We start from the raw sequence: 57,671 nt of genomic DNA on the forward strand, positions 1-57,671 counted from the left end.
ATGTAATTGGGGGTAATTTCCAATCGATCAATAAAGATTTTAAATTCTCTTTAGATCCGCAGAAACTTTTGCTCGATTATCAGAAATGGGTAGTTTCGCAGGATAACTATATCCAATTTGGCGCTTCGGGCATATTGGTTAACCAGTTTCAGATCAGCAATAATGGTCAGTCATTATCTATTAACAGCAATCCCACCCAACCCAATGCACCTTTAAATGTAACATTTAAAGATTTCCAATTGGAAACCTTAACTAAATTTGCTGAAACCGATACAACTTTGGTTGGTGGCCGTTTAAATGGTACTGCAAATGTTAAAGATTTGGCCGGTACACCAAAATTTGAAGCAAACCTCACCATCGATCAGTTGCGCTATCAAAAAGATCAGTTGGGAACCTTACGCTTAGCGGTAAACAACAATACCGAAAATGCCTTCGAGGTAAACGTTGCCTTAACCGGGGTACATGAACTAAGGGTAAACGGATTTTATTATACTGCGCCTAAAAGTGCTTTGGATCTTACCGTGAATATTGATAAGATCGAAATGAAAAATATTGAGAGCCTATCTGCAGGCCAGCTTAAAAATGGAACGGGCACGCTATCAGGGGAACTAAGTGTTAAAGGTGAATTAACTGCTCCAAAAATATTGGGCGATTTAACTTTCAATAATGCAGGGATCAGGGTGGCATACGTAAACTCCTATTTCCGCATGCCCAACGAGAAAATTTCCTTCACAAATGAAGGGATTAGTTTTAACAACTTTACGCTGATCGATTCCTTAAATCAGAAGGCGACCATCAATGGAAAAGTTTATACCAGCAATTTCAAAAATTACCGTTTTGGTTTAGACATCAAGATGAACAATTTCAGAGCAATCAACTCGACCGCAGCTGATAATGACATGATTTATGGAACGGTATTTTTAACCAGCGACATTAAAGTACGCGGCGATTTGAACCAGCCTGACGTAAACATGAACGTTAGGGTGAACAAAGGCACAAAATTCTTTTTTGCCCTGCCATCAAGCGATCCTTCGGTTATTGATCAGGAGGGAATTGTGCAGTTTATTGATGCTGACGCGCCACCATTTAATGGCCAGAAAGCTTTGAAAGTTGATACCGTTAGTAAAGCTGCCATGAAAGGGATTAACCTGGTTGCTGCCATCACCATTGATCCCGAGGCAGAACTGAATGTGGTGGTAGATCCGTCAAATGGCGATGCCCTGAATATCAAAGGCGAGGCAGACCTCAATGCAACAATGGACCCAAGTGGAAAAATCAGTTTAACAGGCCGTTACGAAGTTATAGATGGTTCGTACAATTTATCAGTTGGTCCGCTAGGCAAAAAAGCGTTCAAACTGGTAAAAGGAAGTACCATCGTATGGACAGGTGAACCTACTTCGGCCAATGTGAACTTGACGGCATTATACGAAGTGAATGCGGCCCCTATCGATCTGATCAATGAGCCGGATAACATCCAGGCCAAAACCAAATTGCCTTTCCAGGTTTATTTGATGATGAAAGGAGAGCTATTGAAACCAATCATTTCTTTCAAACTTGATTTGCCGGAAAACGAGCGTGGTGCGTTAAATGGAACAGTATATACCAAACTGATCAACGTAAACCGCGATGAAAGCGAACTGAACAAACAGGTTTTTGCACTGCTGGCATTGAACAGGTTTATCGCCAACAATCCTTTCGAGAGTTTAGCCGGTGGCGGCGGTGGTGTTTCTACCCTGGCCAGATCAAGCGTGAGTAAATTATTAACAGAACAGTTAAATAACCTTGCTTCTGATTTAATTCAGGGTGTAGAACTGAACTTTGGCGTAAATTCATCAGAAGATTATTCTACCGGATCACTTCAACAGAAAACAGACCTGGAAGTTGGCTTATCAAAAAAACTATTAAACGATAGGCTTACGGTTACCGTAGGAAGTTCTTTTGCCCTGGAAGGACCGCAGGCACCGGGCGAAAAATCGACCGATATCGGCGGAAACGTAAACGTTGAATACGCTTTATCAGCCGATGGACGATACAGATTAAGGGCTTACCGACGCAACCAAAACGATGTAATTGTACAGGGGCAGATTATCGAAACCGGTTTGGGTTTCACCCTCGTAGTAGATTACAATAAATTCAGAGAGATTTTCCAGAAAAAACGCAACAGAAGAAACATTGAACAAAAACCTAAAAATGAGACAACTAATTAGACCAATTTTATTAGTACTGGCCTGCTTAGTTTGGGCTGCATGCAGCTCTACCAAATCGTTAAAGCCGGGACAACATTTATACACTGGTGCTGAAGTAAAGATTAATCCAGATTCTTCAGGTAAAATTGATGATGAGAAACAGGTAAAGCGCGATTTAGAAAGTAAGACAAGACCCCGCCCCAATAGTTCTATTTTAGGCATAAAGTTTAAACTTGGGATTTATAACCTCGCCGGAGAACCAAAAAAGCCTAAAGGTTTTAGAAACTGGTTACGGAGACAGGGAGAAGCCCCGGTCCTTCTTAACGAAGTTAAACTAAAATACAATAACGATGTGCTTACCAGCTATTTAATCAGCGAGGGTTATTTACAGGCATCGGTTACCGGAGATACGGTAGTAAAAGGTAAAAAAGGCAAAGCCGTTTATACTGCAGAAACGGGTAACCGATATAAAATAAACAAAGTTACTTTCCCTCCTGACACAGGGGTTTTAACCAAAATCATTAATCAAAACAAAAATAAAACCTTAATAAAGGCAGGCGACTATTACGATTTAGACAATTATAAAAACGAGCGTATCAGGATTGACAATGACCTTAAAGAGCAGGGTTATTTCTATTTTGGGCCCGATTATCTGATTATGCAGGTTGATAGCACGATAGGTAAAAACCTGGTAAACGTGAACATTAAGGTAAAAGATATTGCCCCTGATGCCGCATTGAAACCGTATACCATCAGGGATATTAATATTTATCCGAGTTATAGCCTACGTAGGGATACCATCTTAAGAAAGTTAAAGCCACTGGAATATCACGATTTCAGTATTTATGATGACCGGAATACTTTTAAGCCAAGGCTGTTCGACCGTCTGGTGTTTTTCCAAAAGGGTGAACCTTATAACCGTAAAGATCATAACCAATCGTTAAACAGAATGGTTAACATCGGGGCTTTCAGGGATGTCAGGGCAGAATTTTTACCGGTTGACAGCTTCAGAAATAATCAGTTGGACCTGAATATTTACCTTACCCCATTAAAGAAAAACTCATTGAGTTTTTCGGTTACAGGTACCAGTAAATCGAACAATTTTGTCGGGTCTGAAGTAAAGGTTACCCAAACTACCCGAAACCTGTTCAGAGGCGCAGAGCAATTGGATGTAAGTGTTAGTGGCGGTTTCGAAACGCAGGTTAGGGGTACCTCGCTGGGCCGGAACTCCTTATCATTTACAGCAGAGGGAAAACTAACCTTCCCAAGGTTTATTGTACCATTTTATAAGCCAAATAGCACAAACGCTTTTATACCGAAAACCATTGCTTCGCTTTCTTACCAGATGCTTAACCGTGGGTCTGAATATACCTTACATGCCATAAAAGGTGAGTATGGCTATAATTTTAAAGAGAACCAGTATAAAGAACATAACTTAAACCCCATCTCGATTAGTTATATTTCTACAGGTTTTCCAGATTCTAATAGAAGAGATAGCCTATTTAGATCAAATCCCCTATTAAGGAGTACATTAGAAAACCAATTCATTATTGGAAGTAATTATAACTTTACCTACACCAACCAGATGGAAACCAACCGCCGCAATAACGTTTATTTCTTCGGGGGTTTAGAAACAGGCGGTAATGTTTGGGGCCTATTTACGCCAACTAATGAGAAAGGACAAAAAACGTTATTTAATACACCACTAACACAATTCATCAGGGCTGAGGCCGATTTTAGGGATTATTATAAAATTAACCGCAACCTGATCTGGGCAAACCGTTTAAACCTGGGTTATGGTTACGCCTATGGTAATAGCAGTTCATTACCATTTGTGAGGCAATTTTTCGCCGGGGGTAGCAACGATATCAGGGCCTTTCCGGCCCGCACTTTAGGGCCGGGTACTTACAAAGTTCCGGATAATGCGATTTTTGCTGATCAGGGTGGCGATATTAAATTGATGCTTAATTCTGAACTCCGGTTTAAACTGGTAAGTGTGCTTTATGGCGCATTGTTTGTGGATGCGGGAAATATCTGGCTCAGGAAAGAAGATCTGGGAGAACCCGGAAAACCGGAAACAGCAAGATTAGGATCAGGTTTTAAGCTAAAAAATACCTTTAACGAGTTAGCTGTGGGTACTGGCGCCGGTTTACGTGTAGATGCAACCATTTTTGTTGTTCGTTTAGATGTAGCCTTTCCTGTGCGAAAACCTTATCTGCCTGAAGGACAAAGGTGGGTATTTGATGACATTGCCTTTGGCAATAAAGATTGGCGCAGACAGAATTTAATTTTTAATATAGGCATAGGATACCCGTTTTAATTTTCAGATGAAAGTAATCACCAAGATCAAAAATTTCTTTATTGCACTTTATCATCTTTTTGTTGCGGCCGGAAAAGGTTTTGTAGAAGATCGGGTAACTAAATTGAGTGCTTCGCTCGCTTACTACACTATTTTTTCACTTACGCCTCTGATTATTATCCTCCTCTCGGCAGCCACGTTGTTTTTTGGCGACGAAAGAAACCAAAAGACAAGGGTTCAGTTTTATGGCCAGGTGACCGAAATGGTGGGCAAAGATGCAGCTACGCAAATTCAGGGTTTTGTAGAACATGCCAATAAATCTGGTCAGTCTACCATTGGTTTAATTATTGGTATAGGAACGTTGATTATCGGATCAACGGCTATTTTCATTGAAATACAAGATAGCATCAACATGATCTGGAAAGTAAAGGCTGTACCTAAAAAAGGCTGGCTTAAAATGCTTTCCAACCGGTTATTGTCTTTCTCTTTAATTGTATCCATGGGCTTTTTATTGCTGGTTTCGCTGGTGGTCAATAGTATTGTGGTAGGTTTAGGCTCCAAACTGGCCAGTCTGCTTTCTCAAAGCGAAATAAATGAAGTTATTCCGGTTGCAAATGACACCATGGCCCTGCTGATTTATATTTTAAACAACGTTATTACCCTTGCCGCAGTTACAGCAGTTTTTGCGGTTATTTTTAAAGTATTGCCAGATGTAATTATCCGTTGGAAATCGGCAATCATCGGCGCTCTATTTACGGCTATCCTGTTTAGTTTGGGTAAATACCTGATCGGTATCTATATTGAAAAAGGGAATCCGGGTTCTGCTTTTGGAGCAGCCAGCTCCATCATTGTGATCTTATTGTGGATTTATTATACTTCGATCATACTCTATTTTGGCGCCGAATTTACCCAGGCTTATGCAGAAAAATATGACAGGGGTATTTCTCCAAGTAAATATGCCGTATTTACGAAAATCACCATCGTAGAAAAAAAGGTAGATGTATTGCCCCCTCAGCATCCGGAAAATACAGTAAATGCACCGGAAGAGTAACGCATTCGTCATCCTGAGGGAATAATTTATTGCATAAAAATCAATAGCAATGACAGATAATTTAGCAAATTGAAAGGCCAAGAGTCATCGTCATTGCTGAGAAGGCTTTTTCAGCCGACGAAGCAATCTTATGACGATCGCTACTAGCGTGCGCATTAAGATTGCTTCGTTCCTCGCAATGACGATTTTTCTATTTAATTCTGTCAATGGTAACGGAATCGAAGGATCTTTTCAACGCAGCGAATTAAACAAAAAAGTCAAGTTTTAAAAACCTGACTTTCTTTTTCTACGCTACCTCTTCTGTAATCACTTTAGGTTCTTCAGTTACTTCGTCCTTCTCAATCCTGAGGTTGCGGATAATATGCTGCTGCCTGTCGGGTGTATTTTTCCCCATATAATATTCCAGCAGGCTTTTAATCGTCTGGTCTTTTAAAATAACAGGATCCAACCTGATGTCTTTGCCAATAAATAAACCGAATTCATCCGGAGAAATTTCACCTAATCCTTTAAATCGGGTTATTTCAGGTTTATTGCCCAGTTTTTCGATAGCATTTTTACGTTCTTCGTCGCTATAGCAATAAATGGTTTCCTTTTTATTCCGAACCCTGAAAAGCGGCGTTTGCAAAATGTAAACATGGCCTGCCTTTACCAGGTCAGGAAAAAACTGCAGAAAGAAGGTCATCATCAGTAAACGGATGTGCATACCGTCAACATCAGCATCTGTTGCAATCACGATATTGTTATAATGAAGCCCATCTAAACCATCTTCAATGTTTAAAGCATGTTGCAGCAGGTTAAATTCTTCATTTTCGTACACTACCTTTTTGGTCAGTTCGTAACAGTTAAGTGGTTTTCCTTTCAAACTAAATACCGCCTGGGTATCTACATCACGCGATTTGGTAATGGAACCAGAGGCTGAATCCCCTTCCGTAATAAAAAGGGTAGTTTCATAACGCTTTTCGTGGGTGGTATTGAAATGAACTTTACAATCGCGTAATTTTTTATTGTGTAGGGATGCCTTTTTAGCCCTATCGTTAGCCAGTTTTTTAATCCCCGCAATATCCTTACGCTCCCGCTCCGATTGCATAATCCTTTTTAGCAAAGCATCGGCAACATCCGGATTCTTGTGCAGGTAATCATCCAGTTCTTTTTTAACAAAATCGTTAATGAAAGTAGCTACAGATGGTCCTTCAGGTCCCATGTTCTGCGAACCTAATTTAGTTTTGGTCTGCGATTCAAATACAGGTTCCTGCACGCGGATAGAAATGGCCGCAATAATGGATGAACGCACATCAGCTGCATCAAACTCTTTTTTGAAAAACTCCCGAACCGTTTTCACTACTGCTGCCCTGAAAGCTGCCTGATGCGTTCCACCCTGTGTGGTATGCTGCCCGTTAACAAACGAATGGTAATCTTCGCCATATTGCTGACCGTGTGTCATTGCAATTTCGATATCGGGACCAACCATGTGGATAATCGGGTACCTGATTTCTTCGGGCTTATTAAATTTGGAAAGCAGATCGTAAAGGCCCCTCTCCGAAAAATATTTCTGGTTATTGAAATTGATTGTTAAACCCGTATTTAAGAAAACATAGTTCCAAACCATGCTCTCCACAAAATCAGAGATGTAATGATAATTTCTGAAAATACTTTCGTCAGGATAAAAAGTAATGGCGGTACCATTACGTTGTGTGGTGTCGATTACCGGATTTTCATTTACGATTTCACCTTTAGAAAACTCCACCTTTTTGGTTTTTCCATCGCGGTACGATTGAACGGTAAAACTGGTCGATAATGCATTTACTGCTTTTGTACCCACGCCATTTAAACCCACCGATTTTTGGAAAGCATTACTGTCGTACTTACCACCCGTATTGATTTTGCTTACACAATCAATTACTTTCCCTAATGGAATGCCCCTGCCATAATCGCGAACGTTAACTTTTTGCTCAGATAGTGTAATTTCGATGGTTTTTCCGGTTCCCATCACAAACTCATCAATAGAGTTGTCTACAATTTCCTTTAACAAAACATAAATACCATCATCTTGTGCAGAGCCATCACCAAGTTTTCCGATATACATACCCGGACGTAACCTGATGTGCTCTTTCCAATCCAATGAGCGGATACTGTCGTCGTTATAAATTACTTCTGCCATAATATGTTTATCTGTTCTTCAATGAAAAACCCTGCATTTTTTGATCTGCAAAGTGATGAAGAATTTGTAGAAACAATCCTGATGATTGAAATAAAAAACATTTTCAAATAAGTTCCTCAGAATTATTATACAATAATAGTTTTATTCTGTGAGGCAAACAAAAGAAAATTTCAACATAAAGATGGATGATGGAATATGTAAAATGGATAATGGCCTGGTTGTTAATTTATCCATTGGCTATCAACCATGCACTAATGACCAATGAACTATTGACTAATGAACTAGTGACTAATGAACCAAAAGACCATGCCCCATAAATTTCACCTCTATCCTCCCTTTTCCATCTCACATCTTATCTTACATCTCACATCACCCATCACCCATCTCACATCTTTACATAATTTCCCTATCTTCATCCAATTATTCAAAAATCCTTTTTAATGCAACAAAAGAAACAGCTTTCGCTCTTTGATTTATCCATGATTGTGGTGAGTTTGGTGATTGGAATGGGTGTTTTCCGTACACCGGTAAATGTGGCAGCTAAGGCCCAGGTTCCCGAATTGTTTTACCTGGCCTGGTTTATCGGCGGTTTTGTGGCTTTTTGCGGGGCATTAACTTATGCCGAAATCGGATCGCGTTTCCCTGTAACTGGTGGCTATTACAAAATTTTCTCTGTAGCCTACCACCCTTCCATCGCCTTTGCTATTAATTGTATTGTGATTATCTCAAGCGCGGCATCGGTAGCGGCCATATCTATTATCGGAGCAGAGTACCTGAGCAAGATTATTTTACCACCTGCCATACAAACCGAAACATCAAGGGTAGCCATAGCCATTACCACCATTTTAGTATTTTATTTTATTAATTTGTTAGGCTTAAAAGCAAGTTCCAAAACGCAAAACATATTAACGGTAATTAAAATCGGGATGATTTTAACGCTCATATGTGCGGTATTTTTTGGTAGCCAAACACAAACCGTTATACCGGTTTTTAAAACCGCAACAGGGGCTTTACCAACCTGGTCTGATTATGGAAAGGCATTAGGCCTTTGTTTAATTGCCGTTTCTTTCTCTTATGCAGGTTATGCGCAAACCATCAACTTTGGTGGTGAAGTTAAAGAGGCCAAAAAAGTAATCCCGCGTTCCATTATTATAGGTTTAAGCATTATTGTGACCCTTTACCTGGCCATTAACTATGCATATGTGAAAGTAATCGGTTTCGAAGAATTAAAATCGGCCGAAAGTATAGCGGCAATATTGGCTTCAAAAATATTTGGTCCTGCCGGATTTAACGCACTTTCGGTAATTATTTTTTTCTCGGTAATGGGTTATGTGAATGTGAATCTGCTGAGCAACCCAAGGGCCATGTTTGCGATGGGCGAAGAAGGGGCTCTGCCAAAAATTTTTAGCAGGATGAACAAAAAAACAGAAGTAATTACCATTAGTTTAACCGTTTTCACCTTGATTTCGGTGGTGATTATTTTCTATGCTAAAACCTTTGATAAAATTTTAAACTATACCATTTTCTTAGAAAGTATTAGTATGGCGAGTTCTGCAGCAACCATTTTCATTCTCCGCAAAAGAACCGCACATCTTGATAAAAAAAGCATTTATACTGTGCCATTATATCCTATATTGCCTATTATATTTATTGCAGCTTATACTTTCGTTGCTTTCAGCATTTACGCTGATGACAAAGACGCAGCACTTAATGGTTTATATATTTTTGCCGGCTTTCTGGTCATCTATTTTGCAAGCAGGTGGTTCAACAAGAAATAATTCATCCCAGGTTTAAATCTCACAGGTTTCAAAAACCTGCGAGTTTTAGAAAACACTTTTTAAAAAATTAATGAACAAAACACTCTCCTTAAAACAAGAAATTGCTTATGCCGCCGGTATGATTGGCTGGAGTACGATGACCAACATTATCATCGTTATGCTTCCCTATGTCTACCTGCCGCCAAGTAAAGCTGGCTTAACACCTTTGGTACCACAGCTTGTTTTGTTGGGTGCATTTAATATCCTTTCTATCATTGCGGCCTCAGGCAGACTGGTAGATGCCATTTACGACCCTTTCATCGCTTCAAGAAGCGATGCGAGCACCAATAAAAACGGTCGCCGGATGCCTTTTATGAAGTGGGCCATTGTGCCGGCTATGCTTTTCTGCGGATTGGTTTTTTACCCCATTCAAAAAACAGAAAGTTTGCATAATGCCTGGTGGCTCACCATCACACTTTGTTTATTTTTTATATCGGTTACCACCTATATTATCCCCTACAATGCTTTGCTGGCTGAAGTAACCCATACACCGAAGCAAAAAGTTAAGTTATCCAGCTACCAGCAGGTGGGCTTTGTTATCGGCATTATTTTATCAGCCTGTACCAATAACTTTGCCGATCTGGTTGAAGCTAACTTTCATGTAAGCAGCCGCAGCGAAGCCATTCAGGCCGCAATATGGGGTTTGTGCATCTTATCCGGATTGGTAATGTTATTACCCATTCTTTTCATTAATGAAAAAGAATTTTCGGTGGCCAAACCTACGCACGTTCCGTTATGGCCAGCTATAAAAAGTACTTTTAAAAACAGTAATTTTAAATACTACCTCATATCTGATTTTGCCTTCTACACGGCACTAAGCATTATATCAAGTGGTTTATTGTTCTTCTGTACGGTTTTATTGGGGCTGCCGGAATCAGAAGGAGGCAAATTTATGGGCGCCATGGTTATGGCATCTTTGCTATTTTATCCACTGGTAAACTTTGGTTCCGCTAAAATTGGCAAAAAGCCTTTCGTATTGCTTGCCTTTGGCGTGTTGTGTTTAATATTCGTCACTATTTTCTTTTTAGGTAAATTACCTTTCGGGCCATATACGCAGATTTATATCCTGGTATTATCAGCCTCTTTCCCACTGGCCGCGCTTGGCATTTTACCTACTGCGATTCTGGCCGATATTGCACAAAGAGACACATTGAAAACTGGTGAAAACCACGAAGGCATGTTTTTCGCGGTGAAATATCTTTTTGTAAAACTTGGTCAAACCCTGGGGATTGCCATTTTTGCTATGCTCACCATTTATGGTAAAGATCCGGGCAATGATTATGGGTTAAGGTTAAATGGCGTGGTAGGTTTTGGGCTTTGTTTAATAGCGCTGCTGGTTTTCAGTAGATTTAAGGAAGATAAATAGTTTTTAGATGTTAAAAGATACCGTACTAATCTAAATATCATCAATAAATTACTGTTATAATATCTATTTTTTATGGAAAGCAATTGCGGTGCCGTTTCGGTTACTGTAGTCCCGCCCTTTGCTTAATCCCGATGGCACAAAACGTGTGAATTAAATCCGTTCTGATCGGGATAACGCTGTCGGTCGGGTTTATTTTACTTAGCGCAGTAGCCATATTCCAGTTACCTAACCCCACCGAGCAAGATGCTTTTTCAATCTGCAGAGAAAGGAAACCGAATGAAGAAATATCTTTGTTAAAACAGATAGCTTCAGGCGTACCCATTTGCTTATTCAGTCCGCAATTAAAAAATATAGATTTAAAACCCATGTAAGAAAACATCAGCGGAGCAATGTTTTGATCATCGCTCCGCTAGTGGATTCCATTATCAATTCACCTAATATCCGGTATTTTGTTTTAACGTTCCCTTACTCCTGTCTATCTGATCCTGCGGTAAAGGGAAATATTCATCTCGGCTTTCTATACTAATTCCTTTCAAGTAGTTAAAATACCCGCCTTCAAAAGCAAAATAACTCTCAAGGGTCTGTTTTACTATACCCCACCTTACCAAATCAAAAAACCGGTGTCCTTCCATAGCTAACTCTAACCTACGTTCGAAACGTACGGCATTTCTGGCATAAGTATCATCCGGAAATGCCGGGTATTGACTCACTTTATATGCGGCTGCAGGCGTTCCATTTATGGTTTGTGGCGTTATTTTAGCGGCCCGTGCCCTTACAGCATTTACCAGCGTTAAGGCCCTGCTTAAATCGCCTTTTTCCACTGCACATTCTGCAGCCATTAAATAAACATCGCCTAAACGAATCAGATTCACATTTAATCCGCTCACGTTGGTAGCACCCGGTGCGGTTCCGCTGGTTAGCTGGGCAATATCAATGGTATTTTTAACAGCGATAAAGGGGCCTCCGTTACTGGAATCACGAATCCAGGTATCGCCTGCCATTAAACCCCAGTCACGGTAGGGAACGCCCCTTCTTCCTATGGTAGATTCAATTCTAGGATCTAAAGGTAGCGTTTTATCTACCACATAATTATCTTTAGCTGAACCAGTCAAACCCAAATCAGATTGATATGGATTATTGCGATAGCTTCCATCCAGCAATGGCAAACCTAAAGTACTTACTTTAAAAGAGTTGGCTAAATCAATGGAAGGCTGAAAGAAGCCACAGCAGTTAATTGGTGCATTACCATAGGGAAAATTAAGCATATCGCCAACGTTCCCATTATCTCCGCTTGTACCATCTGTTCCAACCGAATGCTCAACAGCCATAATCGTTTCTGGTCCGTCCTCTTTGGTAATGTCGAAATTATCTGAATAAGGCATTGTAGTTAAATCTGCCTTGGCCAAAATTACCGCATTTAACAGATCGTATGCTTCAGTATATTTTTTCTGGTATAGATAAACTTTCCCCAGATAAGCCTGGGCGGCATATTTATCAACCCTTCCTTTTTGGTTTTTGGGTTTGGTTGTACTTAAATTAGCTACAGCATATTGAAGATCGGCTATAATATTAGGATAAATATCCTTATCGTTTGGAACAAAAGTACCATTGCTGGTTTCTGTAACATAAGGTACTGATTTAAATACCCGTACCAAAAAGAAATAATAATGTGCACGCAGTAACCTGGCTTCTCCCTGGATTTCTTTTGCACGGGCATCACTAAACTTACCTGAACCTCCTCCGGCTTGCAAACTCGCTAAAACCCTTAGTGTACTGTTACAACGCTGGATTCCCTCAAAACACCGGTCCCAGAGATTTGATAAGTTATCGTTTGTGCTGGTTGGCGAATGCTGTTCAATTGCGTTCATTGGTGGCTGATCACCTGTGCTACTTCCTTTATGTGCATTATCTGAGGCGACTTCGCCAAATAACCACTGACTCGGTGCAGCACCATAATTGCCCCAGGTACCATTCACATTGCCATTTAACAGACCATAAGCACCTATTAAAAGCCCCTCAACTCCATCCTGGCTCATCAGCTGGTCTTCTGAGAGTTGACCTTGAGGCTGAACTGTTAAAAATTCCTTCTTGCATGAAAACGTAATACAAATTAATAAGGAAAGAAGAATATATTTTATATGTTTCATCTTGATATCTTTTAATTAAAATCCAACATTAATACCGATTAAAAATTGACGTGGTGACGGATAAACCCCTTGATCTACTCCCGGAGCAGTAAAAGTGTCTACAATCTGACTGATCTCCGGATCCAGGCCTGTATATTTTGTAATGGTAAATAAGTTACTTGTACTAACATATACCCTTAATTTACTGATACCCGAATTTTGACCAAAAACTTTTGCTGTTGGGATAGAATAGCCAATTTGTAAATTTTTCAACCTCAAAAAGCTTCCTTTCTGGATGTAATAGCTTGAAGATGCAAACTCCAGATCTGAAGCACCTGCATAAGAAGATGGAATCAGACTTGAGGTATTGGTTGGACTCCATGCATTAAGTAATCTAACACTTTTTGCACCATCAAAGGAAGGGAAATCGGTAAAATAACGGGTAGCCTCAAAAATGTCATTTCCCTGCACACCATATAAGAAAGCAGAAATATCGAAGTTTTTGTAAGATACATTTAGGTTTATCCCATAGGTGAAATCAGGATTTGGATTTCCAATTATGGTGCGGTCTTTCGGATCAATTACTCCGTCACCATTAATATCCTGATAACGTAAGCCACCCACCCTTGCGCCAGCATAAGAAGGATTATTTTGGATATCGGCTGTACTCTGATAAATTCCCGCTGTTTTATAGCCAAAAAATGAGCCAAGAGGTGAACCTTCCTGTAGTACGCTGGTTTGTAAACTCCTGTAATTACCATATACCTGGTTAAAAATACCAGGTGCCAGCTTTACAATTTCATTGTTGTTTTTTGAAAAATTTAAACCAATGTCAAATTTAAAAGGGCTATCCGCATTTCTTCCATAATGATAAGCCACATTAAATTCAACCCCTTTATTGCTCATATCGCCAATATTTACGAATGGCGAACTTCCTAAACCAACTACACTTGATGGTAATGGCACAGGATAAAGCATATCAGTTGTTTTTTTGTTATACCAATCAACCGATCCATCAATAGCTCCGCCCCATAGGGTAAAATCAAGACCGATATTTAAAGATTTTACTGCTTCCCATTTGATATCGGGGTTTTGATAAGCATTTTGGCGCACACCAGTGGTAAGGCCATTTCCACCACCAACCGCATATGCAGCATTGGCAATAGAACTTTCGTACCTGTTCATGTAGTTATATGGTGGTATCCGCTGGTTACCGGTTTCTCCGTATCCGCCCCGAAGTTTTAAATCCATAATCCATTTAATACCCTTCATAAATTCCTCTTCAGATACTCGCCATCCGGCACTAACCGCTGGAAAATTACCATACTTATTGGCCTCTCCAAAGTTAGATGAACCATCCCGACGGATAGTGAAACTAGCCAGGTAGCGGTCTTTAAACGAATAATCGAGTTTACCAAATACGGAAAATAATGAACCTACTGCTCCGGTACTGGAGTTGTTAATGTTTGAAGAACCAGTAGTCAGGTAATAATAATCAGGATTCCCCAAAAGAAAGAAATCATTCCGGCCTCCATTCAGTTGTCTGGATCTCGACCTGATCGCCTCCGTGCCGATTAACGCACTTATTTTGTGCTCTTCATTAATTACTTTAGTATAATTTAAGGTATTTGTCCAGGTCCATTCCGTATTATATCCCTGATATTCATTCAAATTATTTGAATTATTACCTTCAGAAAATTCGAGGTTCGGATAACGCATAGATAAACCATTATAGTTTTCATAACGTATACCAAAATTAGTTTTTAATACCAAACCGGGAATGATATCGCCCTCGCCAAAAATGTTACCAAAAAAGAAATTGTTTTTATTGACATTGTCTTTTGCCCTGTATAAAAAGGCAAGCGGGTTTTCTGCATTACCTAACTGGCTACCGCGACTACCGGCAAAGTTCCCGGCAATATCATAAACCGGGATAATGGTAGGGATCCGGTATGCCCAGCCTAGCGCACTTCCCTGATCCTGGTAACCACCTGGGGTATTCGGGTTAACCCCGAATCCGTAACCTTCAGTATAACTATACTGGACATTCTCTCCAAAACGTACACGTTTATTAAATGCAGAAATCCCGGTATTGGATCTAAAACTATAACGTTTAAAATCAGTATACTTTATCGTGCCTTTTTGATTCAGGTATCCCGCACTAACGGCATAAGTTGCATTTTCTCCGCCACCTGAAGCACTAAGCTGATAATTTTGAACAGGCGCAGCCTCCGTAATTTCCCTAAACCAATTGGTACCTTCTTTATTGGCCTTTGTAATCTGGTAAAATAAATTCGGATCACGACTGTAATTATATTTGGCAGGGTCTGCGTCTGCCGCCGTAACATCCTGACCAAGTTTTAAACCTGCCACCAAATATTCGGGCAATACCGGCGTAGCACCCGAACCATAGTTTTTACCCGCCGCAACAGGTTTGCCCGCATTGGTGTATCCATCAAATACATACTGTGCATATTGCTGAGGATTCATCATTTCAGGAAAGCTGCTCCGCCTTGGCACTTGCGTGCCATAGTAAGAATCAAGTGTAATTTTTGGCGCACCGGATATCCCTTTTTTTGTAGTGATAATTACGACACCATTATTGGCACGTGCTCCATAAATAGAAGCTGAAGATGCATCTTTAAGCACCTGCATACTTTCGATATCATTTTGGTTAAGCCAGGATAACTTTCCTTCAAAAGGCACTCCATCAATCACATAAAGCGGGTCGTTGTTATTAATGGTACTGTTACCCCTGATTCTGATTTGTGGTGTGGAGCCGGGCGCACCGTCATTTACAATCTGCACCCCGGTTGCTTTACCCTGAAGTGCCTCTACAGCACTTGCAGCAGGTTGGGCTTTTAGTAAATCCATGCTTACTACCGCAACGGCTCCAGTTAAGTCTTTTTTTCTCTGAGCAGAGTAACCGGTAACCACTACTTCGGTTAAGTTGTTGTTTTCGGCCTGCAAAATAACCGTAATACTGGTTTGAGAGCCTACCGTTACTTCCTTACCTCCATATCCAATAAATGAAATCACCAATACATCAGTAGGCTTTGCATTTAAAGAAAATGTTCCGTTGGCATCTGTAGTTGTACCTCCGGTTCCATTCTTGATTTTGATAGTTGCGCCAACAACGGGTAATTTGTCATCACTCGCAATAACTTTACCAGTGATTTTTGTTTGGGCCATTGCACCAAGTGCAAATAACATCCCTAAACACAAGAGAAGAAACCCCCTCCTGATACAGAATAAATTTTGTTTCATAAGTTTATATTGATTAGTTAAATAATGCGTATTTATAATCCGATGCGACCTGGCTTAATAAACCCAGTAGCATCGGTCTACCTTAATCAGCTCACGATGAAGTATTTATAAAGTCCATCCGCCCGGCTGGGATAATTTCAAAAAAAGGCAGGTATGGAAGAAGAATGGATTTCTTCTGCGGGTAAGTAGTTTTTTTCTCATAGGTAGTTGGTTAGATAGGTTTTAACTTGTTTAATTTATAGTTTACATAATGGTATTTTCAAAGCCAGTAATCATTAGTGTAAAAAATACACTTAAATAATAATAAATATACATATAAAAATAATTATACTACAAATTAAAAATCCGAAAAATACTGTGTAAAAATTATTATATGTAATATTTAAAAACATAAATTGTATGATAATCAAGATTCAGATCAGATTTACCATAAAATATACTAATGGCACTTTTTTTCGTATCTTTGCCGCTGAAGCAGGAATAAGGGCTTGCCATTCTGAATGGCATATTCTCTCCGCAAGTTAGTCCTTCAACAATTTGATTGTTCTAGCTTCTTCGATAAATTATAAAAAACATACATGTTATTCAAAGAATTAAACCTCATTGAGCCAATTTTAAAGGCGCTTGAGACCGAAGGTTATTCACAACCAACACCCATACAGGAGCAATCCATCCCAACCATATTAAAAGGCAAAGATTTATTGGGTTGCGCGCAAACCGGTACCGGAAAAACGGCTGCTTTTGCCATTCCGATGCTGCAGTTACTGCACGAAAAACACATCAATACCAAGGCAACCAAAAATATCAAGGCATTGGTGTTAACACCAACCCGCGAACTGGCTATCCAGATTGAGGAAAGCTTTAAAGCCTATGGCAAAAATTTGAACCTTCGCCATTTGGTAATTTTTGGTGGCGTAAACCAGTTCTCGCAGGTAGAGGCATTGAAAAAAGGAGTTGATATTCTGGTGGCCACTCCTGGCCGTTTACTCGATTTAATGAACCAGGGCTTTATTAACCTGAATACGATCGAGCTGTTCGTTTTGGATGAAGCTGACAGAATGTTGGATATGGGCTTTATCCACGATGTGAAAAGAGTAGTGGCTAAATTGCCTGCCAAACGCCAGACCTTATTTTTCTCGGCAACCATGCCAGATGAAATCCAGAAATTGGCCAATACCATCTTATCCAGTCCGACGAAAGTAGAAGTGACTCCGATTTCTTCTACAGCCGAAACCATTGTCCAATCGGTTTATTTTGTAGACAAACCAGATAAAAAGAAATTATTGATCCATCTTCTTGAAGATAAAAATATCCAGACAGCCCTGGTTTTTACGCGTACCAAACATGGTGCAGACCGTATTGTTAAGGATTTAGGCCATGCCGGGATCAAAGCGGCGGCTATACACGGCAATAAATCGCAAAATGCCAGACAAAGGGCATTGACAGATTTTAAGGACAGAAAAATCCGCGTTTTGGTTGCCACCGATATTGCCGCCCGTGGTATTGATATTGATCAGCTGTCGCACGTGTTCAATTTTGAATTGCCAAACATTCCTGAATCTTATGTTCACCGTATTGGCCGTACGGGCCGCGCAGGCGCAAATGGTATTGCCATTTCATTCTGTGATGCTGAAGAAAACGAATACCTGCTGGATATTCAGAAACTGATTAAAATTACGCTTCCGGTTGTTGATGATCATCCTTATCCGTTAAGCTGGGAAAATATGTTAGCCAAAAACCAGATAAAACGTAAACCGCAAGCCCAATCTAAAGGCGGTGGTGGCGCTAAAAGAGGTGGCGATGGCAATATGAGCGGCAAACCCCGTAATGCGAGCAATAACAGGAGATTTGGCGGAAACAGAAGGAAGAGAGATTAGTGAGGCAGAGGGCTGAAAGGTAGAAGGCATAAGGCTTAAAACCCACAGCCTGGACAGCGTTAGGCTAATAAAAATAAACCCGGATTACGGAACGTAACCCGGGTTTTTATATTTTCAGCTTAGGCAAGCGCAAGGAAAACCTTCCACCCTATTACCTTCCGGCTTCTACCTTTAAACCACTACATTAATAATCTTTCCTTTAACGAAAATAATTTTTTTGGTTGGCTTTCCATCCAGAAATTTTTGGAATTGCTCATCAGCCAATAAAATGCTTTCTACTTCTGGTTGTGCTAATGTTAAGCTCAAATTCAGGTTCATTTTCATTTTACCGTTAATAGAAACCGGATAAGCGAACTCATCTTCTACTAAATATTCAGGTTTAAATGTTGGGAAGGCAGCATATGATAAAGTTCCAGCTTCGTTACCCATTAATACCCAAAGTTCTTCGCAGATATGCGGCGCATATGGTGAAAGAATAATCACCATGTCTTGCAAAATCTGGTGGTTTTTACATTTCAGATCTGTTAATTCATTTACCGCAATCATAAAACTTGATACAGAAGTGTTGAACGAAAAACGCTCAATATCATCCTGTACCTTTTTAATGATTTTGTGCAATGATTTTAATTCTGCTTTAGTAGGTTCAACATCAGATACGGTGAATTCCCATGCCTCGTTGTGGAATAATCTCCAGAATTTACGCAGGAATTTAAATACACCTTCAATTCCATTGGTATTCCAGGGTTTGCTCTGCTCCAAAGGCCCCAAAAACATTTCGTACATACGCAACGTATCGGCACCATAACGCTCGATCAAATCATCGGGATTAACCACGTTGAATTTTGATTTCGACATTTTTTCTACCTCAACACCGCAGATGTATTTTCCACTTTCCAGAATAAATTCGGCATTGGCATATTCTTCTCTCCAAGCTTTGAATTTAGTTAGGTCTAAAGTATCGTTTTCAACAATATTCACATCAACGTGTAATGCCGAGGTTTTATATTCTTTTCTTAAACCAGCAGATACATAGGTATTGGTAGGTTTTCCATTCTCGTCGTTAACGCGGTAAACAAAATTACTCCTCCCCTGAATCATCCCCTGGTTAATCAGTTTTTTGAAAGGCTCTTCTTCTTTGGTGTAGCCCAAATCTTTCAAAAATTTATTCCAGAAACGGCTGTACAACAAGTGGCCGGTTGCATGTTCAGAACCACCGATATATAAATCCACATCTTTCCAGTATTCAACTGCTTCTTTTGAGGCAAATTCAGCATCGTTATTGGCATCCATATAGCGGTACCAGTACCAGCTGCTTCCGGCCCAGCCGGGCATGGTACTCATTTCGTAATGTCCACCATCAGCAGGCGACCAGTTTTCGGCCCTGGCCAAAGGCGGCTCGCCGCTTTCAGTCGGTAAATATTTATCAATTTCAGGAAGCAACAATGGCAATTCTTCTTCCTTAACCAAATAAGGCAATCCATCTTTGAAGTAAACCGGAATAGGCTCACCCCAGTAACGCTGGCGACCAAAAATCGCATCACGCTGACGGAAGTTTACTTTTGCCTTGCCTGCACCACGTTCTTCCAACCAGTTGTTCAAAAAGGCAACCGCCTCTTTGTATTCCATTCCGTTAATAAAACCAGAATTAATGTATATTCCTTCTTTTGTTGGATCTGCCTGTACATCGATATCTTTCTGTGCATCTAAAATCTGTACAATCGGCAAATTGAAATGTTTAGCAAATAACCAGTCGCGTTGATCGCCGCTTGGGACACCCATCACAGCACCAGTTCCATACCCTGCCAGCACGTAATCGGCAATCCACAACTGCACGCGTTCGCCACTTACCGGATTAATCACATAAGTACCCGTAAAAGCACCCGATACCGTTTTGGTATCAGCCATACGGTCTAATTCCGATTTCTTTTTGGTTACAGCGATATAATTTGCAATTTCTTCTTTTTGTTCTGGTGTGGTCAATTCGGCAACCCACTCATGTTCCGGAGCCAAAACCAGGTACGAAACGCCAAAAATGGTATCTACACGGGTGGTAAAAACCTCTATATATTTTTCAGTTTTCGGTTCTGAATTTCCAGTTTCTTTAACTGACAACTGCGAATTGTCAACTGCAAACTTTACAGATGCACCAACACTTTTACCGATCCAGTTGCGTTGCATTTCTTTAATTGGCTCAGGCCAATCAATGGTATCCAAACCTTGCAAAAGGCGATCAGAATAGGCCGTAATACGCATACTCCACTGCATCATTTTCTTTTGCTCAACAGGAAAACCGCCACGTTCAGAAAAGCCGTCTTTAACCTCGTCATTTGCCAAAACTGTGCCTAAAGCAGGGCACCAGTTTACCGTACTCTCACGCAGATAGGTTAAACGGTATTTTAGCAATTCAATCTGTTTTTCTTCTTCAGTAAAGGTTGCCCAGTCACTTGGCAAAAATACCCTGGTGTCATCATCACATACGGCCTTTACGTCAGCCGTACCAGAAGCATTAAATTTTTCGATCAGCGTGCTAATGTCCTCGGCCCTGTCGTTTTCGATGTTATACCAGGAATTAAACAACTGCATAAAAATCCATTGTGTCCACTTGTAATATGATGGCTCGCTGGTACGCACTTCCCTGCTCCAATCGAAAGAAAAACCTATCTGGTCTAACTGACGGCGGTAGGTTGCAATATTAGCCTCAGTAGTAATGGCTGGATGCTGACCGGTTTGTATGGCGTATTGCTCTGCAGGTAACCCGAATGAATCGTATCCCATTGGATGCAATACGTTAAAGCCTTTAAGGCGTTTGTATCTTGAAAAAATATCTGATGCAATGTAACCCAGCGGGTGACCAACGTGCAAACCTGCTCCTGATGGATATGGGAACATATCTAACACATAATATTTTGGTTTCTCAGAATTGCTTTCGGCTTTAAATGTTTGATGATCTGCCCAAAATTTCTGCCACTTTTGTTCTATTTCTTTGAATTGGTAATCCATTGCAAGTTTTAAATTTTTAAAGGGGCGAAAATACGGAAATTAAGGGGCTTTAAAAAGTAGATTCAGGATAATATTTAGCCTTGGATATATTCAGAACGAGAATAAGTTATGACCAGAATCCAGGCTTATTATGTATTGTAACTGTTAACATCTGACTGTTAAAGGATTTTTACAAAATTAAACGACCTGTAAGAAATCAAATCCGGAAAAACGGACTATGGATGTGTAGTCGGATGTTACCATCCGACTATCCGGGCATTCAGGATAATTGAAACCTTAATTATCTTTTATTAATTTACTCCATCAAAAATGATTTATTGATAGTTCCCTCCGTGAGATCTGATGTTAGCTTCTGACTTGCTATCGAAAGAATCCTGATCTGCTATTCCGTGTCAGTTGGCAACAACTGACACCACAGTAAAGCAAAATAATCATCGTTTAGCGTCGGTTGGTAACAACCGACGCAACAAAAAAGCGCCATTGATTTTAAAACCAATGGCGCCGCAAATAATCGGGGATTAAGATCTTATCTTGATAAAGAATATACTTTGGTTACGTTAGTTTTATCAATTTTAGCAGTAAACTCTAATTTATCTGCTGTGATGCTGTTTATCTTACAATAATTCAGCCCGTCGTTAATATCCATGCTAAACTGATCGGAATAGATGATCACGTAAGTACCGATGGTTCTGTTTCCCGATAAACTCAACTCTACCTGGTCATCATTGTTTGACTTAAAGTCGATATAGTCACTTGTGGTACCATAATTAACCGTTCCGTTCGTCTTTTTTGGATCTTTCAAAGTTTCTTCAGCGGTGTATCCAGAAGTTACGATTTTATTTAATGTCCATTTACCCATCATTTGGGCTTTTAAAGAAGTAGTGTCTTTTTTGCAGGAAATAAATGTAGAAGCGATAAAAAAGAATAGGCTAAAAATGGTAATTTGTCTGTTCATAGTTAAATTTAGTTTTACGATATCCATAATTAACGCCTTTTTGACAAATTTCGTACCGTCTTTAGAAAAACAACCATCTTGGTTGAAGAATTAATCTTCAAACTAAAAGCAGATCGCGTACGTTAGTATTCATTTAACATTCATTAATTGGTGTTTATCAGGTATAATTTATATTTTCGCAGAAACAAAAATGAAATACATGGAAGAATTCGAAGTAAGTGATGCATCTAAGAAAACCAAAACCGTTTATATCTCTACTATCATCAGTATTGCCTTGGTTTTATTAATGCTTGGACTACTTGGTTTAGTACTTGTACACGCCAAAAACCTATCTAACTACGTCAAAGAAAACATTGTTTTAAACATTATTGTTGATGAAGGCGCAAAAGAAGCTGATGTTTTGGCTTTCCAGAAAGAGCTGAATGCCAACCCTGCGGTAAAGCAGACCCAATATGTAAATAAAGAGCTTGCAGCCAGAAACTTAACACAGGATTTAGGCGAGGATTTTGTTAATTTCCTGGGATACAACCCACTGACTTCTACCTTCGATGTGTACTTAAAAGCAGAATATGCAAACAATAAAAGTATCGAGGCCTTAAAAACCAGTATTTCTAAAAACCCTGTAGTGAAAGAAGTAGTTTACCAGAGTTCTTTAATTGATATGGTAAACAAAAATATCAACACCATCGGTTTAATTATTTTAGCCTTTGCAGCGCTGTTATTAATTATTTCGATAGCGCTGATTAACAACACCATAAGATTAGCAATCTACTCGCAGCGATTTTTAATTAAAAGTATGCAGCTGGTTGGTGCAACGAAAAATTTTATCCGACGTCCTTTCTTACTGTATGCGGCCTTACATGGCTTAATTGCGGCATTTATAGCTATTATTATTTTATTGGCTACTTTAATTTACGCCCGCAAAGAGGTGCCTGAAATTATTATTTTAAATAACTACCAGGAATTTGGCTTTGTATTTATAGGCCTTTTGGTTGTGGGTATTTTTATAACAGGAATTAGTACATGGTTTGCAGTAAGTAGATATTTACGTTTAAAATCTTATCATCTTTATAGATAATGGCAGAAAAAAAAACAGGTCCGGTTGTAAAGGACGTTAAAAACGAATTGGTTTTCACCAAAAAAAATTATCAGTTGTTGTTAATCAGCATTGCAATCGTAGCAGTTGGTTTTATCCTGATGATGGGCAGCACTGGTGATATTTACGATTTCAGAAGAACTTTATTGGCGCCGATGGTGGTGTTAGCAGGCTTTGCTTTTGGTATTTATGCCATTTTAAAAAAATAAATGTTTTGTATTCGGTAAAGTGTTTTTTAACTTTATAATATGACAACAACAAATTTGCAAATTGAAATTAATTCACTTCCCCTAAACCTTAGGCAGGAAGTTGCAGATTTTGTTGAATTCTTAAAAACAAAACAAAAAAATAAGCCGAAATTAAAATCACGTGAATTTGGGTATGCGAAAGGTAAGATCAAATTATCAGATGATTTTGACGAGCCTTTAGAAATGTTTGCAGATTATATTTAATGGCATATTTATTAGATACACATACCTTTTTATGGTTTGTGGCAGGTGATGATCAATTACCTGTTTCAGTTAAAAAAAGGCTATCTGATATCAATACATCCTGCTTCATAAGCATTGCTTCTTTTTGGGAAATTGCCATTAAAAAACAGATTGGAAAGCTCGATTTAAAAATCGGCTTTGAAGCGCTTTTTAGATTTGCAGAAAGAAACCAGATTGAGATTATCCCCATTAATGAAACCCATCTCATAACATTACTAAACCTCGAATTTATCAACAATGATCCTTTTGATCGGATTATTGTATCTCAAGCCATTTCAGAGAATTTAGTATTGATTTCACGAGACAAAAAATTAAAAAAATATAAAATAAAATTACATTGGGAATAGCCCATTAACTAAACAATATGAATTCTTTTGAAGCTATTGTCCTTGCCATTGTTGAAGGATTAACCGAATTTTTACCTGTATCGAGCACAGGTCACATGATCATTACATCATCGCTTATGGGCATTGCCTCAGAACCATTTGTGAAACTTTTTACCATTGTAATCCAACTCGGCGCCATACTTTCGGTGGTTGTGCTATATTTTAAAAGATTCTTTAAATCGATAAACTTCTATATTAAATTGCTCGTGGCCTTTATTCCCGCAGCCGTATTTGGCTTGTTATTGAGCAAAAAAATCGACGAATTATTAGAAAGCCCGATGGCCGTTGGTATTTCATTGTTAATCGGAGGTGTTATTTTATTATTTGTAGATAAGTGGTTTAACAAACCAACCATTAATGAGGAAGAGGAAATCAGCTATTTAACGGCGCTGAAAATAGGTTTCTTCCAATGTATTGCCATGTTACCGGGTGTATCACGGTCTGGAGCAACTATTGTGGGCGGAATGAGTCAGAAATTAAGCAGAAAAGTGGCAGCAGAATTCTCGTTTTTCCTGGCGGTACCCACCATGTTTGCTGCAACTGCAAAAAAACTATACGACTTTTATAAAGAAGGACACACCATTACGCATGACCAAACCAACCTGCTGATTATCGGAAACGTTGTTGCATTTATTGTAGCACTTTTAGCGATAAAAAGTTTTATCGGATACCTGAACAAACATGGTTTCAGAGTTTTTGGATGGTATAGAATTGCAGCAGGTTTAATCATTATTATCCTTTTGCTAAGCGGACATAATTTACAGATTATATAATTCATCTAAATATTTTAACCATAACTTGTCCCGATTTTTGGGAGATAAAATAAATGCATACGGATAATAATCATCTGTGTCTATCTGTATACATCTGTGGTTAAAAAAACTTAAGCAAACCACATTGAATCCGTATCTTTGTGCAAAAAAGATTTGTGAGTACTGAAAATCCTAAATTCAAAGATTTCAATTTTGCTGAAGGCGAATTGCTTTTAATCAACAAACCGTACAAATGGACCTCATTTGATGTGGTGGGCAAAATCCGTAATTCTTTAAAACCGCTAAAATTAAAGGTTGGCCATGCCGGCACTTTAGATCCGCTCGCTACAGGCCTTTTAATTATCTGTACAGGCAAGCTTACTAAACAGATCGATACTTTTCAGGCTGAAGAGAAGGAATATACCGGCACCATGATTTTAGGTGCTACTACCCCATCATTCGATATGGAAACCGAGGTTGATGAAACATTCGATATCAGTAACATTACCGAAGAAGAAATTTATGCAACCTGCGAACCATTTATTGGCGATATCGAACAATATCCTCCTGCGCACTCAGCAGTAAAGGTAAATGGCGAACGTTTATACGTAAAAGCCAGACTGGGCGAAGAAGTTGAGTTACGGAAACGTTTTGTAAGTGTACCGGAATTTGAAATTACCAGGATCGAACTCCCTGAAATCGATTTCAGGATTGTTTGCAGTAAAGGCACCTATATCCGTTCATTGATATCTGATTTCGGTAAAACTTTAAATAGCGGAGCTTATCTTTCTAAGCTAACCCGTACCCGAAGCGGAAACTTTATGCTAAAAGATGCGTTTGAGGTATTAGAACTTGTTAATTATATTCGTAGTAAGAAAGAAGAAGCTAAAACCGAAGTAATTGTATGAACCATATCAAAAACAGGAACACCAGGTTTATTAAAGAAATCCTTTTAATAATTGCAGGTGTAACCTCGGCATGTTTTGGCTTAAAAAGCTTTTTAATGCCCAGTCATTTTATTGATGGTGGTGTTACCGGTATTTCCCTGTTGGTTAGCACCTTAACAGGCTGGAATTTATCGTACCTTATTGCCATCATCAACATTCCCTTTGTTATTTTAGGTTACAGGCAGATTGGTAAAGGCTTTGCACTGAAAACGGCTATCGCAATCGCTACGCTTTCACTCGCGCTAATTATTCTGCCTTTCCAACCCATTACGCACGATAAATTGCTCATTGCATTTTTCGGAGGCTTGTTTTTAGGCGGTGGGATTGGTTTAGCGATGCGTGGCGGCTGTGTAATTGATGGCACAGAAGTTTTAGCGCTTTATATCAGTAAAAACAGCATTTTAACCGTTGGAAATATTATCCTGATTTTAAATATCATCATTTTTGCTTTTGCTGCCTATTTCTTAAATATCGAAACGGCACTTTATGCCATTTTAACCTATTTATCAGCATCAAGTACGATCGATTTTATCGTAAATGGCTTGGAACAGTACACTGGGGTCACCGTTATATCAGACCATCAGGAGGCCATCAAGGATTTCATCATTAACGATATGAAACGTGGTGTTACCATCTATAAAGGCGAGGGCGGATATGGAGAAAAAAAAGATATCGATATTATTTTTACCGTTGTTACCAAACTGGAAATGAGCAAATTGCAGACCGCGATCAGGCAAATTGATTCGGACGCTTTTGTAATACAACAGCAGATTGCCGATTTAAAAGGCGGCGTAGTAAAACGCCATGCACTACATTAATCCTTATCCCATTGAAGATATACAATAACCTTTCGGAATTTAAAAAATTAGCTAACGCCATTGTAACCATCGGTACTTTTGATGGTGTACATTTCGGACATCAAAAAATCATCAAACAGCTGGTACAAAAGGCAAAGGCCGATAATGGAGAAAGCGTAATTTTAACATTTTTCCCGCATCCAAGAATGATTATCGATCCTGAAAACCAGGATCTGAAAATGATCAATACCATTAATGAAAAAGCAGAAATTTTAAACCGGTTAGGTGTAGACCATCTGATTATTACGCCTTTTACCCGCGATTTCTCCAACCAACTACCAGAAGATTACATTAAAAATATTTTGGTTGACAATATAGGCACCAAACACATTATTATTGGTTATGATCATCGTTTTGGTAAAGACCGTTCTGGCAATTTAAACGTTTTAAAAACTGCCGGTACACATTTCGGCTTTACCGTTGAAGAAATTATGGAACAGGATATCCACGATGTGGCAGTAAGTTCAACGAAGATACGGCAGGCATTGCTGGCCGGTGATGTTGAGCTGGCTAACGATTACCTCGGCTACTCTTTCTCTATTTTTGGCAGGGTGATTAAAGGTGATAAAATAGGCAGAACAATTGGCTTCCCAACGGCCAATATCTTTGTAGAAGAAATTTATAAACTGATTCCAGGCGATGGTATTTATGCAGTTACGGTAGAGATGAGTTCGGAGTTTGAAGTTGAGCGTTCAGAGGCGGGTATACTCCAAGCTCCAAGCTCCGAACCCAAAACTACTTACCAGGGTATGGCTTATATCGGTCAACGGCCTACCATTAACGGCATGACCAGAAATATTGAGGTGAATATTTTTGATTTTAACCGGGAAATTTATGGACAGGATATTAAGATGAACTTCTTGAAATTCTTACGACACGATGTAAAATTTACCGGCTTAGAGGCTTTAACTGTTCAGTTGCAAAAAGATAAGGAAGCTACGTTGGCTTATTTTAGTGGATAAAATAATTTTATTTGTCTTAAGTAGTCGTCCTCTCGACTGGAACGTAGTGGAATGGAGAAATCTATTTAAATAGATTTCTCGACTTCGTTGCACTCCGCTCGAAAGGACGATGACCTGAAAGATGTTACTTTACAAAATTCAATTTTAGTAATCCAATTCAAAAGTCAGTTTACCAAATTTCCTTTCCAAAAAAGCCTCGTTTTTGCTATATTAGCGGCAATGAGGCTTTTTTATATCGTTTTATTCCTATCTCTTTCCATAAATTTTGCTGGTATCGCATCGCAAAAGAAAAGAGGTGAGGTACAATCAAAATATACGAAAACAAGCTCGGTTACAGACAAAAAAGTCATCAGGCAGCATTTAAATTTGAATCAGGATAACGAAAGCCTGCAAAAAGATTCTATTGGTATCTCTCCTTTAAAAATATCTTTTGGCGCTCTTGTACCGATCACTTTTTTGCTATTCCCTCTTCTTAAGAACAAAATCATTAATACCAAAGTTATAATCAAAAGATTAAGGTATAATTATTGGTGTTTGTTTAAAATGCTTTATCCGAAACACGTTTTTTGGTAGGTAATTTTATCTTATTGAAAATTTAATACCTGTCCGGATACACACGATGTCCGAAGATAGATTATTTAACACCATTACTCATTTTTATAGATGCACTTACCTGATTTAATAGCTGATTTAGGCTTGATACTTGCTGCCGCAGGGATTACCACACTCATATTTAAAAAAATTAAGCAACCCCTTGTTCTGGGCTATATATTGGCCGGCTTATTGGTTGGCTCACATTTAGATTTTTTTCCATCTGTTACCGATACGAAAAGCATTAACATTTGGGGCGAAATTGGAGTTATTTTCCTTTTATTTAGTTTAGGGCTGGAATTTAGCTTTAAAAAACTGGTTAAAGTAGGAGGTTCTGCTTCCATCACGGCCATTGTAAAGGTATTATTTATCATCCTGGCCGGCTACCTGGTGGGGAAAGCCATGGGCTGGAAAGATATGGACAGCCTGTTTTTGGGTGGAATTCTATCCATCTCATCAACCATGATTACCATTAAGGCTTTCGAAGAACTTGGTTTAAAGCATAAAAAGTTTGCCGGTCTGGTTTTCGGGGTTTTAATCGTTGAAGATTTAGTAGCGATCCTCCTCCTGGTATTGTTCTCTACCCTTGCGGTTAGTCAGCAATCGGCAGGTACAGAAATGCTGTATTCTATTCTAAAACTGGCTTTCTTCTTAGTACTTTGGTTCTTAGGCGGAATATTCTTAATTCCATCATTTCTTAAAGCAACCAAAAAATTAATGAATGACGAAACCATGCTGGTGGTATCGTTGGCTTTGTGTTTGGTAATGGTTTTACTGGCTGATAAAGTTGGCTTCTCTCCTGCCCTTGGTGCATTTATTATGGGCTCTATTTTAGCTGAGACCACCCAGGCTGAAAGAATAGAGCATCTTACAAAATCGGTAAAAGACTTATTTGCAGCAGTCTTTTTTGTTTCAGTTGGTATGCTGATTGATCCTTCTATGCTGGTTAAATACGCTGTTCCTATTTTTGTAGCTACTGTGGTTATCATTTTCGGTAAAATCATTTTTACCATTTTAGGTGCATTATTGTCCGGACAGCCATTAAAAACCTCAGTACAATCGGGTATGAGTTTGGCACAAATTGGTGAGTTTTCGTTCATCATTGCCTCATTAGGATTAACCCTAAAAGTAACAAGCGATTTTCTTTATCCGATCGCCGTAGCAGCAGCGGCAGTTACCACATTCACAACCCCCTATCTAATTAAGCTATCCGAACCTTTTTATCAGTATTTGAACCGTATTTTACCAAAAAAATGGCTTGATGGTATCGAAAGGTATAGCTCGAGTACCGAAGGGATTACCACTTTGAGCGATTGGAAGGTTTTATTGCGCTCGTACATCTTTAATACTATAATCCATTCCGTAATTATCATTGCGATAATCTTTTTGGCTTACCGTTATGTACAACCGTTTATTGCTAGCAACATTGCTAACAGTTTGACTTCCATTATCATCAGCGTGGTGGTCTCTTTTATATTGATGTCGCCATTTTTATGGGCCTTATCCATCCGAAGGATCCAACGTACCGCATACGCTCACCTTTGGTTGAACAAAAAATATACCCGCGGACCATTGATCGTGATCGAATTTTTCAGGGTTGCGCTCGGCATATTCTTCGTTGGATTTTTGATGTATCAGTTTTTTAATACCTGGATCGCGGCCTTGATTGCTTTGGCTTTAATTGTACTGGGAATGGTTATATTTTCCAGAAAACTTCAGTCATTTTACGATAAACTGGAAAGGCGGTTCATATTGAACTTAAATGCGAGAGAAAATCAGAAACCAGATATTTTACCCTGGGACACCCACTTAACAGAGCTCAGGGTTTCTCCTGAATCGGAGGTAGTTGGTAAAACATTAACTGAATTAATGATCAGAGAAAAATACGGGGTAAATATTGCCTTGATAGAACGCGGGAGAAATAATATCCCAACACCGGGCAGAGATGAGCGGCTTTATCCACACGATAAATTATTATTGATTGGCGCAGATGACCAACTCGCAGCTGTTAAGGCACTTTTAGAAGTTAATCCGCCAGAAACAACCGAAGAAAATAATTTTCCGGATAAAGAAATGACCCTGCAAAAGGTTGTTGTGCATACCGAATCGCCGGTTTATGGTTTGAGCATCAGGAATGCAGGGATCCGGGAAAAAGCGCAGGCTTTAATTGTGGGCATAGAAAGGGGCGCCGAACGCATCTTAAATCCTTCGTCGGACTTTGTGTTCGATAACGGCGATGTAATTTGGATTGTAGGGAATAATAAGAAGATTAGGGAGGTTATATAGTTGTGATCGTCATTGCGAGAAGGCTTTTTCAGCCGACGAAGCAATCTTACAATGCTCGCCCATAATCAAAAGATTGCTTCGTGGTACCTCCTCGCAATGACGAGATAATTTTATATCTTCGTGTATAACCGATCCTATGAAAGTTGACAGAGAGAAAAGTGAGTTTCTTGATGACATGATTGAGCAATGGCAAAATGATGGCTTAATCGATCCTGAAACAGGAAATAAACTTCGTAAAAGTTATGAAGCCAAAAACTTCGATTGGTTACGCCTGGCACAATATGCTTTTTGGGTAGCCCTGGCTTGTGGTTTTATCGCATTGGGATCACTCCTTATTGACAATTCCATCCTTAACTATTTAAAGCGGGTTTATAATACACCAAATATTGTGATTGCTATTGTTTCAGGCGGATTGGCAGCATGGCTTTATATTTTAGGTTTCAAGCGGAAAAAGAAACTCGCGCACCTAAAATTCAGCAATGAAGCCATTATATTTTCTGCTATTCTGCTCACGGCAAATGCCATCGCTTATTTTGGGAAGGCAGTTGATAATGGTTCAGGCAATTTCTCTATCCTGATATTGATATCTGTTTTTATTTACGGGGCTTTAGGTTATGTCTTCAACTCGCGTTTGATCTGGATTTTTGCCTTAATCTCCCTTGGTGCCTGGTTTGGTACTGAAACCGGCTATTTAAGCCGTTGGAATTATTATTTCCTCGGTATGAATTATCCTTTGCGTTTTGTGATTTTTGGCGCTTCATTAACCGCGGCATCCTTCATGATGAGGGCTTTCCCGAAAACACAAAATTTCTTTCAGGTTACCTATATCGCGGGTATGGTTTATTTGTTTGTATCGCTTTGGGCATTATCGGTATTTGGCAACTTTGCCAACCTTGAAGAATGGTATCAGGTAAGGCAATTGAGCTTATTTTACTGGGCTTTAATTTCTGCCGCTATTTGTGTAGCCAGTACACTCTTTGGCTTAAAGTATCATGATGATATTGCCCGAGAATTTGGCATTACTTTTCTCTTTATCAATCTCTACACGCGATATTTCGAATACTTTTGGGATAGCTGGCACAAAGCTTTGTTTTTTTCGGTACTGGCTGCATCATTTTGGTTAATTGGTAGAAAAGCAGAGAAAATCTGGAATGTGGAGTTTTTGAAATAATCTTAAAAACTAATCATTTGATAAAATGCTAATTTCATAAGATTGAATATATTCTATTGATGTAAAATGCAAGTTGAAAAGCAAAATTTATATACTAAAGTAATTGAACTGCTTAACCGAGCGAGGCAAAACGTTGCTCAAACCATTAATAATGCAATGGCTACTGCTTACTTCGAAATCGGCAAGATGATTGTTGAAGAGGAACAGGATGGCAAAGAAAAAGCTGAATATGGCAAACAAATTTTGAGTGAGCTTTCAGAAAGGCTAGTTTCAGAGTTTGGCAAAGGTTTTTCTGAAACAAATTTAAAACAAATGAGGTATTTTTACCTTACCTATTCAATTCGTCAGACAGTGTCTGACGAATTCGAAAATAATGAAATTCTAGAAACATCTCCTAAAACTTCAGATTCAATTCAGCAGACAATGCCTGCGCAATTCAAACTTACATGGTCTCACTATCTTAAGTTAATGAGAATAACCGATGTAAACGAACGTAATTTTTATGAAATAGAAGCAATAAAAAATAACTGGAGTTTACGCGAGCTGCAGCGTCAATATGATTCAGCATTATATACGCGCCTGGCGTTAAGTAAAAATAAAGAAGAAGTATTATCTCTTGGTCAAAAAGGACAGATTATTGAAAAAAGCAAGGACTTAATAAAAGACCCTTATGTACTAGAATTTTTAGGCTTACCTGAACAAAATTTTTATTCAGAAAGTGAGTTAGAGCAAAAATTAATTGATAAACTGGAACATTTTTTATTGGAATTAGGTAATGGGTTCACCTTTGTAGCCCGTCAAAAAAGAATAACTTTTGAAGAAAGACATTTCAAAATAGATTTGGTTTTCTACAACCGTATTTTAAAATGTTTTGTACTTATTGATTTAAAAATCGGAGAACTCAAACATCAGGATATTGGCCAGATGCAGATGTATGTAAACTATTTTGATAGAGAAGTAAAACTTGAAGATGAAAACAAAACCATCGGTATTATTCTTTGTCAGGATAAAAGTGAATCTGTAGTAAGATATACACTTCCGGAAAACAATGAACAAATTTTCGCAAGTAAGTATTTAACTGTTTTACCGAGCGAAAAGGATTTCATTAAAGTCATTGAGAATTAAATGAAAATATACCAACAAGCCTTATCACTGAGAGAAAGAAGAAGGGGTTTCCATATTATTACAGATGAGATTGAGGATGCCCTACCCCAAATTAATGAGATTAATATTGGTATTTGTCAGGTTTTTATACAACATACCTCGGCTTCCCTTACCATTAATGAAAATGCCGATCCAACCGTACGTGTAGATTTTGAGATGTTCTTTAATAAAACGGTAAAGGAAAACGATCCGGATTATGAGCACGACTATGAAGGATCGGACGATATGCCAGCACACTTAAAATCGGCACTTTTAGGAAGTTCTGTAAGTATCCCTATCCGAAATGGCAGGTTAGCGCTCGGTACCTGGCAAGGCATTTACCTTTGCGAACATCGAAATCATGGCGGACAAAGAAAATTAATGATTACTGCCTGGGGAGAATAACTATGCCTTTTTCACTTCTTCTTTAATTTCAGGATGATTATCCTGAATGGATTTACCATCGGTTTCTATTTCAATTTCTTTTGTAGTTACCGCATAATGTGAAGGATAAATTTCTGAACCGAAAGCAACAGCATAAGCCTTGGTAAACTCGGCGCCAAAATACAAAATGATTGAAGAATAGTAAGTCCACAAAAGCACAACCACTAATGAGCCCGTTGCACCGTAGGTACTGCCTACATTGCTTTGCCCAATATAAATAGAGATGGCAAACTTGCCGATCATAAATAAAACCGCAGTAACTATTGCACCGGCAATTACATCACGCCATTTAATAATTGCATCAGGTAATACCTTAAATATCACACCAAATATCAAAGAAATAACAGCAAGCGTTACAATTTGATTAATAATATAAAACACAATAACGGATACCTCGGCAAATCTGGCCTGTAGGCGACTGCTAAAAGCATCTAATACAGAAGTAACGGCAAGCGAAACCAATAACACGAAACCAAGGCTTATAATGACTGAAAAAGATAGAAAACGATTCTGCAACATCTTCACCCAACCTCTTTTAGGCTTAGGTTTTAATCCCCAAATGGTATTGATGGAATCCTGGATATCGCCAAAAACGGTTGTTGCCCCAATTAACAGGGTAACGATACCGATAATTAAAGCAATGGTACTTTTTCCGTCCAAATAAGCATTTTTAATTAACTGTTGTAAGGAAATGGCCGATTCCCTACCTAAGAATCCTTCAAGCTGGGCATAAACCTGTCCTTCAGCTATTTCCCTACCTAAAAATATGCCGCATAGAGAAATAATTACCACAAGCAAAGGAGCCATAGAAAATACCGTATAATAGGCTAGTGAGCCACTAAGTTTCGTTACCTTATGATTGGTAAATCCTGTAAACGATGCTTTTAAAATGCCCCATATTCCTTTTAAAGTGATTTTCCGCTTTTCCATAAACAAACTATTTTTAGATGAGATGTTCTAAATTTAAACCGCTTGTTTTTTGAATTGTTTGTGAATTCTTAATAAAGAAAGAATATTAAGAAAATCGAGCGCACAAAAAAAGCTCCTGATTTGGGTCGGAGCTTGTTCTTTATCGATAGGTGATTTTAGGTTATTTAGCCTTAATCCATGATGCAAGATCGTTCACCAAAGTTTCAGATACACTTACAGCTGCCTGGTACTGAGCCATCGTTCCCTTTTCGGTTTGAGAACTCAACAGGTGATTCAAATCCGGGTAGAATTTAAGAACCACATTTTTCTTTTTACCCAAAGCGTCATTCCATAAATCGAAATCTACTTTACCTACCTGAAAATCATTACCACCCTGCAGGATGTATATTTTAGGCTTAGAAAGGCTTTTGGCTACAGCAACCTGGTTGTAACTATTTAAATCTGCCCAGTATTTCGCCGGCAGGCCTAAAATGACAGAATCAGGCTTTATGGTAGTTCCCAATTGCGAAATTCTGCTTTTATCAATTTCCACAGCGGCATCTGCCAATTGTTTTTTAAATGCAGCCGTCGTATCATTAGCCAGATCGAACATATACTTATTCTGATCAACAATAATATCGGTTAATTTTCTTGCCGGTGCCGCTGCCAAAACAATTCCTGCTAAATCAGGTACCGTGCTTGCTATTTTAGGGGCCAACATTCCGCCTAAACTATGACCGAATACGTAAACAGCTTTTGGATTAGCTCCTACAACGGTTTTTGCGAGTGTTATCGCGGCAGCTGCATCATTCAGTACCTCTTCTTTTACAGTAAATTCCTTTCCAAACTCATTAGGATAAATTAAAGTTCTTTTTACATAGCGAACGGACGCAATTCCGTTAGAAGCTAAGCCGCCAGCCAGATCTTTGAAAGGTTTATTCGCGCCAACGGTTTCATCCATATCTGCAGGTCCGGAGCCATGCACAAAAACCACAACAGGGAAATTTTTGATATTTTTTGGCGTGGTAATAATGGCCGCCAATTGTTTTCCAGCCGGGCCAATATATACCGACTTTTCCTGGTATAAACTGGTATCTACATAGGTGGGTTTTAAATAGGATGATGTTCTCCTGGAAGGTGCCAGAAAGATTCCGACAATTTTCTGTTGTTTATTAAAACCTAAAATAAAGTTCTGATCACCGTTAGCGAATTTACCCTCAACCGTAACAGCGAAAAAATCGCCCTGGGCTTTACTTTGAATGGCATCTAACGATTCTGCCTTTCCATATTTTGTTCCAATATCACCCCAAAGTTTCTTTAAATTTTCTTCTGTTAATTTCGTTTTTAAGGTATCGTCAAAAAAAGCATGTGCATCTTTAAATTTTTCTTCCTGCAATAGCTTAAAAAAGTCGTTTGCGCCATTGAAAAGCTGGATTACATTCTGAGAAAATGCGGAGGTTGTTATTAATAAAGCGACTACAAATAAAAGGCCTTTTTTCATCCGTATAGTTTGTTTAAATGGTATGAGATGTCATGCTTTATCCCTTTCAGATCTAAAGCCATGAAGATTAAGTATAGTGTTTGGTTGTTTACAATACCCAAAGTTAACAATATTTGGTTCTGAAAATAGGTTTACTCAACCAGTGCTTTAGTTTTAACTAATTTTAACATTTGAGGTTAACACACCCCCATTTCCCCTGTTCCTTCTACAGTCTATTAAAAAAAGCAAAAAAAATAAAGCTGAACACAATATATTCCATTTACAGCGTTTATGTATGTGAGAGCGTTAATTTAGATGACGGGGATACTGCCTGAGGGTGGAATCCCCGTTTCTTTTTTAGGCAAAAATGTAAAGGGCATGGAGCAAAACCCATAGCGCAAAGCCCGAAGCTCCTTGCCCTTTGCAACCAAGCATAAAAAAGGGCCATTGTTAGAAAAACGGCCCTTTTAATATATATGATGAAGTGAAGAATTTTAGCTTTCTTTATCAGTAAAATCAACTGGTTTTTTCTCAAAATATTGATCAAAGTTCTGAACTTTTTTAGGTTTCAAGATTATATAAAAGCCTAAACCAATCAATACCATTGGAATGCTAATCCTAAACAGATCAAAATCAAAAATGTTTATCGCTTTAAAGGTAAATAAGCCTCCAATAATGGTTAATGCCAACCACCCGTTTCCCTGGAAACCTTTACGATACCCCATCCACAAACCAATACCCAACATAATGGTGTGCCATCTCAAAATCCAATGTGGAATATCTATTCCCGAGTTTCTTAATAAGAACACCGAACCGATGGTGATGATTAAAATACCTAAACCAACCTGTTTATCTGCGTGATTTTTTTTGATTAAATTTTCCATGACCGTTTTGTTTTATGATTCAAATGTATCACGAATACCAATGCTGGAGAATGGCTTTTCCCTTAGTTATGATATTTTGTCGGTGAGTGAAATAAAACTGTCGGTAAAATTTTTGAAGAATTTCACATAACTGAAATTTATCGGTGAAGTTATCCGTTTTTTCACGGAAACAGGGAGAACAAGGAATTAAGACCAATTCTCATTACTTCTAATTCCGAAAATTTATTGATTATTCCGCTTACAAATAGTTCAAGGAGAAGTACAAGCGAACTAACGACTATTGAACAAATGAACCACAATCATTCAAAAATGATAATATCCGTTCCGTCACTCATCATTACTTTTGAAGTGAGGTTAATAAATAAGCCATGAGCCAATAATCCGTTAATCTGATTTAAGTCAGAAGCTAATTTCGCGGGATTATCAATCAGGCCAAAATCGGCGTCAATAATCAGGTTTCCATTATCGGTAATAAATGTTTGGTTTTCTATTGTTCGTAATATACCGTTTCCACCAAGATTGTTAATTTGATCGAATACATACTGATAAGCCAACGGAATGACCTCAATAGGGACAGTAAAAGCACCCAGTTTTTTAACCTTTTTCGAAGCATCGGTAATAATAATGGCGTTTTTACTCAATGAGGCGATTATCTTTTCTCTAAACAACGCACCGCCACCGCCTTTAATCAGATCGAGTGATGCTGTAAATTCATCGGCCCCATCAATACTGATATCAATCTGGCTTAAGTGCCCAAGATCCAGAATTTCAATACCAAGCGATTTTGCAAGTTCTTCTGTCCGGATGGAACTTGCGGCCGCTTTTATTTGAAGTCCTTCTTTTACACGTTTACCCAATTCAATAATGGCAAAAGTTGTGGTCGACCCCGTACCCAGACCAACTACATCGCCATCTTTAACCAATTTTACCGCGGCCTTGGCAGCGGCCAGTTTTTCTGCATCCTGTTGATTTTTATCTGTAAAAGCCATAAAGTAAAAATAGGTTTAAATGATAAACATCCAAAAATGAAAAAAATTTTACAGCTGATACAATAATTCCTTTTTGTAGCGTTTGTATATATGAGAGCGTTAATTTAGATGATGGGGATTCTGCAATAGTGGAATCCCCATTTCTTTTTAAGAGTGATAACCACGAGGTCATCTTCACATAACGAAGGATCTTTCATTGCAAAGTCCTCCTGAAGATAATTTATGGTATAAAAATCAATATGAGTGACAGATTTAACAAGAAATTTGAATGACCTGAAGTATCGTCATTTCGACCGCAGTGGAGAAATCTTTTAAACTAGGTTTTAATAATTCGGCTAAAAAGATCTCTCCATTTCGCTATGCTACAGTCGAGATGACGATTTTTTCTGTGATTCTGTCAATTGTAGCATAGCAAAGGATCTTTCATTGCAAAGTCCTCCTGAAGAATAATTTATCGTATAAAAATCAATATGAGTGACAGATTTAACAAGAAATTTGAATGACCTGAAGTATCGTCATTTCGACCGCAGTGGAGAAATCTTTTAAACTAGGTTTTAATAATTCGGCTAAAAAGATCTCTCCATTTCGCTATGCTACAGTCGAGATGACGATTTTTTCTGTGATTCTGTCAATTGTAGCATAGCAAAGGATCTTTCATTGCAAAGTCCTCCTGAAGAATAATTTATCGTATAAAAATCAATATGAGTGACAGATTTAACAAGAAATTTGAATGACCTGAAGTATCGTCATTTCGACCGCAGTGGGGAAATCTTTTAAACTAGGTTTTAATAATTCGGTTAAAAAGATCTCTCCATTTCGCTATGCTACAGTCGAGATGACGATTTTTTCTGTGATTCTGTCAATGGTAGCATAGCAAAGGATCTTTCATTGCAAAGTCCTCCTGAAGAATAATTTATGGTATAAAAATCAATATGAGTGACAGATTAAACAAGAAAATTGAATGACCTGAAGTATCGTCATTTCGACTGCAGTGGAGAAATCTTTTAAACTAGGTTTTAATAATTCGGTTAAAAAGATCTCTCCATTTCGCTATGCGACAGTCGAGATGACGATTTTTTCTGTGATTTTGTCAATGATAGCATAGCAAAGGATCCTTCATTGCAAAGTCCTCCTAAGAATAATTTATGGTATAAAAATCAATATGAGTGACAGATTTAACAAGAAATTTGAATGGCCTGAAGTATCATTTCGACCGCAGTGGAAAAATCTTTTAAAGAGGTTCTAATAATTCGTTTAAAAAGATCTCTCCATTTCGCTGTGCTACAGTCGAGATGACGATTTTTTCTGTGATTCTGTCAATGGTAGCATAGTGAAAGATCTTTCATTGCAAATTCCTCCTGAAGAATATTTATGGTATAAAATCAATATAAGTGACAGATTTAACAAGAAATTTGAATGACCTGAAGTATCGTCATTTCGACTGAAGTGGAGAAATCTTTTAAAATATGTTTTAATAATTCGGTTAAAAAGATCTCTCCATTTCGCTATGCGACAGTCGAGATGACGATTTTTTCTGTGATTCTGTCAATGGTAGCATAGCAAAGGATCTTTCGTTGCAAAGTCCTCCTGAAGAATAATTTATGGTATAAAAATCAATATGAGTGACAGATTTAACAAGAAATTTGAATGGCCTGAAGTATCATTTCGACCGCAGTGGAGAAATCTTTTAAACTAGGTTCTAATAATTCGGTTAAAAAGATCTCTCCATTTCGCTGTGCTACAGTCGAGACGATTTTTTTTTCTGTGATTCTGTCAATGGTAGCATAGCTAAGGAGCTTTCATTGCAAATGACCCTGAAATAAATTTAGGGCGACAATTTCCTGTATAGATTTATAGTAATTTTTTACCATAAAAAAACGGCTGGCATTTCTACCAACCGTTTCCTAACAATCAACTTATTTATTTAGAGAATTTATCCAGGCTGCAATTTTCAAAGCTTCGGCTTTGGTTACCTGCGGCATTGGCGGCATTTCTGTTGAATAACCCGGCCAGTTTTGCGGTTGCGGATTGTGGATCAACTGAAATATTTTTTCCGGTGAATATTTACGTTTTGCAATTTCTACGAATGGTGGGCCAATCTGTCTTTTGGTTTGATTATGGCAAGCCAGGCAGGTATTTTTAGTTAATAAACCTTCAACTTCTTTAAAAGTAGGCGCTTTGGCGGTAGCCGCAGGCTTTGCCGGAGTTGAAGTCCCTTTAGCTTCAGGCGCTTTACCGGTTGTTGCCTTTGGCACAGCAGTTTTTTTGGCAGGCGTATTGACAGGCGTTGCTGAGTTTTTGGTACTCACCTCGTTGGCAGAAAGTTTATTTCCATCAGGAATCTGGTTCAAAGTATAGTAAGCTACCGGATGGATCAGCGAATAAAAACCATCCTGCGAACGGATACCATCTAATGTTAAAGTATGGATATAATATTGGCGGAGGTTCTGTACAATAATCCTGGCCTTTAAACCATCTGCTGAAACCTTAACACCGGAGATCTTTAATTTCTCGGTATTTACCGGAGGCGAGCCGTATACCGGGTGATATTTATAAATAAAGCTTTCTGCGTTGTAAGACGCCAGATCTTCGGCCGATTTACGGTCAACAGGCATCGTAAACTCCACTTCAAAACCATCAGGCATTGCCCTTACGGCTTTCATTTCAAAAGGAGTTTTATTGTTGTACACCAATCTTTCCAAACCTTCATTGGCATCACCTGCTGATCCCCAACCACGGTTGGTTTCGCCAACAAATAGTGAACCATCAGTACCCCATTCCAATCTTAATACACCTGAACGGAAACCCTTGCGGAACAAGAAGGCAGCGCCTTGTTCTTCACCCTTAACGGTTTCCATAAAAATCCTCGAAATGATGCTCATCCCCTGGTCACCAACCAAAATCTGGCCGGCAAACGGCCCGAATGTGTTGGCAGGTATTTTAACAGGTTCTGCAGATGAAATACCGAGAATACCATAAGGCAACCAAACCGATGGCAATCGCAGTTCAGGAAATACTTTTTTCATTTCGAACAAAGTTTTAAATGATTCATTTACCCTGTTTTCCGGTTTAATGTACCTTCCCTGTTCATTTTGATTCTACGCTCGTCTATCTGCGAGTAAAAGAAATCTGATTGCAGTTTAACCGGAGAATTTGGCAAATTGGTCCACCTTAAACTTGCAGGGTGTCCCATAAAGTCTCCTTTGTTCACTTTCCATAAACCGCCAGAACCTACCCAGTCACCCTGATTTTCGGTATAATAAAACTGACCATCGATACTGCCAATACCGGCTGGAGAGCGGAAACCTGCAGCATAAGGCATCATTTTACCATCTTCGGTAATATTCATTGCCCAACCACGCATAGGTACCCGGCTTTCAGCACGCCACCATTCTTCGTCGCCAAAGGCCACGTTCGCGGTAACCATAAAGCTGCCATCAGGCATTATTTTCGGGCCGAAACTATATTCGTGATAGTGCCCGCTTAAAGGCCAGGCATAAACAGTTTCATAAACATCGGCTTTGCCATCCTGGTCTTTATCTACTAATTTGGTTAATTCGCCACGTTGTGCTACATAGATTGCCCCATTTTTATAGGCAATACCTAAAATTTCGTGCAAGCCATAGGCAAACCTGCGCCAATAAGGTTTTGCACTGGTAGGATTTTCAACAATGTACACTTCTCCCCTACGGGTTGAAATGCCTAAATCACCATTTGGCAGGGTAACCAACCCTCCCACTTCCAGGATCGGGCCTTCGGGTACACGTACTTTGTTTATCTTGAAAAAATCTTCTTCTTTCGGTGTTTCTTGGGCAAAAACTGTGGTAAAGCTAAAACTTAACGCCAGTAATGCTAATTTTTTAAATGTATTTCTCATGATGATCACGACTAAAACAAAATGCTATAATTCAACTTACTTCCAATGGGTGCAATGATTTCCCATTTACCATCAACATTTCTAACTACCGGCTTTGCAGTGCCTTCACCAAGCTGTATATAATATGCTTTATCGTCAATTAAATACAGGCCTTTACCAGCCTCTTCAATGTTTGAAGCAGTAGCTAAAAGGAAATACAGGTCTTTCGAAGGTTTATCCACCGTAATCTCTCTGCTTAAACCTTGTCCGTTTTCCATCACTTTAACCGCATCGGTAACATTTGTGCCGTTAATCATATATTTAAACTCCGGACGGTCTTGTTTATCCATTACATACCCCTTTGTTTTGAAACCTGTACCAGCCGTATCAGTAACCCAACTGGCCTGGTCGTTTGCCAGCTTTGAAATCGCCAGAACAGGCTTTTTGGTAAAACGGGTAACACTGCCCAAAGCGCGTGAGGTTCCGTTTCCACGGCCATCCCACATTGGTGTAGCATCGATAAAATCACCGTGCCATCCCTGTAAGAGTGTACCATTATCCAAATCGTAGCTGAAGGCCACTTTTTCAGGTCCGCCTACCGAAATAGCATGTACAGAACGTACTCCTGGCGCGACGTCTACAAAACTTCTGATCATATTGTTGCTTGCTGCCTCAATATATATCGGATCTGCACCACCATTTTGATTTGGTCTTGCCATTTCAGATATCTCGGTGATCTGGATATTTCTGAACGCTACAGAACCATGATCGCCTTGCAGGCGTAAAGGTCCTTTTGCTCTTTCAGCGCCCGCAGCACCTCTGGTTGCACCAAATAATTCAACATTTTCATGAATCAGCACACCGTTGAGTTCTGCACTGACGATTTTGGCATTTTTTGTTTTTTTGCCTGTAGCGTCAAATTGTGGTGCCTGGAAGATGATTTTGATGTGCTGCCATAAACCCGGTGCCTTGCTTGCATTCTGACGGGGAGCAACACCACCAAATCCTTTTTCGGCTTCTGGTTTGCTATCATCCCAGCGCTGATAAATCCCACCATTATTTGAAGAACTTGGGTTTCTAATTCCCCAGGCATCGTCAATCTGGATTTCATAGTTACCCTGAAGATAAATACCTGAATTTGTTCCTTTTGCAGTTAGATAATCCAGTTCTACTACTACATCACCATATTCATTGATGGTGTATAAATCCGATCCCGCTTTTTTTGCTGTAGATTGGTTAACTAAAATCCCTTCGCCTTTGGTAGTTCTTAAAACGTTTTCGGCGTTTAAATCGGCAATCACGTTTTGTGCAAGCGACCATGAATTGGAAGGGTTTTTAAAGGCTGAAAGATCTTTGAGATCAATACGCTGGCCAAATGCCAACAGGGTTCCGCAAAGCCAGAACATGGCTGTAAAACCCGTCTTTGAGATGTTCATATATTTTGGTTTATTAGTTTTAGCCATATTGAGACTAATTATTACTTTGGAAATGAGATGGTATCATTAAGTATAAACTAAACCTGTCTTTCGATAGGCTCAGGATAACAATCTCTTTAGTGATACCATCTTTACCTTTCTTTATTTTTCTGTTGATAACGAATAAGGGAAATCAGCTGGATTTGAACCTCTCGTTTTATTGGGTGTTGCCGTCATGTTGAAGTTGAGCACCGCGCCTTTCTGCATACCACTATGGCTGATCCAGTTTTTAGAATACGCCTTACCATTCATCTGCAAAGATTGAACATAACGGTTGTTATCGCTATTGGCTGGTGCGTTGATCACCACTGTTTTACCGTTTTCTAAAGTGATGGTTACCTTTTTAAATAAAGGGGCACCCAAAACATATTGGTCAACCGCTGGTGTTACCGGGTAGAAACCCATTGCTGAGAATACATACCAGGCAGAGGTTTGTCCGTTATCTTCATCCCCACAATAACCATCTGGCGTAGCTTTATACATTCTGTTCATGGTTTCGCGAACCCAATATTGGGTTTTATAAGGCGCGCCGCCGTAGTTATACAGGTAAATCATGTGCTGGATCGGTTGGTTACCATGTGCATATTGGCCCATGTTTGCAATCTGCATTTCACGGATTTCGTGAATTACCCCGCCGTAAGCGCTTTCATCAAATACCGGAGGCATAGAAAACACCGAATCTAACTTGGTTACAAATTTATTGTGACCGCCCATTAGTTTGGCCAAACCATCAATATCCTGGAAAACCGACCAGGTGTAGTGCCAGCTGTTCCCCTCGGTAAATGCACCGCCCCATTTAAAAGGACTAAACGGACTTTGGAAAGTACCATCCTGGTTTTTACCACGCATTAAGCCCGAAGCCGGATCGAAAAGATTTTTGTAGTTCATGGCTCTTTTCTTATAGATGTCGATTTCAGAGGCTGGTTTACCCAAAGCTCTTCCTAATTGGTAAATGGTAAAGTCATCATAAGCGTACTCTAATGTTTTAGCTGCATTTTCATTCTTTTTCACATCAAAAGGTACATAACCCAATTCGTTATAATACTTAACCCCGTCGCGGCCAACGGCTTCCATCGGGCCTTCGTTATTGGCACCATGTTTTACGGCCTGCCATAAGGTTTCGATATCGTAACCACGCATGCCCTTAATATAAGCATCAGACACTACCGATGCGGAGTTGTTACCTACCATGATGTTGGCATAACCCGGGCTGCTCCATTCCGGCAACCAACCACCTTCTTTATAATCGTTGATCAGGCCTTGCTGCATCTCTTTGTTAATAGATGGATAAACCAGGTTCAGGAAAGGGTATAATGCCCTGAACGTATCCCAGAAACCTGTGCCAGCAAACATATAACCTGGCAAAATCTGTCCGTTGTATGGACTCCAGTGTACAATCTGATTTTGCGCATCAATTTCGTATAATTTATTCGGGAAGAACAAGGTGCGGTACATCGCAGAATAAAATGTGCGGGTTTGATCAATCGTACCGCCCTCAACCGCAATTTTGCTTAAGGTTTTGTTCCAGGTTGCCCTGCCTTTTGCTTTTGTGGCATCGAAACCATCATTGGCCAGCTCTCTTTTCAGGTTTAAATCGGCCTGCTCAAAGCTGATAAATGAAGAAGCCACTTTTGCAATAACCTGTTCGCCTTTTTGTGTAGCAAAACCGATAACAGCACCAGCATGATCAACCGTTAATTCCAAATCTTTTTCGTTAAGTTTTTTATCATCCCAGGTTTTGGCCAGTTTGAAATCCTTGTTGAAATAGATTACAAAATAATTTTTGAAATTTTTAGGTAGTGGCCCACGTGCATATTTAGTGGTATAACCTATTATTTTCCTTTCAGCAGGTATAATTTTAATGTAGGAGCCTTTGTTCTGTGCATCTACCACCACGTAAGCGCTATCTGTTTTAGGAAAAGTAAACCTAAACTGGGCAGCGCGTTCTGTAGGGGTAATTTCGGTCGTCACATCTGCATCTGCCAGATAAACACTGTAATAATACGGCTTAGCCACTTCAGCTTTATGGCTGAACCAGCTGGCACGCTCATCCTCACTGAATCTCAACTTACCCGTAACCGGCATCATCGAAAAAGCGCCGTAATCGTTCATCCATGGCGAAGGCTGGTGTGTTTGTTTAAAACCGCGGATTTTGTCGGCATCATAAACATATGCCCATCCATCACCATTTTTACCGGTTTGCGGTGTCCACATGTTCATTCCCCAGGGCAAACCGATAGCCGGGTAAGTATTTCCGTTAGATAGTGCTGGCTTAGATGCCGTTCCCATTAGCGGATTTATCCAATCTACCGGATCTGTAATTTTGCCTATTGTTTGTGCGAAACCGGTTGATGCCGCAACACTCAATAAGGCGATAAATAATCGTTTCATTTGTTGTTTGTGTTTTTTTATATGCTTGTAATTATTTTTTAAACTTCAGAATTTTTAACATAATCTGCCCAAAGTGCATCTAAATCTTTACCTGTTAACCTGGTCCAGATCTCTTTGGTGTAAGTATGGTCTCTTAAAGAAGCATCAACCGCTTTAATAGTACCTGGCTTTACGCTTTTTTCGATCCATGCAAAAAATGCTGCGGTAATGCGGTAACTGTTTTTATAAGAATGATCTGGCTTCAAAGCCGGCAGCGACCATTTGGCACCCGCGTTATCTACACCGAATTTGTAACGCGCATAATCTGCAATCCCTTCTGTTAACCATCCCGGGCCCACGCTTCGTCCATAATCCTGCACAATGTGCATCACCTCATGGGTAACCACATCGATATCTTCGGGATGTTTGATCATCCACATCGAACTAAAAGTCACTTTACCATCGGCAGTTGCCGCAACACCTTTATAAGCCGTATCGACAAAAAACTTTACTTCTTTAATGGTAGAAGGATTGTATTCTTTAGCCAGCTTTGGATAAACTTCAAAAAATGTTTTGATCAGTCGTTTTTTTAATTGAGGATCAAGTTCCTTGAAATTGCTTTCAAAAGATAAGGTATAACCGTTTTTCTTAGTAATTTCCTGCGCTGTTGCCTGCAATGCTAAAGCAGATACCAGCATAACGAAAACCGAAAGAATTGATATTTTTTTCATGTATGGTGAATATTGGTGTTTTGGTTAGCGTTTAGTTCTGCAAATTAAATATTTTATGTAAAACGTTTTAGTAAATGACCAAAAATTTTACTTTAATGATGGTTATTTTTACAAAAGACTCTTGAAAAATTAAGTTTTTACAGAGAAGTCAGGTTTATTTGCCTATTGCCTTTAAACCTGACTTCTCCATAAAATAAACCCTGGCAGGAATCCGGGGATGAAAATACGCTGAAAATTCTTAAGTTCCTGAAAAATGAAGTGGGCTCGACATTAGCTGATTCCTCAACAAGTCTAAATTTACCTTAAGAGAAATCCTCCCTTTCTTCGATGCTTAAGTTGATGACGGATTTTCCGTAAGTTATCCTCACTTTTTGTAGAAAAAGAATCTTAACCTCCATTTATTCCGGTAGAGAAGAAAACTTTAAACCTTATTTTTTGCTGCTATAAGTAAGGCTTACTTTTTGGGGTTCTTTACTATAATCTGCCCAAAGCTGATTTAAGTCTTTTCCGGTTAAAGCTGTCCAGGATTGTTCCGTATATTCGTGAGCTCTTAATTGCTGATCTAATGCAGCAACCAATCCTGGTTTAACATTTTGCTCCAACCAGGCGAAAAAGCGTGCAGTAATCCGATAGCTGTTGGTATAATGTTGTTTTGCATTGTAGGCCGGCAAGTTCCATTTAGAGCCTACATTATCTACGCCATATTTATAGCGCACATAATCGGCAATACCTTCTGTTAGCCAAACCGGACCCGCGCTGTAGCCGTATCCCTGTACAATATGCATGGTTTCGTGCGTTACCACATCAATATCGGTTGGATGCGCTTTCATATAACCTGCGCTGAACAGAATCCTGTTACCACTGGCCTCAGCTACGGCTTTATAAGCAGTATCAACCACAAAAAGTACATCATGTGTAGATTTTTGGTTAAATGTTTTTACCAGTGTAGGGTAAATTTCAAAATAGGTAGAAATTAAGTTTTTTCTAACCGCTGGGTCGAGGTTAGGATCTTTGCTGATGAAAGTTAGGGTATATCCCTTGTGTTTTTCTTTACTGTATGATACCCAGTTTTTAGCCAATGCGGTGAAAAGTTCTTTCTCGATCTTCCTTTGCGATTTGTTTTTAACCCATTCGCTGTTTACTTTAATTTCACCAGCTTTGGCATAAATTGTCGGCGTTTCATCAGTTACAAAATCCAGTATCACATTTCTTTTTGTCCTGTAGCCATCTGCCTGGGCAAAACTGGGATAAACATTGATAAAAGCGGCCTTTAGCTTGGCATCTAAAACGGCATTGGTAGCGCTGTCCTTATCGTTGATGATAATTTTATAGCCTCGTTCTCTGTTTTGGGCAGAAGCAAAAACCGCCGAGCATGATACTAATGCGAAGATTAAAAATTTCTTGATCATTTGTTTTATTGTGATAAATAGAACGATTCAGGCTGTTTGCCCAATCTGTCCTGATTATAGATTAATAAGTGATATTCGGAAAATCGGCTTTGGCTTTAGTTAACATTGGCGCCCAGTCGGCACCTTTTTCGTCTTTTGGGCCAAAGGCGGTTAATGCCAATGGTGCTAAATCGGCTTTGGCTGCACCGCTCCAAAAGTGGATAAATTCACCAAAATTCATTTTTCTGGTATATTGCTGGTAGCTTTTGCCCTGTACCGTAATATTCTGTTTTGGAAATTCTTGCGATAGGAGGGTAAAAAAGCCGTTCAATACCTTTGTTTTACCATAGTTTTCGTAAATCGGTAGAAACCAGTTTTTAAACCATTGCGTACCAGCCCTCGGATAACTGTCGGTTGTAGTCATCATTTTATTCATCCACCGTTGTGCATCGGCTGGTCTGTTTAAGCCTAAATACACATCGTACTGATAAATTTCCATCCATTTACTATCGTGCCAAATATCAAAAGCGGGCGACTCTTTTACTCCCTTCGATGCGCCTTCTACGATGTGGCCAATCTCATGGGTAGATAGTCGATGTCGTTATCTACACCTGTAATCCAAGCATTTAAATCATTGGAACCGCAATCTGTAACATTACGGTAATCGTGGCCGGCATCAAGATAGGTACCCGGATGACCGCCTCCATATTTACCTGCGTGATAAATGACGAACAAGCGGCTGTCATCGCCAAACTTACCATAAACTTTTTTGGTATAATTCCAGGCATCAGCCATGTAGGTTTTCGGCCAGGTAACAGCTGGCTTCACGTCACCGTCATAATAAACCACTACGCTGGTGTCATAAGCTACACGGTTTAATAGTTGCACGTGTTCGAACCAATGTTCCTTCCAGGTTTTGGGCGGCGCATCAGGTGGGTCAACTGCTTCAACAAGTGGTGGTGCTGGTTTCGCTGCCTCTACAGGTTCCTTTTTGCTGTTGCAGGCCAGTAGTAAAATTACTGCAGTTGCTGATAATGTGAAAATATTTTTCATTGCGTGGCTATTGAGAGATGAAAAAAGCACCGGGTAAAGTACCCGGTGCTCTATTTGTTTTACCAACCTGTATTTTGTACAAGTAAAGGCACTTTTTGAATTTCGCCTGCTGGTATTGGCCATAGGTAGTGTTTCTTTTGGAAAACCCTATTTTCGGTTACTACAGGTGTGAAAAATCCAGGCGCATTTTGAGTAATATTTAAACCTCTGATCTGCGTATCGGTAGTTTCTGCAATTTTCCATTCCCTGGTATAGAAATAGCGGTCCAGTTCAAAAGCTAATTCTACACGTCGCTCTCTGCGGATGGCATCTTTCATATCTGCCGGGATGGGTAAACCACCACTTCCATAAACCGGAATACCTGCTCTGGTGCGGATCCTGTTTAAGTAAATCAAAATATCAGGATCAGACGGATTCGACTCTTGTAATGCCTCAATATAATCCAAATAAATTTCTGCCAGTCTGATTACGGTGAAAATTGATCTACCATTTGTCCAGCCCGCTACCGTTAAATGTTTTCTGGAGGTATAGCCTGTTTTGGTATAGTCATTATTCGCGATAGCAGCTTTGCCTGCATTACCGTTAAATTCAAAACTGGTAACAATATTAGATGAAGGATTGATCCATTTACGCCCGGTATAAGTGATGTCGGCATAAAAACGTGGTTCGCGGTTAACGTACATATTACTAATCGTTCTCGAAACACCCTGGTCGTTTGGATCTGGTGCCTGAAAATTAGAAGTTCCGTTAGCGGTATAGCTTGGATCGTTCTCGATAGGTAAGCCGTTTGCAGTAAAAAAGGCATCCACCAACTGCTGAGATGGCGATAAGAAGGAACCGCCTTTATCACCACCTGAGGCACCATTATGGTTTGGCGCTAAAGAATACTGGTAAAAAGTAACATCTCCACCTCTACCGAAAATGATCTCAGAATTCCAGCCATTTAAAAATACATCCCTGGTAGCAATAAATGCCCGATTAAAAGCTGTATTCGGTAAACCAGCCGGTGTTGAGGGTACTGAATACAGTGCGTAGTTGGAATAGTTAGGGTTGTTTAAAAAAGCCTTCGCTGCTGTAGCCAGTCTGGTCCATTTTGCCACGCTATAAGTTTGATTGATCAATTGTTTGCCATCCTGATTTTTGAGATTGGCGTAATCCGTATTTCCATTAAATAATGGGCGGGCGGCTGTCAATAAAGCTTTAATTTTATAAGCATCGGCTACTGAAGCCGTAATATGACCATAATCTTCATTAGCCTGTGGTGTTGCAGGCAAACGAGAACTGGTGGCTTCGAGTTCACTCACAATGTAGTCAATACACTCATCCATTGAGTTACGGGGTTTACTAATGGCCTGTAGCGGCGCATCTGACGCAATTGGGTCATTACCCAATAATACAACAGGTCCGTACTGTCTAACGAGATGATAATAATAAATAGCCCTTAAAGCCCTTGCCTCATTGTAATAACGGTTTACAATATCGATACCGCCAATGTTACAATCTGTACACCTGCTTACATTTGCCATAAAAGAACTCGCAGCCTGTATACCACGGTAATAACTTTGCCAGTGGTAATTTACCTGACCGCTGGTAGCATCCCAGGCACCAGAATTTACGTTTTCAGTAAAGTTTGGCAAAGTATAATCAGCCTCATCAGAAGCGGCTGTCCAAGGTCCGATATTTCCTGACCCGGAAGCCGAACGGTCTTGATTCTGATCTGGTAATGTAGAATAAACGTTAGCCAGTGCCAGATCAACAGTAGCTTTTTTCTCGTACATCTGATCGAAAGTTAACCTGTCATCAGGTACCTGATTTAAAAATTTCTTACAGCCATAATTACCAATTACCAGTAATACACCAGCTGTATATATCAATATCTTTTTCATTCTTCTTATTTTAAAAATTAGCGGTTAAACCTAAAGAATAGTTAGAGGTTAACGGATACCTTGTACCGTTGTTGGTTAATAATTCAGGATCCCAAAGCTTGAATTTGCTGATGGTAAACACATTGTAACCTGTAGCATATACCCTTAAACGTTTAACGCCAAGGGATTTGATTCCATTTTTTAATGTGTAACCTAAATCTGCATTTTTTAGCCTCAAGAAACTGATATCACGTTTCCACCAGGTACTCGATTGATAGTTATTGTTGTTGGTACCGCCATAAGATAAACGTGGATAAACGGCGTCCTGACGTGGGTTGGTTGTGGTCCAGCGATCGGCAGCTACAGCCAACATATTACCTAAACCACCAGAATAGGCAAAGGATGGAATGTTTAACAGAATGTCTGCGTTATCCTGTCCCTGGAAGAATAAACCGAAGTCGAAGTTTTTGTAGGTTAAAGAGAAACCAAAACCATAAGTGGTACTTGGAACATCTCCCCTGCCAATAATGGTCTGGTCAAAAGAATCGATTTTACCATCACCGTTTAAATCTTTATACTTGATATCACCCGGCATCAAAGTACCAAACTGGGTCGGGCTCGCATTGATTTCTGCCTGGCTATCAAATAATTTTTCTGCAATGTAACCTACACGTGTCGCAGCTAAAACATTGTAACCGCGTTGCTCCATCCATGGGTATGGTTTTGGTGCCTGATCATTTTCGATTACCTTGTCTTTATTGAAAGTGAAGTTTGCCCTCAGATTAAGTGACCAATCTTTACCAAACTGCGCATCGTACTGTATAGTACCATCAATTCCTTTATTTTCTACAATACCCAGGTTACCAATTGGCGTATTGGCCAAACCGATGTAGTTTGGTACAGTTCCCCTCTGGATAAATTGGTCTGTTCTTCTTTCTTTAAAGAAATCGACAATTAACGATAGGTTGTTATTGAACGTTTTTAACTCGAAGCCTAAATCCTGTTTGCGCGTTTCGGCCCAGGTTACGTCTACTCCATAGGCAGTTACGCCTAAACCATTATACCCAATATTTCCGGTCTGGCCAAAAGTATAACCACTTGCGCCACCTACTTTTGTTAAGTAATAAAAACGGTCGCCTTCGGCACCAGCATAGCCCGAGCCACTGGCCCCACTACCCACAATACCATCAGAATAGCGGAATTTAACCATCTGAAAAGTATTTTTAAGTGGCTCGAAAAATTTCTCGCTTGATAACAACCATCCAATACCCAATGCAGGGAAGAAACCATAACGTTTATCAGGTGCAAAGTTTTCAGAACCATTGTAGCCCACATTAAACTCAAAGAAATATTTATTGTCGTAAGCATAAGTGGCGCGACTGGCAACCCCTTGTAAACGATAAGGAAGAGATAACGTTAGGTTTCCGGCAAATGGCGTACTGTTATCGTTTTGGTTATATAATAATAAACCCGAAACAGCATGTTTACCAAAGGTACGGTTATAATTGATGGCCGCCTCGAAATACATTTTTTTGTCACCGCCATTGCTGATCCCATAATTTAGGAAATCTTGTCCCTGGAGAACCAATCCGTATTTGTAACCCGACGCAGGGTTATTTGCCACGATATAAGGATCGTTAGGATTGATCCTGTAAATGGTTTCCCTTTTGGTTCTCGCTATCGCGTTGTTGTTGTTCACATCAAACGAGAACATAGAAGTAACCGACAAACCCGGGGTCAGTTCTTTTAAATCCTGTGTCAAACGTAAATTTGAATATAATTGGTTGCTGTATCCTGTTCTATATCCATTTCTGGTCACATCGCCATAAGGATTACGTTGATCGGCCTGTGGACTGATACCAGGTAAACTTCCATTTGGATAAAGTACCGGGAATGAAGTTGGATTGATCAAAAAAGCCTGACTGAAGATATCCTGGGCGCCGAGATTACTCGGAAAATTGCTCTGCGACAGAATGCCTTTAATACCCAAATCCAGTTTGGTGGTACCCGTAACATCCCAATTTAAGTTTGTGCTCACATTGTAGCGACTAAAGCTTTGTTTAACAGCAGAATTTACCGCTTCGTCTGTTTTAAACAAACCATCTTCACCATAATAACCTAATGAGACGTAATATTTAGCATTACTAACACCACCCGATAGGTTGGCTGTTCCCGATCTGTTATGGCCAAAATCGTTATAAATGGCGTCAAACCAATTTACGTTTGGATAAAGGATCGGATCGGTACCTGCAGCTGTTTTTTGGATGGCATCTATAGAATATGCCGGTGTAAATGCACCTGCTGCACCACCGCGTAAATAATCAGAATACTTCGCCTCATTGGCTAAGTTCATGTAATCTACACCGTCAATCAATTTTGGCCTTTTTGTGAAACGGCTCACCCCTTCATAGTACTCAACGTTAATTCTTGGCGTACCGATTTTACCTTGTTTGGTGTTGATAAGAATTACGCCGTTTGCACCACGGATACCATATACCGCTGTTGCTGCAGCATCTTTAAGTACAGTAAAATTCTCCACATCATATACACTGATATCGTTTAGGTTACGGTTAGGTACACCATCAATAATAATAAGCGGTCCCCTGTCTCCAGAGTTAAGTGAGGATATACCTCGGATAAAAATATCCGATCCGGTTGCACCTGGTTCACCATTCCGGGAAACGTTAACCACTCCGGGGATACGGCCCGCCAATAACTGGCTCATACTGGAAACCGGTTGCTTTAATTCGTCAGCTTTTACTGATGATTGTGCACCAACCAAACTTTCCTTTTTCTGCGTACCGAAACCCACAATGGCTACCTCCTGTAAATTGGCGCCAACAGTTTCCTTTAAACGGATATCCAATACGGTTTGTGTACCCACGGTGATCTCTTTCGAATCGTAACCAACATATGTAATGATCAAAACAGCATTCTGATCAGGAACGGTAATGGTAAATGCTCCATTTACGTCTGCCGCAGCGCTTGTGGAACTTCCTTTAACTTTAACCCCTGCACCTGGCAATGGCGCACCGGTTTCATCTTTAATGATACCGCGGATTACGATATCAGCCTTGGTTTGATTCACCGCAGCCGAACTGTTTATATTAATGGCCGAAGCGCTGGCCTTTGCACAAAAACCAGTGCTTAAGGCCAATGCAAAAGCGATAGCTTTAAAAGCACAATGTTTAAGCCTGAGCCTGGCCCCAGTTAAATTTGTATTTTTCTTCATCATAAAATTAGTTTGTTGTAAACAGATTACTGTTATTTGGTCTATTGATCAGTTGAAATGGATTCTCTATTCTACCGCTTAGCCGGTAGAAGATATTGGTATGTCTTATTTCAAAGGCCGGCAAATTACTGTTGCTCTTCAGGCACTTCAATTACACGCCACTCGGATAACTGGAATAAAGAACCGCCGTTATTCGCCGTAACACTTAGCCTGTATAATTTATACAGCACTTTGTTTTTAAAATTGTATGTTTTAGTCGTGTTACGGCCCGAAAAAGTCTCGCCAGTCCGGGTATCCAGGTCTACCCAGGTATTTCCATCTGTAGAACCGCTTAATTTCCAGTTTTTCGGATCCCGGTCGGGCGCATCATTGCCCGAAGTTAAAGTGTAAGATGCTACCTGTTGAGCTGAAGGGAAAGCTAACTGCAGGTAAAGGCTTGATTGATAAGGGTTGATCAGAAATTTTGAATTGATATCATTATCAACCACTTTTAAAGATCCTTCAGCGCCTGAAGCACCGCCCGAATTTTCGACATTAACTGAAAGTACCGCCTTTGCGGTTACATCTACCTTTGCTTTCCAGGTAAAAAGATCCACTGCCGGGTATTCTTCTTTACCACATCCAAGAATTAAAGCTAGGGCAAAGCAGAGCCCAACAGCTTTCCTGGTCATTTTTAAAAGATTCATAATAGTTTGATTATAGTTTGTTGTTTATTAAAATGTGCTATATCTATTTGATTGATCAGAAATTAATCGGTTTTAAAAAAAGCAAATGATCAGCTGTTCAGCAACCTTTTTACCCGTGCCACATACCCGTATAAATTGACCGGTATTAATTATAAACGGCATATTTTGGCCACACGATTCAGGTTGCTTTAAGCATCAGCCTCTTTCTGTTACGAATAAAAACTAATATTGCCTATAGCCATAAGCTGGTTTAATGAGTTTTTTGGTCATGATGAGTAATGGTTTGGTTGGTTGATTGGTTGGTTAAGCGGTAGAATTTGACGTATCAGCATGTAAAATTTATCTCATTTAAGCTCCTCCTTATTTTTAATGAATAAATAGTTATTTCGGCTAAACTAAAACGTTTTAGTATTTGAACATAAAAAAAAAGCCCCAATCTGACAGATTAACACTTTGTTTTTTCCTGGCCCTTACTAAAATGCTTAAACAATTCAAGACTAAAACGTTTTATTAAACAATAATAAGCATATTCTTAATAAATTAAAAAATTATTTATTTTTTTCGGAAACTTATTGGGAACGGTTATTTCGCTGAAACAATTGGAAATTACCGTAATAAACAAATATCTTTTTTAAGATATCGTTTTCTTTAAAACAGGAATAAAGGAAAATTGAATTTAACTACAGAATTAGCATTAAAATCTAATCCTGTAGTCTAAAATAAGCATGGGACCGTGTAACCATCCAAAAAATATCAGGTTAAGCTTAAATCGCAGCAGCTTGCAGCACCAATTAATGCCGCATGCTCTTTTAGTTCTGAAATTTTGATTTCAGCATCTACACCATTTCCCTTGAGCGTTGCCGTCAATTCGGGCGCAAATGCACTAAAAGACTGTGCAATGTTCCCCCCAACAATTACGGTATTTATTTTGTACTTCCTGATCACAGGGATCAGGAACTGGGCCAGGTTATAGCCAAATTCCATAAATACCATCGTTGCAAAATGATTGCTTTCTACCATTCCCACCAGTTCCTTAACACCCTCTACCTCTTCACCGCTCAATTGCTTAAAACGTTTTACGAACCAGCGCGTAGATAAGTAGTCTTCAGCAATTCCATCCAAAAAAGGAGAATTCCACAAGTCTGCATCATAGGCCTTATCATTTAAACAAAGTGAAGATCCGAGCCCGGTTCCCAGGGTCAGGCCCAATACGTTCACATTTCCTTTGGCAGCCCCCGCAAAAACCTCTCCCTGTAAAAAACCGGCCGCATCGTTTATAAAATGGATATTTTCCAAGGCAATGTCCAATCTTTTCGCAAGTTCTTCTTTCACATTAACCTGATAAAGCGATTTAAACTTATCCTGGTCTTTGATCAAGGAGATTCCCTCTTTATAATTAAAGGGTCCGGGCATGGCTATGCCTACATTCCTGCTGCCATTTTTTATTTCCTGGAAAGCTTTATTGATAATATCGCACCATGCCGACAAAATCACTTCCTTATTCTCCTGTGAATTCACAGGGCTACGCTTGATAGAATTTTCCATTAAGGTTCTAGTTTCCAAATCTACCAATGCGGCTGTAATATGCGAGCCGCCAATATCTACACCTAATGCAACAGGCTTTTCCATTCTATATATATTTCTATTCTCTTCTTTATCAATTTAACTAATTCGGCAAAAGTAGTCATTCATTATCTATTTACTAATTGAAAATGGCTTATCTTCTTCCAATATCCCCCTATTTAACGAAGGTTTAACATTCATTTCCAATTTTAGCAGGCCACCTTTTAATAAATCGCTGTGATTTAAAAAGTTTTTGGTATAATTTTCGCCATTTAAGCTTGCAGATTTTATATAAACACGATTAACATCGTTTGCCGGCGCTTCAATGATAAATTTTTTACCATTTTCCAGGTGAATAGTTGTTTTTTTGAATACCGGGCTGCCTAAAACATATTCACCAGATCCAGGGGTTACACTATAAAAGCCTAAAGCGCTTAATACGTACCATGAAGAGGTTTGCCCCTGGTCTTCATCTCCCGGATAACCGTTTTCTGTAGCATCATAAAGTTTACGCATCACCTCACGGGCATGAAATTGTGCTTTCCAGGGTTGATTGGCATAGTTGTATAAATAAACCATATGCTGTATGGGTTGATTGCCATGTGCATATTGTCCCATGTTGGCCATTACCATTTCAGTCATTTCGTGGATCATCCCACCATAAGAGCCTACATTTACCGTATTGGGCTGGCTGAAAACAGAATCCAGCTTCGAAACAAAGTGATTATTTCCACCCATCAGGTTGATTAAACCTTTGGTATCCTGAAAAACCGACCATTGCCAATGCCAGGCATTGCCTTCTGTAAACGGGCCTCCCCATTCGGTTGGATCAAAATCCGGCGACCATTTGCCCTCCGCATTTTTTCCCCGCATAAAACGTGTAGAGGGATCGTAAACATTTTTATAGTTAAACATGGGTTTCTCAAAAACCTCCATGTAATGTTTATCGCCGGTCATTTTGGCTAAGGCATAGGCACAATAATCATCGTAGGCATACTCCAGTGTTTTTGCGGTAGCTTCTCTGTATTTTGGATAAGGAACATATCCCAATTGGTTATACTCGGTTACCCCATCTCTGCCATTAGCCGGACCCCATGGCCCCTTGTTCATGGCTTCATGGTAATAGGCTGCCAAAGCCTTTTTAGGATCAAATGTCCTGATCCCTTTTGCCCAGGCATCGGCAAACAGCGAAATGGCATGATTACCGATCATACTCCCGGCTTCACTTGGAAAAGACCAGGAGGGCAGCCAACCGCATTGCGTGTAGGCATCGAGCATGGCTTGCATATAACGGCCGTGCATTTCTGGTTGTACCAAGGTATTTAGCGGAAACTGGGCGCGGAAAGTATCCCAAAAACCCGTATCGGTAAACATGTAACCGTCATGCACTTTACCATCGTAAGGACTAAAATAATAAGGTTTGCCGGCTTCGTTAACTTCATAAAATTTCCTGGAAAACAAACTTGCCCTGAAAAAGCAAGAATAAAAAGTTTCCATGTCTGCTTTAGATCCCCCTTCTACTTCTATCTTACCCAGCGATTTATTCCAAACTGCCGCTGCACGGGCTTTTGTATCTTCCAGCGTTTTATCATTCCCCAGTTCTCTTTTTAAATTGAGTTCTGCCTGTTTTAAACTAATGTAAGAAGAAGCTGTTTTTACCTGAACTTTTACACCCCGTTCAAACTCTACAAAAGCGCCCTTACCAAAGCCTTCTGCAGAAACAGAATCTTTTGAAATGGTATTCCGTTTATTTTCCCAGGTACCATAAGCTTTAACTGGCTGATCAAACTGAATGACAAAATAACTTTTCCAGCCTTTTTTAAAGCCTTCACCATTGTTTACCCAACCGGTTATCTTGTTTTCTTTTGGCAAAATCTGAACGCCGCTGAGTCTGGTATAACCATCTAAAATCAAAAAGCTTCTTTTGCTTTTTGGGTAACTGAACCTAAGGTGTGCACCCCG

41 protein-coding genes (2 of these 41 cut by a window edge) are annotated in these 57,671 nt (G+C 39.4%); 18 read left to right on the top strand and 23 right to left on the bottom strand.

Annotation, left to right across the window (positions count from 1 at the left end; translation table 11 throughout):
• The 3 genes in view from DV942_RS08310 to DV942_RS08320 are tightly spaced (at most 7 nt apart) and all read left to right on the top strand, a layout consistent with a single transcriptional unit that may run on beyond the window.
• Window positions 1–2,207: the 3' end of a translocation/assembly module TamB domain-containing protein gene (locus tag DV942_RS08310; protein ID WP_145856766.1), read on the top strand. The gene continues 2,782 nt to the left of window position 1, outside the view; only the last 2,207 of its 4,989 coding nucleotides appear in the window; the start codon falls outside the window, past its left edge; it ends in the stop codon at window positions 2,205–2,207.
• On the top strand, window positions 2,191–4,506 hold the full coding sequence (gene tamL, locus DV942_RS08315; protein ID WP_145856768.1) for a translocation and assembly module lipoprotein TamL: 2,316 nt from the start codon (window positions 2,191–2,193) through the stop codon (window positions 4,504–4,506). Before DV942_RS08310 ends, tamL begins: the two co-directional genes overlap by 17 nt.
• 7 nt (window positions 4,507–4,513) lie before the next feature.
• Window positions 4,514–5,536, top strand: a complete 1,023-nt coding sequence (locus tag DV942_RS08320) for a YihY/virulence factor BrkB family protein (protein WP_145856770.1) — start codon at window positions 4,514–4,516, stop codon at window positions 5,534–5,536.
• Between the two features lie 286 nt (window positions 5,537–5,822).
• Here the strand turns inward: DV942_RS08320 and DV942_RS08325 are convergent, their stop codons facing one another.
• Window positions 5,823–7,694: a DNA topoisomerase IV subunit B gene (locus tag DV942_RS08325; protein ID WP_145856772.1), complete on the bottom strand. Its 1,872-nt coding sequence runs from the start codon at window positions 7,692–7,694 to the stop codon at window positions 5,823–5,825.
• Window positions 7,695–8,134: 440 nt separating this feature from the next.
• Here DV942_RS08325 and DV942_RS08330 point away from each other — a divergent pair, with 440 nt between their 5' ends.
• Both DV942_RS08330 and DV942_RS08335 read left to right on the top strand, forming a co-directional pair.
• Window positions 8,135–9,472, top strand: coding sequence for an APC family permease (locus tag DV942_RS08330; RefSeq protein WP_145856774.1), 1,338 nt, complete (start codon window positions 8,135–8,137; stop codon window positions 9,470–9,472).
• Window positions 9,473–9,542: 70 nt separating this feature from the next.
• On the top strand, window positions 9,543–10,877 hold the full coding sequence (locus DV942_RS08335) for an MFS transporter (RefSeq protein WP_145856775.1): 1,335 nt from the start codon (window positions 9,543–9,545) through the stop codon (window positions 10,875–10,877).
• A 100-nt stretch (window positions 10,878–10,977) separates the two neighbouring features.
• Here the strand turns inward: DV942_RS08335 and DV942_RS08340 are convergent, their stop codons facing one another.
• From DV942_RS08340 to DV942_RS08350, 3 genes are read right to left on the bottom strand one after another with little or no spacing between them, the layout of a single operon-like run.
• Window positions 10,978–11,256, bottom strand: a complete 279-nt coding sequence (locus DV942_RS08340; protein ID WP_450091370.1) for a hypothetical protein — start codon at window positions 11,254–11,256, stop codon at window positions 10,978–10,980.
• Between the two features lie 55 nt (window positions 11,257–11,311).
• Entirely contained in the window at window positions 11,312–13,024 is a 1,713-nt protein-coding gene (locus DV942_RS08345; RefSeq protein WP_145856779.1) for a RagB/SusD family nutrient uptake outer membrane protein, read from the bottom strand.
• Between the two features lie 15 nt (window positions 13,025–13,039).
• Window positions 13,040–16,270, bottom strand: coding sequence for a SusC/RagA family TonB-linked outer membrane protein (locus tag DV942_RS08350; protein ID WP_145856781.1), 3,231 nt, complete (start codon window positions 16,268–16,270; stop codon window positions 13,040–13,042).
• 578 nt (window positions 16,271–16,848) lie between these two features.
• Here DV942_RS08350 and DV942_RS08355 point away from each other — a divergent pair.
• Window positions 16,849–18,147, top strand: a complete 1,299-nt coding sequence (locus DV942_RS08355; protein WP_145856783.1) for a DEAD/DEAH box helicase — start codon at window positions 16,849–16,851, stop codon at window positions 18,145–18,147.
• Window positions 18,148–18,318: 171 nt separating this feature from the next.
• Here the strand turns inward: DV942_RS08355 and leuS are convergent, their stop codons facing one another.
• The gene (gene leuS, locus DV942_RS08360) at window positions 18,319–21,147 is read right to left on the bottom strand and encodes a leucine--tRNA ligase (protein ID WP_145856785.1); all 2,829 of its coding nucleotides are present in this window, start codon (window positions 21,145–21,147) and stop codon (window positions 18,319–18,321) included.
• 526 nt (window positions 21,148–21,673) lie between these two features.
• Entirely contained in the window at window positions 21,674–22,102 is a 429-nt protein-coding gene (locus DV942_RS08365; RefSeq protein ID WP_145856787.1) for a hypothetical protein, read from the bottom strand.
• Window positions 22,103–22,301: 199 nt separating this feature from the next.
• Here DV942_RS08365 and DV942_RS08370 point away from each other — a divergent pair, with 199 nt between their 5' ends.
• The 12 genes from DV942_RS08370 to DV942_RS08425 all read left to right on the top strand — a co-directional run bounded on the left by DV942_RS08370 (window position 22,302) and on the right by DV942_RS08425 (window position 33,189).
• Window positions 22,302–23,180 (top strand): cell division protein FtsX, encoded by an 879-nt coding sequence (locus DV942_RS08370; RefSeq protein WP_090981820.1) that lies wholly within the window; start codon window positions 22,302–22,304, stop codon window positions 23,178–23,180.
• Window positions 23,180–23,407 carry a DUF3098 domain-containing protein gene (locus DV942_RS08375; protein ID WP_090981518.1) on the top strand — a complete coding sequence of 76 codons (228 nt, stop codon included), beginning with the start codon at window positions 23,180–23,182 and terminating at the stop codon, window positions 23,405–23,407. Before DV942_RS08370 ends, DV942_RS08375 begins: the two co-directional genes overlap by 1 nt.
• A gap of 39 nt (window positions 23,408–23,446) precedes the next feature.
• Window positions 23,447–23,650 (top strand): type II toxin-antitoxin system VapB family antitoxin, encoded by a 204-nt coding sequence (gene vapB, locus DV942_RS08380; protein WP_090981516.1) that lies wholly within the window; start codon window positions 23,447–23,449, stop codon window positions 23,648–23,650.
• Window positions 23,650–24,036: a type II toxin-antitoxin system VapC family toxin gene (locus tag DV942_RS08385; protein ID WP_145856789.1), complete on the top strand. Its 387-nt coding sequence runs from the start codon at window positions 23,650–23,652 to the stop codon at window positions 24,034–24,036. Before vapB ends, DV942_RS08385 begins: the two co-directional genes overlap by 1 nt.
• A 17-nt stretch (window positions 24,037–24,053) precedes the next feature.
• Entirely contained in the window at window positions 24,054–24,848 is a 795-nt protein-coding gene (locus DV942_RS08390) for an undecaprenyl-diphosphate phosphatase (RefSeq protein WP_090981512.1), read from the top strand.
• Between the two features lie 155 nt (window positions 24,849–25,003).
• Window positions 25,004–25,735 carry a tRNA pseudouridine(55) synthase TruB gene (truB, locus tag DV942_RS08395; protein WP_145861674.1) on the top strand — a complete coding sequence of 244 codons (732 nt, stop codon included), beginning with the start codon at window positions 25,004–25,006 and terminating at the stop codon, window positions 25,733–25,735.
• Window positions 25,732–26,592, top strand: a complete 861-nt coding sequence (locus DV942_RS08400) for a YitT family protein (protein WP_090981508.1) — start codon at window positions 25,732–25,734, stop codon at window positions 26,590–26,592. The genes truB and DV942_RS08400 overlap by 4 nt, the downstream gene beginning before the upstream one ends.
• 11 nt (window positions 26,593–26,603) lie before the next feature.
• Window positions 26,604–27,593, top strand: coding sequence for a bifunctional riboflavin kinase/FAD synthetase (locus DV942_RS08405; protein ID WP_145856791.1), 990 nt, complete (start codon window positions 26,604–26,606; stop codon window positions 27,591–27,593).
• A 663-nt stretch (window positions 27,594–28,256) separates the two neighbouring features.
• Complete coding sequence (locus DV942_RS08410; RefSeq protein ID WP_145856793.1) at window positions 28,257–30,470, top strand: cation:proton antiporter domain-containing protein; 2,214 nt, start codon at window positions 28,257–28,259, stop codon at window positions 30,468–30,470.
• Window positions 30,471–30,606: 136 nt separating this feature from the next.
• Window positions 30,607–31,641, top strand: a complete 1,035-nt coding sequence (locus DV942_RS08415; RefSeq protein WP_145856795.1) for a DUF2157 domain-containing protein — start codon at window positions 30,607–30,609, stop codon at window positions 31,639–31,641.
• Between the two features lie 66 nt (window positions 31,642–31,707).
• Window positions 31,708–32,766, top strand: a complete 1,059-nt coding sequence (locus tag DV942_RS08420; RefSeq protein WP_145856797.1) for a PDDEXK nuclease domain-containing protein — start codon at window positions 31,708–31,710, stop codon at window positions 32,764–32,766.
• Window positions 32,767–33,189, top strand: a complete 423-nt coding sequence (locus DV942_RS08425; RefSeq protein WP_145856799.1) for a secondary thiamine-phosphate synthase enzyme YjbQ — start codon at window positions 32,767–32,769, stop codon at window positions 33,187–33,189.
• On the opposite strand, the gene DV942_RS08430 is transcribed toward DV942_RS08425, so the two are convergent.
• The 17 genes from DV942_RS08430 to DV942_RS08500 all read right to left on the bottom strand — a co-directional run.
• Window positions 33,190–34,158: a YihY/virulence factor BrkB family protein gene (locus DV942_RS08430; protein WP_134204118.1), complete on the bottom strand. Its 969-nt coding sequence runs from the start codon at window positions 34,156–34,158 to the stop codon at window positions 33,190–33,192. It lies immediately after the preceding gene.
• 160 nt (window positions 34,159–34,318) lie between these two features.
• Window positions 34,319–35,638, bottom strand: a complete 1,320-nt coding sequence (locus DV942_RS08435) for an alpha/beta hydrolase (RefSeq protein ID WP_145856801.1) — start codon at window positions 35,636–35,638, stop codon at window positions 34,319–34,321.
• Between the two features lie 473 nt (window positions 35,639–36,111).
• The gene (locus DV942_RS08440; protein WP_090981491.1) at window positions 36,112–36,501 is read right to left on the bottom strand and encodes a LiaF transmembrane domain-containing protein; all 390 of its coding nucleotides are present in this window, start codon (window positions 36,499–36,501) and stop codon (window positions 36,112–36,114) included.
• A gap of 299 nt (window positions 36,502–36,800) precedes the next feature.
• A complete protein-coding gene (gene rpiA / locus DV942_RS08445) occupies window positions 36,801–37,490 on the bottom strand; it encodes a ribose-5-phosphate isomerase RpiA (protein WP_145856803.1) in 690 nt (229 codons plus the stop codon).
• A gap of 1,916 nt (window positions 37,491–39,406) precedes the next feature.
• Entirely contained in the window at window positions 39,407–40,516 is a 1,110-nt protein-coding gene (locus DV942_RS23775) for a c-type cytochrome (protein WP_244950856.1), read from the bottom strand.
• Between the two features lie 26 nt (window positions 40,517–40,542).
• Window positions 40,543–41,367, bottom strand: coding sequence for a hypothetical protein (locus tag DV942_RS23780; RefSeq protein ID WP_244950857.1), 825 nt, complete (start codon window positions 41,365–41,367; stop codon window positions 40,543–40,545).
• A gap of 11 nt (window positions 41,368–41,378) precedes the next feature.
• Window positions 41,379–42,782, bottom strand: coding sequence for a 3-keto-disaccharide hydrolase (locus DV942_RS08455; RefSeq protein WP_145856805.1), 1,404 nt, complete (start codon window positions 42,780–42,782; stop codon window positions 41,379–41,381).
• Between the two features lie 141 nt (window positions 42,783–42,923).
• Window positions 42,924–45,212: a GH92 family glycosyl hydrolase gene (locus tag DV942_RS08460; RefSeq protein ID WP_090981485.1), complete on the bottom strand. Its 2,289-nt coding sequence runs from the start codon at window positions 45,210–45,212 to the stop codon at window positions 42,924–42,926.
• A 38-nt stretch (window positions 45,213–45,250) separates the two neighbouring features.
• Complete coding sequence (locus DV942_RS08465) at window positions 45,251–45,922, bottom strand: basic secretory protein-like protein (RefSeq protein WP_145856807.1); 672 nt, start codon at window positions 45,920–45,922, stop codon at window positions 45,251–45,253.
• 428 nt (window positions 45,923–46,350) lie between these two features.
• Window positions 46,351–47,331, bottom strand: coding sequence for a basic secretory protein-like protein (locus DV942_RS08470; protein ID WP_145856809.1), 981 nt, complete (start codon window positions 47,329–47,331; stop codon window positions 46,351–46,353).
• Between the two features lie 61 nt (window positions 47,332–47,392).
• On the bottom strand, window positions 47,393–47,809 hold the full coding sequence (locus DV942_RS23680; protein ID WP_222431177.1) for a hypothetical protein: 417 nt from the start codon (window positions 47,807–47,809) through the stop codon (window positions 47,393–47,395).
• 62 nt (window positions 47,810–47,871) lie between these two features.
• The gene (locus DV942_RS23685; RefSeq protein WP_222431178.1) at window positions 47,872–48,363 is read right to left on the bottom strand and encodes a hypothetical protein; all 492 of its coding nucleotides are present in this window, start codon (window positions 48,361–48,363) and stop codon (window positions 47,872–47,874) included.
• 59 nt (window positions 48,364–48,422) lie between these two features.
• Window positions 48,423–50,249, bottom strand: a complete 1,827-nt coding sequence (locus DV942_RS08480; RefSeq protein ID WP_145856811.1) for a RagB/SusD family nutrient uptake outer membrane protein — start codon at window positions 50,247–50,249, stop codon at window positions 48,423–48,425.
• A 10-nt stretch (window positions 50,250–50,259) separates the two neighbouring features.
• Window positions 50,260–53,463, bottom strand: a complete 3,204-nt coding sequence (locus DV942_RS08485; RefSeq protein WP_244950858.1) for a SusC/RagA family TonB-linked outer membrane protein — start codon at window positions 53,461–53,463, stop codon at window positions 50,260–50,262.
• 122 nt (window positions 53,464–53,585) lie between these two features.
• Window positions 53,586–54,146, bottom strand: a complete 561-nt coding sequence (locus DV942_RS08490) for a discoidin domain-containing protein (RefSeq protein WP_090981473.1) — start codon at window positions 54,144–54,146, stop codon at window positions 53,586–53,588.
• A 753-nt stretch (window positions 54,147–54,899) separates the two neighbouring features.
• Window positions 54,900–55,775 (bottom strand): ROK family protein, encoded by an 876-nt coding sequence (locus DV942_RS08495; RefSeq protein ID WP_134204126.1) that lies wholly within the window; start codon window positions 55,773–55,775, stop codon window positions 54,900–54,902.
• A 66-nt stretch (window positions 55,776–55,841) separates the two neighbouring features.
• Window positions 55,842–57,671: the 3' portion of a GH92 family glycosyl hydrolase gene (locus DV942_RS08500; protein ID WP_145856813.1), read on the bottom strand. Its footprint extends 438 nt past the window's final position; 1,830 of the gene's 2,268 nt are visible here — the last part of the coding sequence; the start codon falls outside the window, past its right edge; it ends in the stop codon at window positions 55,842–55,844.

Origin of the sequence: Pedobacter suwonensis (assembly GCF_007833675.1) — a bacterium.
GTDB lineage: Bacteria > Bacteroidota > Bacteroidia > Sphingobacteriales > Sphingobacteriaceae > Pedobacter > Pedobacter suwonensis.

What these genes read in the sequence shown, in the direction of transcription:
- tamL (WP_145856768.1), top strand. Translation starts at nt 2,191, where the DNA reads ATGAGACAACTAATTAGACCAATTTTATTAGTACTGGCCTGCTTAGTT.
- DV942_RS08330 (WP_145856774.1), top strand. Translation starts at nt 8,135, where the DNA reads ATGCAACAAAAGAAACAGCTTTCGCTCTTTGATTTATCCATGATTGTG.
- DV942_RS08410 (WP_145856793.1), top strand. Translation starts at nt 28,257, where the DNA reads ATGCACTTACCTGATTTAATAGCTGATTTAGGCTTGATACTTGCTGCC.
- DV942_RS08400 (WP_090981508.1), top strand. Translation starts at nt 25,732, where the DNA reads ATGAACCATATCAAAAACAGGAACACCAGGTTTATTAAAGAAATCCTT.
- DV942_RS08345 (WP_145856779.1), bottom strand. Translation starts at nt 13,024, where the DNA reads ATGAAACATATAAAATATATTCTTCTTTCCTTATTAATTTGTATTACG.
- DV942_RS08465 (WP_145856807.1), bottom strand. Translation starts at nt 45,922, where the DNA reads ATGAAAAAAATATCAATTCTTTCGGTTTTCGTTATGCTGGTATCTGCT.
- DV942_RS08435 (WP_145856801.1), bottom strand. Translation starts at nt 35,638, where the DNA reads ATGAAAAAAGGCCTTTTATTTGTAGTCGCTTTATTAATAACAACCTCC.
- DV942_RS08480 (WP_145856811.1), bottom strand. Translation starts at nt 50,249, where the DNA reads ATGAAAAAGATATTGATATATACAGCTGGTGTATTACTGGTAATTGGT.
- rpiA (WP_145856803.1), bottom strand. Translation starts at nt 37,490, where the DNA reads ATGGCTTTTACAGATAAAAATCAACAGGATGCAGAAAAACTGGCCGCT.
- DV942_RS08385 (WP_145856789.1), top strand. Translation starts at nt 23,650, where the DNA reads ATGGCATATTTATTAGATACACATACCTTTTTATGGTTTGTGGCAGGT.
- DV942_RS23780 (WP_244950857.1), bottom strand. Translation starts at nt 41,367, where the DNA reads ATGAGAAATACATTTAAAAAATTAGCATTACTGGCGTTAAGTTTTAGC.
- DV942_RS08425 (WP_145856799.1), top strand. Translation starts at nt 32,767, where the DNA reads ATGAAAATATACCAACAAGCCTTATCACTGAGAGAAAGAAGAAGGGGT.
- DV942_RS08430 (WP_134204118.1), bottom strand. Translation starts at nt 34,158, where the DNA reads ATGGAAAAGCGGAAAATCACTTTAAAAGGAATATGGGGCATTTTAAAA.
- vapB (WP_090981516.1), top strand. Translation starts at nt 23,447, where the DNA reads ATGACAACAACAAATTTGCAAATTGAAATTAATTCACTTCCCCTAAAC.
- DV942_RS23680 (WP_222431177.1), bottom strand. Translation starts at nt 47,809, where the DNA reads ATGGAAATTTATCAGTACGATGTGTATTTAGGCTTAAACAGACCAGCC.
- DV942_RS23775 (WP_244950856.1), bottom strand. Translation starts at nt 40,516, where the DNA reads ATGAAAAAAGTATTTCCTGAACTGCGATTGCCATCGGTTTGGTTGCCT.
- DV942_RS08340 (WP_450091370.1), bottom strand. Translation starts at nt 11,256, where the DNA reads ATGTTTTCTTACATGGGTTTTAAATCTATATTTTTTAATTGCGGACTG.
- DV942_RS08440 (WP_090981491.1), bottom strand. Translation starts at nt 36,501, where the DNA reads ATGGAAAATTTAATCAAAAAAAATCACGCAGATAAACAGGTTGGTTTA.
- DV942_RS08420 (WP_145856797.1), top strand. Translation starts at nt 31,708, where the DNA reads ATGCAAGTTGAAAAGCAAAATTTATATACTAAAGTAATTGAACTGCTT.
- DV942_RS08375 (WP_090981518.1), top strand. Translation starts at nt 23,180, where the DNA reads ATGGCAGAAAAAAAAACAGGTCCGGTTGTAAAGGACGTTAAAAACGAA.
- DV942_RS08365 (WP_145856787.1), bottom strand. Translation starts at nt 22,102, where the DNA reads ATGAACAGACAAATTACCATTTTTAGCCTATTCTTTTTTATCGCTTCT.
- DV942_RS08370 (WP_090981820.1), top strand. Translation starts at nt 22,302, where the DNA reads ATGGAAGAATTCGAAGTAAGTGATGCATCTAAGAAAACCAAAACCGTT.
- DV942_RS08350 (WP_145856781.1), bottom strand. Translation starts at nt 16,270, where the DNA reads ATGAAACAAAATTTATTCTGTATCAGGAGGGGGTTTCTTCTCTTGTGT.
- DV942_RS08355 (WP_145856783.1), top strand. Translation starts at nt 16,849, where the DNA reads ATGTTATTCAAAGAATTAAACCTCATTGAGCCAATTTTAAAGGCGCTT.
- DV942_RS08490 (WP_090981473.1), bottom strand. Translation starts at nt 54,146, where the DNA reads ATGAATCTTTTAAAAATGACCAGGAAAGCTGTTGGGCTCTGCTTTGCC.
- DV942_RS08320 (WP_145856770.1), top strand. Translation starts at nt 4,514, where the DNA reads ATGAAAGTAATCACCAAGATCAAAAATTTCTTTATTGCACTTTATCAT.
- DV942_RS08460 (WP_090981485.1), bottom strand. Translation starts at nt 45,212, where the DNA reads ATGAAACGATTATTTATCGCCTTATTGAGTGTTGCGGCATCAACCGGT.
- DV942_RS23685 (WP_222431178.1), bottom strand. Translation starts at nt 48,363, where the DNA reads ATGAAAAATATTTTCACATTATCAGCAACTGCAGTAATTTTACTACTG.
- DV942_RS08335 (WP_145856775.1), top strand. Translation starts at nt 9,543, where the DNA reads ATGAACAAAACACTCTCCTTAAAACAAGAAATTGCTTATGCCGCCGGT.
- DV942_RS08485 (WP_244950858.1), bottom strand. Translation starts at nt 53,463, where the DNA reads ATGATGAAGAAAAATACAAATTTAACTGGGGCCAGGCTCAGGCTTAAA.
- DV942_RS08390 (WP_090981512.1), top strand. Translation starts at nt 24,054, where the DNA reads ATGAATTCTTTTGAAGCTATTGTCCTTGCCATTGTTGAAGGATTAACC.
- DV942_RS08495 (WP_134204126.1), bottom strand. Translation starts at nt 55,775, where the DNA reads ATGGAAAAGCCTGTTGCATTAGGTGTAGATATTGGCGGCTCGCATATT.
- leuS (WP_145856785.1), bottom strand. Translation starts at nt 21,147, where the DNA reads ATGGATTACCAATTCAAAGAAATAGAACAAAAGTGGCAGAAATTTTGG.
- DV942_RS08325 (WP_145856772.1), bottom strand. Translation starts at nt 7,694, where the DNA reads ATGGCAGAAGTAATTTATAACGACGACAGTATCCGCTCATTGGATTGG.
- DV942_RS08415 (WP_145856795.1), top strand. Translation starts at nt 30,607, where the DNA reads ATGAAAGTTGACAGAGAGAAAAGTGAGTTTCTTGATGACATGATTGAG.
- DV942_RS08455 (WP_145856805.1), bottom strand. Translation starts at nt 42,782, where the DNA reads ATGAACATCTCAAAGACGGGTTTTACAGCCATGTTCTGGCTTTGCGGA.
- DV942_RS08470 (WP_145856809.1), bottom strand. Translation starts at nt 47,331, where the DNA reads ATGATCAAGAAATTTTTAATCTTCGCATTAGTATCATGCTCGGCGGTT.